The following is a 57671-nucleotide window of genomic DNA, read 5'->3' on the forward strand; positions in this document are numbered from 1 at the left end:
CACAGTAACGAGCAAGCTTATGCATTCCGTAAGATGGCTTCGCTTTGGGGCACCAACAACGTTGACCACCAAGCACGTATTTGTCACTCAACCACAGTAGCCGGTGTTGCGAACACTTGGGGTTACGGTGCAATGACAAACTCGTTCAATGACATGCACAACTGTAAATCGATGCTGTTCATTGGTTCAAACCCAGCGGAAGCTCACCCAGTAGCGATGCAACACATCTTGATCGCGAAAGAGAAGAACAACTGTAAGATCGTTGTTGCGGATCCTCGTCGTACGCGTACTGCTGCGAAATCAGATCACTACGTTTCTCTTCGTCCAGGTTCTGACGTTGCGTTTATCTGGGGTGTGTTATGGCACGTCTTTGCAAACCAATGGGAAGACAAAGAGTTCATTAAACAACGTGTATTCGGCATGGACGAGATCCGTGAAGAAGTCGCGAAGTGGAACCCAGCAGAAGTTGAACGCGTAACTGGTGTTAGTGAAAAAGACGTATACCACACCGCGAAACTACTTTCTGAAAACCGTCCGGGTTGTATCGTTTGGTGTATGGGTGGTACTCAGCACACGACTGGTAACAACAACACACGCGCTTACTGTGTACTTGAGCTTGCGCTAGGTAACATCGGTAAATCAGGCGGCGGTGCAAACATCTTCCGTGGTCACGATAACGTACAGGGCGCAACTGACCTTGGCGTACTGTCAGACACACTTCCAGGCTACTACGGCTTGTCTGAAGGTTCTTGGCGTCACTGGTCAAAAGTTTGGGATATCGACTTTGACTGGGTGAAAGGCCGTTTCGACGACAACGCATACGGCGGTCAAAAACCAATGAACAGTGCAGGTATTCCTGTATCTCGTTGGGTTGATGGCGTACTTGAAGACAAAGACAAGATTCGCCAACGCGAAAACATCCGTGCCATGTTCTACTGGGGTCACGCGGTGAACTCTCAGACTCGTGGTCCAGAGATGAAAAAAGCGATGCAGAAGCTGGATATGATGGTTATTGTTGACCCATACCCAACGGTTGCAGCGGTAATGAATGATCGTACCGACGGCGTTTACCTGCTACCAGCAACGACTCAGTTTGAAACCTACGGCAGTGTAACGGCGTCAAACCGTTCTCTACAGTGGCGTGACAAGGTTGTTGATCCTCTATTCGAATCTAAACCTGACCACGAAATCATGTACCTGCTTTCTAAGAAGCTTGGTTTCTCTGATCAGCTGTTCAAAAACATCCGTGTTGAGAACAACCAACCACTGATTGAAGATATTACACGTGAATTCAACAAAGGTATGTGGACAATCGGCTACACAGGCCAAAGCCCTGAGCGTTTGAAAGAACACCAACAGAATTGGCACACATTCCACAAAACGTCTCTAGAAGCAGAAGGCGGTCCAGCAAATGGCGAGACTTACGGTCTACCTTGGCCATGTTGGGGCACACCAGAGATGAAACATCCGGGTACACACATCCTTTACGATACGTCTAAGACGGTTGCTGAAGGTGGTGGTAACTTCCGTACTCGTTTTGGTGTTGAGTTTGAAGGTCAAAGCCTACTGGCAGAAGACAGCTACTCGAAAGGCTGTGAGATCAAAGACGGCTACCCAGAGTTCAGTGACAAACTACTGAAACAACTGGGTTGGTGGGATGATCTAACTGCAGAAGAGAAAGCGGCTGCTGAAGGCAAAAACTGGAAGACTGACGTTTCAGGTGGTATCCAACGTGTGGCAATTAAACACGGCTGTATCCCATTTGGTAATGCGAAAGCACGTGCGATTGTTTGGACATTCCCAGACCGTGTACCACTGCACCGTGAGCCACTTTACACGCCACGTCGCGACCTAGTTGCTGATTACCCAACGTGGGACGACAAAGAAGCTATCTTCCGTGTTCCTACGCTTTACAAGTCGATTCAAGAGCAAGACAAATCTGGCGAATACCCGATTATCCTGACCTCTGGTCGTTTGGTTGAGTACGAAGGTGGTGGTGAAGAAACCCGTTCTAACCCTTGGCTAGCAGAACTACAGCAAGAGATGTTTGTTGAAGTGAACCCGAAAGATGCAAACGACATCGGCTTTAAAGACGGTGACGATGTTTGGGTTGAGGGTGCAGAGAAGGGCCGTATTAAGGTGAAAGCGATGGTTACACGTCGTGTGAAACCGGGTCTGGCATTCATCCCATTCCACTTCGGTGGTAAGTTCCAAGGCGAAGATTTGCGTTCTAAATACCCAGAAGGCACTGATCCTTACGTTATTGGTGAAGCTGCTAACACAGCAACCACATACGGTTACGACCCTGTCACGTTGATGCAGGAAACGAAAGTAACCCTTTGTAATATTCGTAAAGCGTAAGGAGTCTTAAAATGGCTAGAATGAAATTTCTTTGTGACACCAAGCGTTGTATCGAATGTAACGGTTGTGTCACTGCATGTAAGAATGAAAATGATGATGCTCTGGAATGGGGTATTCAACGTCGTCGCGTTGTGACACTGAACGATGGCGAACCAGGTGAAAACTCTATCTCAGTAGCGTGTATGCACTGTACTGATGCGCCATGCATGGCAGTTTGTCCTGCAGACTGTTTTGAACATACAGAAGACGGCATCGTACTTCACAATAAAGACCTATGTATTGGTTGTGGTTACTGCTTGTTTGCTTGTCCGTTTGGCGCACCTCAATTCCCTAAACAGGAAGCGTTTGGTGAGCGCGGTAAGATGGACAAGTGTACCTTCTGTGCTGGCGGCCCAGAAACAGAGCCAGGTTCTGTTGAAGAGCGTCAAAAATACGGTGCGAACCGTATTGCTGAAGGCAAACTGCCAATGTGTGCTTCGCTTTGTTCAACTAAGGCACTGCTAGCGGGTGACGCAGAGAAAGTTTCTGATGTTTTCCGTCAGCGTGTTGTTGAACGTGGTGCGAAAGGTGCAGGTTGGACAGACGGCAACGACCTTTCTTACGATGCGACTAAGAGCTAAGTAGGAGAGACATATGCTTACAATGTTTAAGCGTCTCTTCCTTGTAGTGCTGCCAATGTTGGCAGCACTAACAATGCTTTCTCCTATGAGTCATGCATCTGAGACGAACTCATCACAAACTCAATCGAGCTCTGCTCAACGAGAAATCACACAACTTGCTGGCGCCGATTTTTGGCGACAAGTGAGAAACGGTGAGGAAGGTTACACCACATCTCAATCAGCTGAGCATGGTGTGTTGATCAGTACTCCAGGTCAAACGTGGTACATATTGAAAGAGAAGTGGATGTCACCAGCCGGTGCCGTCGCTATCTTTGGCAGTATTGCTTTCGTGACTTTGATGTACGTTGTGATTGGCCCGCTAATGCTAAGCGCGCCAAGAACAGGCCGTAAGATCAAACGTTGGTCTCGACTAGACCGTGCCTTGCACTGGAGTATGGCGTTTACCTTCTTAACACTGGCGTTCAGTGGTTTGATGTTGGTTTACGGTAAGCACTTCTTGAAGCCGTACATTCCAACAGACCTTTGGGGCTTCATCGTTCTACTGGCTAAGCAATACCATAACTACATCGGCCCAATTTTCTATGTGCTGTTGATGGCTGTTCTTATCAAGTGGTGGCGTAAGTCTATCTTCAAGATGGTCGATATCCAGTGGTTCATGAAACTGGGTGGTATGGTCGGGAAACATAAAGGTTCTCATCCATCTGCAGAGTTTTCGAACGCGGGTGAAAAAGCACTGTTCTGGCTATTGATTGTTATGGGTAGTGTGGCTGCGATCAGTGGCTTGGTTTTAGACTTCCCAATCTTCGGTCAAACCCGTCGAGATATGGAGCTCTCAAACCTAGTCCACATGTTGGCTGCTTTGATCCTTATCTGTGGTTTCGTGTTCCACATCTACATCGGCTTGTTCGGTATGGAAGGGGCACTAGAAGGCATGGTAACAGGCGAAGTTGATGAGACTTGGGCTAAAGAGCACCATGATCTTTGGTACAAAGAAGTGATGGAACAAGAGAAAAACGGCGTTGAACAAAGCGCTAACGCAGCAACAGAGAAAGCGGAAGGGGTGAATAAGAATGAACAAACCTCATAAAGGTATTTGGGTCGCTTACATACTAAGCTGCTTTACGCCATTTACTTGTCTTCTCTCTGGTGTGGTTGCCATCATCTACGCGGGCTATCGTTTAGATAAAGGTGAAGACGGCGAAGTAGTGGATACCCATTACTACGGCTTGATTCGCTCGTTCTTCTTGAACTTGACGTTCTTTGTTGTACTTATTGTGACAGTAGCGACCTCTAATGGCGTGTTGATCGGTGTGAACGATTACTGGTATCAAAATCATATTATCGATGACATCGCTTACTACATCCCGTATGTAGGCATGTTGTTTGGTGGTGTTGCGATTGTGGTTTGGTTTATTCGTATGTATCAAGGTATGCAGCGTTTAAGTCAAAACCTACCGCAAAACCCGACAACAGGTCCAAACTTGTAGTCGAGTATCGGCTCACTAGATAGCGAATTATCTAGCACAATAGTCCTTTTGAAAGCCCAATGATTTCGGTCATTGGGCTTTTTGTTTCTAATCAGCAACGAAACTTAATGAAGCATAGTATTGACCGCTTCAATATGGTGCAACTCCCTTAATTGGTGCAATTCTTGTTTCCATTTTCACGCTCATTAAGAACCAAGAAAGTGCACCGATAAATTTATTATCAATTAATCAATAAGTTAAAAACAAAACCTGTTGCACGAAAATTACCCCTCACACTTGGAACGCATCTTGCGTTCACTGTTGAGTCTTTAATTAATTACAACATTGAATCGCACGATATCAGTGCAAATCAGATAAAGCGAAGGAGAATGCTTTAATGAGTGAAACGGTGACTCAAGTTCATAGTGCAGTACAAACCCTTACCCAAAGTTCAGATACTTTATTCCTATTACTCGGCGCCATCATGGTTTTCTTGATGCACGCTGGCTTTGCATTTCTAGAAGTCGGTACCGTTCGAAAGAAGAACCAAGTGAACGCGCTGGTTAAAATCCTGTCGGATTTTGGTGTCTCCGCCATTGCTTACTTCTTTATCGGTTACTGGGTTGCTTACGGTGCACACTTTTTTGCAGACGCAGAAACACTTTCGCAAGGCAACGGATATGAACTGGTTAAGTTCTTCTTCCTAATGACATTCGCGGCGGCAATTCCTGCGATCGTTTCAGGCGGTATCGCAGAGCGTGCACGTTTCTACCCAATTTTGATTGCGACACTGTTTACGGTTGGTTTCATCTATCCATTTTTTGAGGGCATCATTTGGAACGGCAACTTTGGATTCCAAGATTGGCTAGAAGGTCAGTTTGGTTACGTGTTCCATGACTTCGCAGGCTCGGTAGTGGTTCACGGCGTAGGTGGTTGGATTGCTTTGGTTGCGGTTTACTTCTTAGGTATGCGTAAAGGTCGCATCCGTGCAGGCAAACACACCAACTTCGCACCATCGAATATCCCATTCTTAGCACTAGGCTCTTGGATCTTATGTGTCGGTTGGTTCGGCTTTAACGTAATGTCAGCTCAAGCAATCAATGGTATCAGCGGCTTAGTGGCGATGAACTCACTCATGGCAATGGTTGGCGGTATTCTTGCGGCTCTAATTGCGGGTAAAAATGACCCGGGCTTCATCCACAATGGTCCTTTGGCTGGTCTCGTCGCTATTTGTGCAGGTTCAGACTTAATGCACCCATTAGGCGCGTTAGTGACTGGCGGCGTGGCAGGCGCATTGTTTGTTTACCTGTTCACGTACATGCAAAACAAAACACAGATTGATGATGTATTAGGTGTATGGCCTCTACACGGCGTATGTGGCGCTTGGGGTGGCATTGCAGCGGGTATCTTCGGCTCGCAAACATTCTGGGGGCTAGGGGGCGTGAGCTTTGCTTCTCAAGTTGTCGGTACACTAGCGGGCATTGCTGTTGCTTTCGTCGGCGCGTTAATCGTATACGGTGTGTTGAGCAAACTAACAGGCCTACGCTTAAGTGAAGAAGATGAATTCAACGGTGCGGATCTTTCTATCCATAAGATCTCTTCTATCAACGAAGACTAACGTTGTTCACTTGGTGGGGTAAAGCACATCAAGTAGACAACTGTTGAACAGAACTAAGCGGCTTCGGTCGCTTTTTTGTTTCTATGGATAGCAAAACAGAGAATTTGAGTAACAACAACCACAACTATCAAGCGAGTTATGTCACAAATAGCCAATGAATTCAGTTGCCTAAGACTATGGTCTAATCCCCAAAACTATTGTTGGAATTTGAACAGTGCTAAGCTGTTACAAAGTGACATATCTAAAAGGACGTTATATGCATTTCCCATATCGAAATATCGTAATTCTTACTGGCGCTGGCATCTCTGCAGAGTCGGGGATACAAACATTCCGAGCACAAGACGGGCTATGGGAAAACCACAAAATCGAAGATGTCGCGACGCCAGAAGGTTTTGCTAAAGATCCCGACTTGGTTCAAGCCTTCTATAACAAGCGTCGTCACGGCCTGCAAAGTGAGAGCATTCAGCCAAATTCAGCCCACAAGGCGCTAGGAGAGCTCGAAGACAAGCTTGATGGCAAAGTTACCATCATTACTCAAAACATCGACAATTTGCACGAGAGAGGCGGTAGCAACAACATTATTCACATGCATGGTGAACTTTTAAAAGCGCGTTGCAGTGAATCCAATCAAGTTGTAGAGCACAAAGGCGATATTGAAACGGGTGAACTTTGTCATTGCTGCCAAATCCCTGCACAAATGCGTCCACATATTGTTTGGTTTGGCGAAATGCCACTAAGAATGGGCGACATTTATTCCGCACTGGAAGAAGCGGATCTGTTTATCTCTATCGGAACTTCAGGTGTTGTTTATCCAGCGGCAGGCTTTGTTCACGATGCGAAAATGCATGGTGCACATACTATCGAGATAAACCTCGAACCAAGTGCGGTTGAAAGTGAATTTGAAGAGAAGCGCTACGGCAAGGCGAGTATCGAGGTGCCTAAACTGGTTGGCGAGTTATTATGTACAGAGAAAGGTTCTTTAACGGCCTAAGCCTTGTCTTTAATAACACACATCAGTTTCTGAATCTGAAAAAATAAAGCGGCTTACGCCGCTTTATTTACTTAACTTCTTAACTAACAATAACTTAGTTGTTTACTTTAAGTTTTTGGAAGTACTCGTCATAAATAACGCTCGCTTCACCAGCTTCATCTTGCCACACACCGTTATCCATCACTGATTGTGGTGGGAAAACGTTCTTGTCTTCAGCAAATTCTTTAGGAAGAAGAGGGTAAGCGGTTTTAACTGGTGTCGGGTAACCGATCTCTAGAGCAATTTTCGCAGCGTTCTCTGGGCGAAGAAGGAAGTCGATCATCTTATGAGCCGCTTCAGTGTTCTTAGCGCCTGCTGGAATTGCTAGGCTGTCCATCCAGAAGATAGCGCCTTTTTCTGGCCAGATAATGTCAATCGTTGCGCCTTCTTGGCGTGCCATGTAAGCAGAACCATTCCAAAGCATACCAAGAGACACTTCACCTGCTAGGTAAGGGTTCGCTGGGAAATCTGAGTTAAATACCAATACGTTTGGCATTAGCTTACGAAGTTCTTCGTAGGCTTCTTTGATTTCTTCAGGGTTAGTCGTGTTTGGAGAGTAGCCCAGTTTAGATAGAGCGATATGGAAAACCTCACGAGAGTCATCCATCATCATCAGTTGACCTTCCCACTGCGTATCCCACAGATCGCCCCAGTTTTTAACTGAAGACTTGTCTAGCATGTCTGAGTTGATACCAATACCCGTCGCACCCCAGATGTATGGGATTGAGTAGTTGTTATTTGGGTCAAATGGCTTATCTAAGTAATTTGGATCCAAATCTGCAAAGTGGCTTAGCTTGGTTTTATCAAGCTCTTGAAGCATGCCTTCTTTACGCATCTTAGAAACGAAGTAAGTAGAAGGAACCACTAAGTCGTAACCCGTACCTTGAGTTTTTAACTTAGCGTACATGCTTTCGTTAGACTCATAAGTTGAGTAGTAGACTTTAATGCCCGTCTCTTCTGTGAAGTCTTCTAGTACTTCATTTGGAATATATTCAGACCAGTTGTAAAAATACAGTTCTTGGTCAGCTGCGAAAGAGGGTGTAGAAAGTAAAGTAGCAGCACACAATGCGCCGGTATACAGTGTTTTTTTCATTACTGTTCCGTTCATTTGTTTGATTTGGAGCTGGGTAGTGAACCCAAGGTAAAGGATTTCGAAAAGTCGCGCTATATTATAGCAGCGATATAATAAAATAGGCAGCCTAAGCTGCCTATTCATTGATATTCTTATTTTTAACTTATTGATTATCTACGTTGACCTGTTAAGTAAACTGGTTACTTAGCCACAGTTAGATAATAAGCTAAATTACTGACCTGCTTTAAGTTTCATGAAGTAATCTTCGTACTTCACTGTCTTATCGCCAACCGCAGCTTGCCATTCAACACGATCAAGGTCTTCTTGCGATGGGAATAGCGCAGGGCTATCTTTGAACTTCTCGTTAGACGCTTTAACGGCCGTTAGGTAGCCTGTGTCACGAGAAATTTGCTCAGCAATTTCAGGGCGAAGTAGGAAATCAATCATCTTATGAGCTGCTTCTACGTTTACCGCACCAGAGCTAATCGCAAAGTTATCAACCCAACCGATACCGCCTTCTTTAGGGAAAACCAGTTTGATTGGTAGACCTTCGTTTTGCGCTGCAGCAGCAGAACCGTTCCACAGCATACCAAGACCCACTTCACCAGACATGTAAGGCGCGCCTGGGTTGTCTGAGTTAAATACTAGAACGTTTGGCATAAGCTTTTGTAGCTCAGCGTACGCTTCGTCGATCTCTTTTTCGTTGGTTGTGTTACCAGAGTAACCTAACTTACGCAGTGCGATGTGGAACACTTCACGAGTGTCGTCCATCATCATCAGTTGACCTTCAAGCTCTGGCTTCCATAGATCAGCCCAGCTTTGGAAATCTTCTGGATCGTACATGTCAGTGTTAACAGCAAGACCTGTGATCGCAACTACGTGTGGAATAGAGTAGTCGTTGCTTGGGTCGTAGGGCTTATCTAGATAGTTAGTATCTAGATTCTTGAAGTTGTTCAGCTTAGTTTTGTCGATCTTTTGTAGCATACCTTCGTCACGCATCTTAGATACGAAGTAAGTCGACGGCACAACTAGGTCATAGCCTTTGTTGTGTGTTTTTAGCTTTGCGTACAGGGTTTCGTTCGACTCGTAAGTCGAGTAGATCACCTTGATACCAGTTTCATCAGTGAACTGTTCTAGAATCTCACTGTTGATGTAAGGTCCCCAATTCATGAATACCAATTCTTTGTTATCTTTTGCAAATGATGGTGCAGATAACATTGAAAGCGCACATGCACTACCAGCTAATAGAGTAGCCCATTTTTTCATTGACGTTAGCTCCAAACTAAACGTTGCCCGAAGGCAGTAGATAGAAAAACAGAATGGCAATTTACCATTCTGTTTATGATTAACACTTTTTTTGAACTTGAAGTCTCTTAACTTCTTAATCAAGCCAGTCTCTATATAGAGTAGGAGACTTACTTGATTTTTTCTCTCGCTAATGACTGAGAAATGATCACCAGTATTAACGACACCACTAACATCACTGTTGCTAGGGCGTTTACCTCAGGAGAGATACCCACTTTAACCATTGAGTAAATCTTCAGTGGTAAGATTTCATACGTTGGGCCGGTTACGAAAGAGCTAATGATTACATCGTCCAAAGACAGAGTGAAGCTCAATAACCAACCCGCAGCAACCGCTGGCTTAGCAAGAGGCAGAATGATCTGTTTTAGAATCGTCCATTCACTTGCACCTAAGTCTTTTGCTGCTTCTAGCATCTTCACATCAAAGCCATTCAAGCGACTGTATACCGTTACTACAACAAACGGTAGACAGAAGGTAATGTGAGCAGCAAGTAGGGTAAAGAACCCAAGTTGAACACCCATTACCAAGAATAGCGCAAGAAGCGAAATCGCCATTACGATATCTGGAGACATCATTACGATGAACAGCATGCCATTTACGATGCCTTTACCTTTAAATTGGTAACGGAATAGGGCTACTGCTGTAAGGCTCCCGACAATCGTTGCGGCTGTTGCTGAGAACACCGCTACGTTGATCGAGTGCCACGCAGCCTGCATTAGGCTGTCGTTGTTAATAAGCGCGTCATACCATTTAGTGGTGAAGCCACCCCATTTCATACCAAACTTATTGGCATTAAACGAGTTAGCGATCAATACGATAATAGGTAGGTATAGAAAGGCGTATACCAGCGCCATAAAGCTGAACTTAACTGTGCGCCCCATTAGTCTAGCTCCACTTTCTTGTTCAATAGCTTACCTGCTCGGTAGTAGGCATACAGCATCACAGCCATTGCCATGGTCAGTGCGATACTCGTCGCTGCGCCAAACGGCCAGTCTCGAGCGTTGAGCACTTGGCTCTTAATCACGTTACCAATCAATAGGTTCTTAGCTCCGCCTAATAGGTCAGAGATGTAGAACATACCTAACGCTGGCAGTAGCACTAACAAACAGCCGCCAATAATGCCCGGCATTGTTAGTGGTAGTACCACTTTCAATAGCGTTTGCAGTTTGTTCGCACCTAAATCTTTAGCCGCTTCTAAATACGTATCGTCCAGTTTTTCAATCGCTGAATACAGCGGCAGAATCATAAACGGAAGTAGGATGTACACTAAACCGATCATTACTGCGGTTTCTGAGTACATGATACGTAGCGGTTTATCAATGATATCTAACGCTAACAAGCTTTTGTTCAAGACACCTTGCGTACCCAGTACAATTTTTAATCCGTATGTACGAATCAAAGAGTTCGTCCAGAATGGTACTATCACTAGGAACAACATGATTGGACGCCACTTCGCCGGCATTTTTGCCACGATGTAAGCGAATGGGTAACCAATAATCAAACAAAGTAGGGTTGCGACAATTGCCATATAGAAAGAGTGCATCAACACTTTAAAATACAGCGGGTCAGCCAAACGCACGTAGTTATCGAGAGTGAAGGTCATCTCGATCAAGTTCGCTTCATCACGAGTTAAGAAGCTAGTACCAATGATCATGATGTTTGGAATCATCACGAACAACACTAACCAACCTGTGATTAAAGCAACAATTGCGTTTTGTAAATTAAACTTCTTGCTCATCTTCTAATACCACTTCCCAGCTCTCAACCCAAGTTACTGCAACTTTTTGGCCCAGTGAGTGATCAACATCAGGGTCATCTTCGTTGAAGAATTCGCTAACCATGACACGCATACCAGATTCAAGTTCTACGACTGAATCTAATGTCATGCCTTTATAGGTTCGCTCGACAATGTGGCCAACAATACCGCGTTGCTCTGACTCTTTAATTTCTTCGATTCGAAGATCTTCAGGGCGAAGCAATACTTGCAGTTTTTGACCCGGTGTTACGTCTTTATCGTGATAGATAATGGACTCTTCACCTTCGATTGTCGCAACAATGCGTTTTTCATCTTGACGAGATTTCGCTGTCGCTTCGAATACGTTAATTTCACCAATGAAACGCGCTACAAATAGGTTCTTAGGCTCTTCGTAGATCTCTCTTGGTGTTCCGTCTTGTTCAATCACGCCATCACGCATAACAATAATACGGTCAGACATAGACAGCGCCTCTTCTTGGTCATGCGTTACAAAAATGAACGTGATACCAAGTTGGCGTTGTAATTGTTTCAGCTCGATTTGCATCTGTTTACGTAGTTTGTAATCCAGAGCAGATAGAGATTCATCCAACAAAAGAACTTTAGGCTTATTAACGACAGCACGAGCGATTGCGATACGTTGCTGTTGGCCACCAGATAGCTGGTGTGGCTTTCGTTGTGCCATTTGTTCTAGGCGCACCATTTTCAAAGCATCCATTACACGAGGTTCAATCTCGCTGTTTGGAACTTTCTGCATGCGTAAGCCAAATGCCACATTGTCGAAAACGGTCATATGCGGGAATAGGGCATAGCTTTGGAATACAGTGTTTACATGCCTTTGTTCAGCAGGAACTTGGGTTACGTTTTGTTCAGCTAATAGTATTTGACCACTATCTGCCGTTTCAAAACCCGCAATCATTCTTAGCACGGTTGTTTTACCACAACCTGATGGGCCTAAAATCGTGAGAAACTCACCATGATTTACGTTTAAATCCAGATTGCCGATGACTTCCTTACCATCGAAACTTTTACTGATGCCAGTTAGCTGTACTACTGGCTTTCCTACTGATTTTTTAGCGTTCAACGTCTGTTTTTCTCCACCTTGGTTCTATTTGAGACCTGTTGCTATACACCTTTAAGGCGCGCATCATAATCACCAAAAACGTGAATTCAAAGCATTTTTTACCTTTCGAAGATAAAAAATTTCGCAGGTAAAAGTAAACATCCTTTACCATACTGTTATTTACTGGGTTTACACCCTAACAAGTGTCTAATTATTAACCATCAAGACGCAAAAGCAAGCCTTGTTACAGATTCATATTTTAGTTTGTATCCGACATATGAGTATAATGAAGGTAATTTTTTATCAATAAGTTAGGTGGCTTCGCTTAATCGGCACACCTAGGTATCAATATGAACAACGACATCGAAAAAGATTTTAATTTGGGCGGTAGTATCAACCGTGCACTTTCTGGCGATTATGAGCTCAAAGCAACGGCTGTATTCCAAGAAGCTTGGAAACATACGATAAGTCACTTTCTTTCGTTTTCCCCAGCGATTATTGCTTTGATGTTTGTGCAGCTCGCTATCTTTTATATCGCACTAAAACTACAGCTTGGTGATCCCGCGGTTATCTTAGATGCAGTTATCGACCCAGAGTCGTTTACGCCACAAATCGTTGAATCGATTTTTATCGCGAACTTTAGCTATGAAGTGATCAGTGCGCCTATCTATGCGGGTATCTGTTTAATGGCAATGAGTCACGCCGCTGGCCTACAAACCAAAGTACGCCACATCGGTAAAGGTTTGCAGTTTACGGTTCCGGTTATTCTAGTGACTTTGTTTAGCCTAATGCTTCAAGGCATCGCAGGTATGATTCTGCCGTTCTTGTCTATCTACTTCTCACTGGCGTTCAGCCATTCGATTCTGCTGATTTGTGATAAGAAAGTGCCGCCAATGCAATCGCTGCTGCTTTCTCTGCGTGCTGTCAACAAAAAAATCTTCACCGTTGCTTCTATCTACCTATTAGTAATGCTGATGTTCATCGTCGCGGCAATGATGTACGGCATTGGCCTTATCTTCGTTTTACCTTTCTTCTTCCACGTGAAAGGGATTCTTTACCGCGAGATGTTTGGCATTAAACTCAAACTGATCGCGTCAGACAGACCAAAGAGCGACGACGACCACAACGGTAGCAACAATAAAGACCCACAGGTATTCGATGCATAACAACTCTAAATTAAGCGCAAGTAAATCACTTGCGCTAAAAGTGACAGCATTAGCCTTAGTTGGCTCGATCTCGTTAGTTGGCCCAATGCTTTACCAACAAGAAGAAGAGCGCAGGCGAGCGGGGCAAAAGGCTTCAGACTCAGAGCAAAACTTTGGTGACTTGACCGTCTCTTCTGATAAGCCAGATTTCTCAGCGATTGAAGATGTAAATAAAAAGAAAGACACCTTCTTTTCTTATCTTCGCCCAAGTATCAACATCGAAAACAAGCGAATCACCAAAGAACGTGCGTTTCTAACCAAGCTTTCAGAGACGGGGTTGAACAATGTTGACTCTGAAGACGCGTCATACGCAAAGAGACTAGGGAAGCTGTATAGCCTGCCTGTACCTTCATCGGGCTTAGATGACGCTTGGCTGAAAGAAATGTTGAATCGTGTAAACGTGCTACCTGAAGCGCTTGTGTTAACTCAGGCGGCCAATGAATCAGCTTGGGGTACATCTCGTTTCGCCACTAAAGCAAATAACTATTTTGGACACTGGTGTTACACCAAAGGTTGTGGCCTTGTTCCGCTACAACGTAACGAAGGTAGCTCGCATGAAGTCGCAACATTCTCTTCAAGCCAAGAATCCGTACATCGGTATTTCATGAACCTTAATCGTAATCGTGCTTACGCCGATCTAAGAGTGATTCGTGCAAAACTTGATGCGCAAGGTGATGATCTTTTAACAACCGCAACGGCGACAGAGCTCACCAATGGCTTGTTAAAATATTCTGAGCGAGGTTCCGACTATGTGACTGATTTACAAGCTATGATCCGTCACAACGAGGTATACTGGAAAAAGTAACTCATTTTGATACCAACTTGGTTGCCTTCGATAGTCGGCTTATACCAGTAATATCACAAAAAGAGCAGCTCATTGGCTGCTCTTTCTATTTATAAACGCTCAACTTCGACAAGATTATAATAATGAAAAAGACAGCACTCGCTTTATTAGCCTCATTAAGCCTTGGGGTTTCTCTTCCTGCTTCAGCGCAAGAATACATGTTCACGTATTCTAAGCTTTATACTCAGCTGAAAAACAACACCAAAGAAGGGCATGATGATGTCAAAGTTGCGGTCTTCTTTGTTGATCAACAAGCTCAGCAAACCTGTCACATCAGCAAAGCTTGGATGGAAAAAGAAGAGCACTACGAAGAGCTAAAAGTCTCTCCGGCCAATGAACTGCTTCTACCGGTAGATCAAAACCTACGCTCAGCAAACCCTCTTATCTTTGTACAAACTCAAGAACAGGAATGTGCGTATTCTTTTGTGGTGATGACTCAAGAGCCTTTAGCTGGCACAGTAGAAGTTGCACAGATAGAAAACCTATTGCCACAGATGCAGGCGATGCTTGAAGACGTCAGCGGTATGTTCTCTGGTTGGTTCACGCCAGATATCCAAGGGTTAACGCTAGAGTTCGCTAATAAGCTGGAAGGCAACATCGAGCTTTCAAATGGCAAGCAACTACCAATCAAAGAAGGACGTGCGAAATTCACCTTAGAAGAACTGAATGGAAGTGACAGCATCACGTTGCCAGAACCAACAGTTCGCGTATTGCCGTACATTCCCGCGCAATAATTTTTAACAGAATCATTGTTAGTGAAGTAAAAGCTTAGCGAAATCATCCCCCTAAGTTTTTGCGACATATCTTAAAGCAGCCTCATCGAATAAGATCAGGCTGCGTTTCTTTATCTATGATACCAACCGAGAGCTTGTGAAGCCGCGTTTCTCTGCCGTTTAGGCGCTTATCGAACAATAAAAGCAGAATCTTTCTATTACTCAGCTTGTTTATCCGGCCGTTACTATTTCAACATCAAATAAAAATCCGTATAATCCACGCCCTAAAACAGTCCCACTAGCAATCTACAGTCGGTAATACGACGGTGTGAGAGTCGCAATGAACCAAAACGATAATAGAAAAGAAACACTTGAATTCAACAAACTTCAGAAACGTCTGAGAAGAAATGTTGGAAATGCCATCATCGACTACAACATGATCGAAGAGAATGACGTAGTAATGGCATGTATTAGTGGCGGTAAAGATTCATTTGCGATGTTAGATATTTTGCTACGTTTACGTGAAGCAGCACCGATCAAATTTGATGTTGTGGCAGTAAACCTAGATCAAAAACAACCTGGGTTTCCTGAACACATTCTTCCTGAGTACTTTGAAACGCTGAACATTCCTTACTACATCGTAGATAAAGACACGTATTCAGTGGTTAAAGAGAAAGTGCCAGAAGGTAAAACAACGTGTGGCCTATGTTCTCGTCTTCGTCGTGGTACTTTGTACTCATTCGCAGAGAAGATTGGTGCAACTAAGATCGCTCTGGGTCACCACCTAGACGACATCGTTGAGACCATGTTCCTAAACATGTTCCACGGTGCGCGCTTAAAGGCTATGCCACCAAAGCTTCGTTCAGATGATGGTCGTAACGTTGTTATTCGTCCACTGACTTACTGTCGTGAAACGGACCTAATCAAATACGCAGAACATAAAGAGTTCCCAATCATTCCTTGTAACCTATGTGGCTCTCAAGAGAATCTACAGCGTCAGAACATTAAAGCGATGCTAATTGATTGGGATAAGAAAACGCCAGGTCGTGTTGAGAAGATCTTCAAGTCAATCCAGAACGTAAGTCCAAGCCAACTGGCTGACCGCGAGCTGTTTGACTTCGTGAACCTTCCACTAGACCGTAGTGAAGACCGCAAAGCGTACGAATTCGAAGAAGCTGAAATTTCATCTTCTAACATCGATGAGTCAATGTTCATCGACGTAACGAACGTATAATAAGAATAATCGTTGTAGAGCAATAGATGCGCCTACAACAGACAAACAAAAACGCCTCAAGCAATGCTTGAGGCGTTTTTTTATAAGTTAAACTATCCCTGACCTAACCTTTCGAAAGGTTAGGGTCTAGTGGGCTGACGTAACCAGACGGTTTAAGAGCCAACACATCACAGTTAATCTTATCGATAACATGTTCCGCGGTATTACCAATAAACACGGCAGACAAGCCAGTACGACCCGTTGTACCCAGAATCACCATCGCAGCGTTATTTTCAGAAGCGACGCGAGGAATAACATCTTCTGGCAAGCCTTGTTCAACCACAGTTTGTTCTTCACACATACCGTGCTTCTGGCGCAATGCTTTCATTGCCGTTAAGTGATGGCCACGAACCGCATCGGTATAAGACGTTGGATCAAACTCTGGCAGTTCAATGGTAATATTCGCAGGTGTCACAGGGTAGGCATTCACCAAGAACGGTTCCGCATCCAAACGACCGGTGATCTCTAGCAATCTGTCGACCATCGTATCGTTAAGCTCTAAATGAGCTTCTGTTTCAGAACCTACATGAACTGAAGCAAAAATCTTCGCGTGATCTGGCCAGAAATCGTTTTTAACCAATAGCACTGGGCTAGGGCACTTTCTCAACAGATGCCAATCGGTTGGAGTGAAGATGACAGATTCCAAAGTATCGTGTTTACGCGTACCTTTGATTAAGATGTCGTGCTCACCACTGTAAACCTCGGCAATGATCGCTTCGTATGGGCGGTTATGCCAAACCACTTGTACATTAAATTCAATAGAATCATCTAGGTAAGGTTCTGCGACTTTATTCATCCAAATTTCGCGTTGATGAATTACGCCTTTGCGCATTGCGTCTCTTTCATCGATAGAGAGCATAGATGTCATTTCATACGAGAAGTCGTATATCGACAAAAAGAAAGTGATGTGGCTTGTTGAGGTGCTTTTCTTAGCAAGTTGGATAGCACGAAATAGAGCAGGCTGCTCATCGTGATTAATGTCTGCGACAACTAAAATTTTGTTATAGATACTCATAACTAAGCCTACTTTTCAGACCGAACATATAAATAATGTAGCGTAGTTATGGAGAGATTAAGAGAAATATAAGAGGTTTTAAGGGAGAAACATGATGTAGCTCATTATTGAACTACATCATTGATATCTAGACTATTCTTTTGAAACGCCAGCAAGTTCCATCAACGCATCGTGATCTTCGATAGTGATATATTTGCCTTTAACGCTCAAGATGTCTGCTTTTTGGAAGCGACCTAGAAGACGGCTGATTGTTTCAACAGTCAAACCAAGGTAGTTACCAATATCGCCACGAGTCATCGTTAGGCGGAACTCACGCGGGCTGAAGCCACGTTGAGAGAAGCGAGTCGAAAGGTTGTAAAGGAATGCAGCAAGACGCTCTTCCGCGTTCTTCTTAGAAAGAAGCAGAATCATTTCTTGGTCACCTTTAATCTCGTTACTCATCAGGCGCATAATTTGCTGACGCAATTTAGGCATTTTTCCTGATAGGTCATCAAGAATCTCATATGGGATTTCACATACCATAGAAGTTTCTAGCGCTTGTGCGAAACTAGGGTGTTGGTCACCAGTAATCGCATCGAAGCCAACAAGATCGCCCGCTAGGTGGAATGCAGTAATCTGCTCATCACCTTGCTCGGTAATCGTGTAGCTCTTGATCGTTCCAGAGCGAATAGCATATAGAGATTTAAGCTCGTCACCGGCTTTAAATAACTCTTGGCCTTTTTGAATAGGCTTTTTTCTCTCAATGATCTGATCAAGTTGATCGAGTTCAGATTCATTCAAAGTAAACGGAATACAGAGCTGGCTAATACTACAATCCTGGCAATGGATCGCACAGCCACCAGACTGAACACGTTTCGTCACAGGCTTTTCAGAAATCATAACAATCTTTCACTATTTGATATACGTCAATATTTTAGCATTCCTTTATCCAGTTGGGTAGTAAAAAAACCGGATTTAAAGATTACCTATACGGTATAAATAATGAGCTGCAATGCCATATATCCGGTATAGAAACCGTAAAGGAGGATTAAAATTGCGCCTAATTGGCGAAATAAGTCAGCTTGTTGCAGTTTTTTGAGGAAATTAGCGCCCATGCCTACTGTGAGCATTGCTGGAAGCGTACCTAAACCGAAAGCAAGCATGATACCGGCACCGTTGTACCAACTTCCTGATACAGCCGCCCACGTAAGCATTGAGTAAACTAAGCCACATGGTAGCCAACCCCAAATAAAGCCAAACGGCAAAGCATGGCTAGGGTGCTTCAAGGGTAGAAATGATTTACCTAAAGGAGAGATATAGCGCCATAGTTTCTGCCCGACTTTTTCAAAGAACAACAAGCCGAACCACCATTTACCGATATACAAACCTAAGACGATCATAAAGCCAGCTGCAAATAATCGCAGCCAACCTAGCAGAGCGTTAAAATCGCTTAGCTGACCTATCGAAGAGATTGCACCGCCAATCACACCACCAATCACGGCATAACTTAGCAAGCGCCCTAGGTTATAAAGTAGGGGAATAACAGGGGAAGGTTTACTGTTGCCAATCGAAAGAAGCGACGCAATACCACCACACATTCCCATGCAATGGCCTGCGCCGATCAATCCAACAACAAAGGCTCCGATCCAATCAGGCGTCATCGTTCTTTTTGTCTACGTTAGTTTGGCTTTCGCTGTTAGCTTTCTCATTCTTGACAGGTTTACTATCAGAATGGTTGTGAGCCTTTTCGTCTTCATCAAACAGTATATTGTGACCTTGACGTTCTAGGTCTTCAAACTGTTCGCTCTTCACCGCCCATAGAAAAATACCAACAGCGATGCACACCAGTACAATCGCAATGGGGATCAGGATGTATAAACTTTCCATTATTTACCTTGCTCTTTTAAAAGCCTTAACGAGTTAGACACAACAATAATAGAGCTGGCAGACATGCCCACAACGGCAATGTATGGAGCAACCAAACCCGCGACAGCCAATGGAAGGATAAGTAAGTTATATCCTAATGACCAAGCTAGGTTTTCACGAATTATCTTACGTGTTTTTAACGCCAAAGTACGCGACTTAAGTAATCTATCGAGCTTATCACCCAGTAACACCATATCCGCAGAAGCTTTCGCCACGTCTGTACCGCCGCCCATAGCGACAGAAAGGTGGGCACCTGCAAGAATAGGGGCATCGTTAATGCCATCGCCAACCATCATGGTAATGTCACTTGCATCTCGAGAGTTCAGGTAAGCAAGTTTATCTTCAGGTTTCGCGTTAGCAACAATATCAGTAATACCAATCTCTTCAGCAACAGGCTTCGCGTTAATCAAAGAATCGCCAGTAAGCAGAGTTGTTTTGATGCCCGCTTCTTTAAATTGCTTAATAAACTCGATGCTTTCTTTACGGATTGGATCTTCATAAGTAAATGTAGCGATATGACGACCCGCCATCGACAAGTAAATGCCGTTGCTTTCCGATGGTTGAGCTTCACCTAGAATGAATTCACTACTACCAATCGCAACTTCTTGGCCATTCCACTCACCAGTGATACCTGAACCAATCACGTTATTAACTGACTCTACTTCGATCTCATCAGAAAGATGAGTCTTGAACGCTTTAGCGATAGGGTGGTTAGCGTGTTGTTCCAGGCTCGCCGCTACTTTGAGACAAGTGTCTTTATCAAGTTCAGCGAAGGTTTCAACTTGGCTGATACGAATATCACCCTCAGTCAATGTACCTGTTTTATCGATGATCAAGTGATTCACTTTGCACAAGGTTTCGAATACGTGGCCTTTGCGCAGCAAAATACCGAAGTTACCCATGCGAGACGTTGAACAAGTAATCGCCGTCGGTGTTGCCAGTGACAGAGCACAAGGACACGTTGCTACCAATACCGAAAGCATGATCCAGAAAGCGTCTTCTGGTCGTGTTTGGTGCCAGTAAAACCAAGTACCGAATGAGATGATTAAGATCACCGCAACAAAGTATCGAGCCACAACATCAGCAATTTCTGCAATGCGGGGTTTAGACAATTGCGCTTCGTCTTGCAGGCGAACGATATTGGAAATAACCGAATCCGCTTTTGACGTCATTACTTCCAATTCAAATGATTCATCACCATTCAATGTACCAGCAAAGACGGTATCGCCTTCGTTTTTGACCACATGGATAGATTCGCCAGTCAGCATCGATTCATCGATATGAACTCTGCCAGACAATACTTTGCCATCGGCAGGAATGTGCTCACCCGGTAGAACGCGAATTTGGTCGCCAACTTTTAAGGTTTTGACTGGAACTTGTTCGCCATCTAACGTTGTTGCCATAGCAGGAACGAGCTTAAGCAGGTTACCACTAGCAGCGGCGGCTTTACGACGAGCGCGCATTTCAAGGAAACGACCAAGCAGTAGGAAGAAGGTAAACATCGAGATAGATTCGAAGAATACTTCACCTTTCTCTGTCACCGTTGCGACCAAACTTGCAACGTAGGCAAACAAAAGAGCGATCGACACAGGTACATCCATACCCAATGTTCGACCTTTGAGGCTACGCCACGCGTTGATATAGAAAGGCAATGCAGAGTAGAGCAGAACCGGTGTTGCAAAGATTAAGCTCACCCAACGGAAGTAGCTTTTGAATTCGGGCTCAAGGTTACCAAAGACTTCAAGATAAAGCGCAACAGCCAGCATCATGACCTGCATGGTTGCTAAACCAGCAATGCCAAGACGATAGAGATAATTCTTCATCGATCGATGATAGGCGGCTTCTTGTTGATCAGCCTCAAAAGGTGCGGCTTTGTAGCCTAAGGTATGGATTGCAGACAACAGCTCGCTCAGTTTCGTCTGAGTGTTGTCCCAACTGAGCAGGGCGCGGTTAGTCGTGGTATTAACACGAATACTAACAACCCCTAACTTTGAAGAGACTTGCTTTTCAATAAGCCAAGCACAAGCAGCACAAGAGACACCTTCTAGTGACAATGTCACTTCAGAGGTGTTTTCAGAGTTACGGACGAACTCCAATTGAACATCTTCGTTGTCGTAATGACTGAGTGCCAGAAGTTGCTCTGGCACGAGATCCGCTTTTTCAGCTGGAGCGGTACGATATTGGTAGTAAGAGACCAGACCGCTATCAACGATTGTCTGGGCTACGGTTTCGCAACCCGGACAACACATAGGTCGCACCGATCCTAAGATTTCTACTTTAAAATCCGTTTCCGCTGGTACATCTTCACCGCAGTGATAACAGGATTCACACATAAGATTTAGTTCGTTAGTTGAGTAGGAGTATCAATAGGGAAGTTCATGCGACCTTGCACTAACCATTCAGAATCATGCGGAGAAAGCTCGATAAACCATGGACCTTGCATTTCATGATCCAGAGTCAACGTGTAGTTGCCTCTCGCATCAGCGGTCAGTAGCTGAGTAAAATCACGGTCAGGCAGCGTTCGGTGCACGAACATTGCGCTAATAGCAGGGAAGTGGTCTAGTTTGCCTTTGTCGAGAGTAATGATAACTGAGTTACCTTTCTCGCTAACTGAAGCTGATAAGCCAAGCTCTTTAGCAACATTTACTTTCGAAATGTCGACATTAATACCTTTACCTTTTTTATAGTAATCTTCAGTGACAACGTTAACTGAATGGTTGGTAAGTATCGCGACTCGAACCAATGTTAGCATAGAAACGCCAACGGTTAGGAAGATCAAAAACCACGGCCAAAACTGCTTATACCAAGGTTGTTCCATATTATTATTCTCAATATATACAATGAAATAAAACTAATTTTTACAAACACTTAAGGTTATAACTGTAAAAGAAAGACAGCCCCTTAAGAAGGGGCTGTTATTATTATGTTACTCTTTATCTGAGTTGCTGAGGCTCCAGACGTAGGCAGAGACGAGCTGAACCTTATCCTCACCGAGGATGTCCTTCCAAGCCGGCATTACACCAGAACGTCCGTACATGACTGTTTCCGTCACATCAGCGCGAGAATCGCCAAATAGCCAGTCGCGGTCAGTCAAGTCAGGTGCGCCAACAGCAGGGTTACCCTTACCATCAGTACCGTGACAGGCTGCACACACTACAAAGCGCGCTTTACCAGCCTCTGCTTCACGTGCGTTTACGCTACGACCAGAAAGGCTAAGCGTGTAGCTAACTACTTCTTTTACGCCTTCTTCGCCAAGAGCGTCTTTCCAACCTGGCATTTGACCGACACGACCATGCATGATGGTAGTAACGATAGCTTGTGGTTCACCACCATATAGCCATGCGTCATCAGTTAGGTTCGGGAAACCTTTCTGACCACGTGCATCAGAGCCGTGACACTGAGAACAGTTTTGTAGGAACAAACGTTGGCCCACTTTGATTGCATCAGCATCTGATGCAATGTCAGGGACGGAACGTAGACCATTTTCGTCGTGAGCTAGCTTTCTGAATGCTTCACCAAAGTAGGTGTCTGCATCATCAAGCTCTTTCGCGTATGCGTCTAACTGTTTGTTTGCTTGCGCAGCAGCGATTGCAGAGCGAGACTCTTCTACGCTACGAACTGTTTGGTTTGAACTCGTCCAACCTAGTAGACCTTTAAAGTTGCCAAGGCCTGGGTATAGAGCTAGATAAACAGCTGCAAACACAATTGTGCTAACGAAAAGGTATGTCCACCATTTAGGTAGTGGGTTATTAAGCTCACGAATACCATCGTATTCATGGCCCATATCCTGACCTTCTTCTACACCTGTTTTATCGTTGGAACACCAACGAAGTAAGGCTGCACAGCCAATCAATGTACCGATTGTGATTACTGTTACCCAAATACTCCAGAATGTACTCATTACTTCGTCACTCCTTGATTTTTATCTTTCGCAGGTGCTTCATCAGCGAACACTAGGTTTGCATCTTCGTCGAAGCGCGACTTACGATTTTTACCGAAAGCCCACCAAACGATGCCGATGAAACAAGCAAAAACAGTAACAGTCCAAACACTTTGAAATGTAATAATGTCCATAATTATTCCTTATTTCATTGCGTGGCCAAGCGATTGAAGGTAAGCGATGATTGCATCCATCTCTGTTTTTCCTTCAACATCTTGTTTAGCGTTAGCAATTTGTTCGTCTGTGTAAGGAACACCAAATTGATTACGGAAGATTTCAAGCTTCTGTTTAGTCAATTTGCCATCAAGTACATTCTCAGCAAGCCATGGGAAACCAGGCATGTTTGATTCAGGAACAAGTTCACGAGGGTCGATAAGGTGAACACGGTGCCACTCATCAGAGTAACGATCACCAACACGCGCTAGATCAGGACCAGTACGCTTAGAACCCCATAGGAATGGGTGTTCCCAAACGCTTTCGCCAGCTACAGAGTAGTGACCGTAACGTTCAGTTTCAGAGCGGAAAGGACGAATCATTTGGCTGTGACATACGTTACAACCTTCGCGAATGTAGATATCACGACCTTCCATTTCCAGAGCAGAGTAAACACGTAGATTTTCTACAGGTTCAGTAGTCTGCTTTTGGAAAATAAGTGGGGTAATTTCTACTAAAGCACCAAAACTGATAGCAATAACGATAAGAATCGCTAGTAGGCCAACATTCTTCTCTACCAACTCATGGCGATTATTTGAATTTGAGCTCATTCTAAATCTCCTTAAGCCGGTTGAGGGATAGCTTTAAGGCTATCTTTAGGTGCAGAAACAGTTTTGTACGTGTTGTATGCCATTAAGAACATACCAGATAGGAAGATGAAACCACCTAAGAAACGTACAAAGTAGAACGGGTAAGACGCTTCTACAGATTCAACGAAGCTGTAAGTTAATGTACCGTCAGAGTTAACTGCACGCCACATCAGACCTTGCATCACGCCAGAGATCCACATTGCTACAATGTAGAAAACCGTACCAATCGTTGCTAACCAGAAGTGAACATTGATTAGGGATACAGAGTACATACGCTCTTGACCAAATAGTTTAGGAACTAAGTGGTAAACCGAACCGATAGAAACCATTGCAACCCAACCTAACGCACCAGAGTGAACGTGACCGATAGTCCAGTCCGTGTAGTGAGATAGTGCGTTAACCGTTTTGATTGCCATCATTGGGCCTTCGAAAGTCGACATGCCGTAGAATGATAGAGAAACGATTAGGAAACGTAGGATTGGGTCGTAGCGAAGCTTATGCCACGCACCAGATAGAGTCATAATACCGTTGATCATGCCACCCCAAGATGGAGCAAACAGAACCAAAGACATAACCATACCTAGAGATTGAGTCCAGTCAGGAAGTGCAGTGTAGTGTAGGTGGTGAGGACCAGCCCAGATATACAGAGACACGAGAGCCCAGAAGTGAACAATCGACAAACGGTAAGAGTAAACAGGGCGACCAGCTTGTTTAGGAACGAAGTAGTACATCATGCCTAGGAAACCAGCTGTCAATAGGAAGCCTACCGCATTGTGTCCGTACCACCATTGCACCATTGCATCGATCGCTCCGGAATAAATCGAGTACGATTTAAACGCAGAGACAGGAACAGCTAGGCTGTTAACGATGTGCAACACGGCAACCGTGATAATGAAGGCTCCGAAGAACCAGTTTGCTACGTAAATGTGCGATGTCTTACGTTTAATCATGGTTCCGAAGAACACGACCGCATAAGCTACCCACACAAGAGTAATAGCAATATCGATTGGCCATTCAAGTTCTGCGTATTCTTTACCAGAGGTTAAACCTAACGGTAAAGTAATTGCAGCGGACAGGATAATCGCTTGCCAACCCCAAAAGGTAAAGGCTACGAGAGGGCCACCAAAGAGACGCGTCTGACAGGTACGTTGTACAACATAATATGATGTTGCAAACAGCGCACTTGTACCGAACGCAAAAATAACCGCATTAGTATGCAGGGGACGTAAACGACTGTACGTCAACCACGGCGTATCAAAGTTTAGCTGTGGCCAAACTAATTGAGCGGCAATCAAAACACCAACGCCCATACCGACAATACCCCACAAAATTGTAACTAGGGTAAATTGACGGACGACCGTATAGTTGTAGTTTTGTTCAAGCTGCTTTTCTTGGCTCATTTGCATGCTTCCAATTTCTTATTTACTACACTTTACTTCCAACACGACTCACGTCGTAATGCCACCCAAATTAGAAAAGGAAATTCAGCCTATTCAGGGCTTTATTTCCACTTGCTGATTTTAAAAAAAAGTGGCATTTTCAACGCGACACTATACTTGAATTAACAAATCAATGACAGAGTAGTAACCTTACGCTTGGTCTGGAATTGGATTTTTATTTAAAAACTTTGAACTTTGTAACAAGGAGTAAAGATTATAATGGCGGCACAAAAGCTAACAAAAGGCAGGCTTGTTCAAATTATCGTCATGTTGGTTATTTTAATAGCTGCATTTACTTGGAGAACAGTAACATACGATAATAACGAAACAGTAAACTGTATAGTTTCAAAACCTTGTAAATTTGGCATTGATAATCATAATGTTTCAGTTTCAAGCAATAACCTAGGGTATTCGATCGAAACATCTAAAACTGGCAAATTTATCATTAGCTATAATGAAAGCGGAATTCTAGAAGAAAAAGGGCCTTCGAATTGGCTGTTACAAACTAATGATAAGACCTCCTCAATAACAGTTACATTTCCACAACAGATAAGCACGTTTTCCGTAAACCTTTCTAAAGAGTAATAGAGGGAAAACTGAGTCACGCCTCGGTTCTTTTGATAGAAATATGTACCAAATCAGTGAAACACCATGCATTAAAGTGTTATAAAGAGGACATTAATAAAGTTTCCCGGAATCTATGAAATTTCTATCAAAAGTCTCTTATTCCCTAGACGATAAAATCGCAGTAGATGAGTTGCTCAATGGGGTAGAAAACCCTGACGATATTGCCTGTCTTATTTGCTACTGCACAGAAGAGTACTCAACACTCGCTGTGCAGAGATATTTCGTAGATGCTCTCCCTAACACCCCAATACATGGCTGCACCACTTGTCACGGCATTATGACCGAAACTGGTTTTCATTCTGGTCCAGTCATTGGCGTCCTCATTATTCATGACTCGGGGATCAACGCCTATGGTACGGGAATCGAACATTTCAGCGACTCCATAGACCGCAGTACCTTCAGCGCGATAGACAAAGCACTCAAGAACGCCAACCGAGAAGGTGAAATTCCTGATCTTATCTTGCTGCATTCCACACCGGGTAACGAAGAAAAGGTGATGGCGGCTATCGATAAGAAATTTGGTACTGAAGTGCCAATTATTGGTGGCAGTGCTGCAGACAACCAGGTTTCCGGAAATTGGAGTATCTTCACCGAAGAGTCGCTGTCTATAAATGGTGTGTCTTTAACGGTAGTGTTTGCGTCTCAGTCCATCTATTCCTCTTTCAGCGCGGGTCATACGCCTACGCGGTATTCAGGCACCGTGACCAAAGTAAGAAACCGAATTTTGTTGGAGATAGACCACAGGCCAGCCGTCACCGTTTACAACGAATGGACTAATTTCCACTTAGATGGCAGTGATGATGGCTACATATTCGAAAAGTCGTCAGTCTACCCATTAGGCAGGAAAGTCGGCTCTTCTTACGATTACCCATATTTCAAATTGTCTCATTCGATCAGAGAGACGGAGTGTAATGGGATTGAGCTGTTCACAGACATCAGTGAAGGCGACACCATCTACCTGATGCAAGGGTCTAAGCAGCAGTTGATTAGCCGCGCCGCGAATATCATTCACTCCTCATACTACAACGACATGGATCTTGAAGAGAAACTAGGGGCGATCAATATCTTTTGTGCAGGCTCAATGTTGAACCTTAAACAAGATATGGATGAGGTTTGTGACCAAATAAATCAAGCACTTAATGGGCTCCCATACATATGTCCATTTACGTTTGGTGAACAAGGCAGGCTCTCTGGTGGCGAGAATGCACACGGGAATTTAATGGTATCGTCTGCAACGTTTTATAGGTTGAAAAAGTAATGGGTTCTGAAGGTCAAGAAGCGCTGCAAGAAGCACGTATTGAACTGCAAAAACTAAAAGCCCGTGAGCGAAAGCTGGCTGAAGAGAACAGGGTGATCTTATCAACCATCTCTGCGATCAGTAAGGCAAGTAACATATCTGAGATATTCTCCAGTCTCGAGTTCGTGCTCAAAAAATACATTAAGTTTGATGACTTTATCGTGGTATCAAGGGTAGGGAACGAAGGCAGTTTCAAAACCCTGCTAAGCAATAACAAAGTCTTCGAACAGATGAATTGGAGTGATTGTGGCAAGTTATCTCGAGTGATCAATGGAGAATGCGCCATCCTTTTTGAACCCAAGTCTCTGGGTGAATTCAATTCCTTACATCCCATTATCCTCGATCAAATCAACTCTGTTCTAATTACTGGTATCGATAGCGGACTAACACAATCCGTCATCATCTTTATCCACTCGAATACCAAGCACTTTAGTATTGAAACTAAGGCCACACTAAACCGTTTTCGACCGTTGATAGAGCGTGCTGTTTTCGATATTGAGAACAAAGAAAAGCTTGAAGCAACCGTTCGAGAACGTACCGCAGAGCTTGTCACAGCAAGAAAAGACGCAGAAAGAGCCAACAAGGCCAAGTCTGAATTCCTCGCGATGATGAGTCATGAATTAAGAACACCGCTAAATGCCATAATTGGCCTAATAGACGCCCTAAAATCCACATCATTGAACGAAGAACAACAGTCTATACTGCTTAATATGAGCACATCATCTGAGCTATTGCTGGCAATTATCAGTGACGTATTGGATTTTTCTAAGATTGAATCTGGGTGTTTCTCGTTGGCTCCTCGATGGAGCAACGTAAGAGACACTGTAACTTTTGTATTATCTGAACAAAAGAAGACAGCAGACGATAAAGGTTTGCCGCTAACAGTAACTAGCGATATCCCTGAAGGTGAACTTCATTACATCGACCCAAGTCGCTTGGCACAGATCCTATTTAATTTGATCGGTAACGCGATTAAGTTCACTGAGCGTGGGCATGTCCATGTTTCTATAAAGTACCAGCAGAGCTCTTTCTATATAACGGTGGAAGACACAGGGATTGGCATTAGCTCGCAACAACTTTCGTCGCTGTTCAGTCCATTTGTGCAAGCTGATAGCACAATCACACGTAGATTTGGTGGCACAGGTTTAGGCTTGGCCATCACTAAAAGACTGGTTGAACTGATGCGCGGGCGCATATCGGTAAAGAGTGAGCCTGGAAAAGGCTCCAAATTCGAAGTACAGTTGCCAGTGCTTACTAGAGTTACGAATAATCTGGCTAACAAAGAAGACGAATCTTCACGAGAGTTAAGAAGCCGTTATTCAGTGTTAGTTGTCGAAGACAATCCAACGAATCAAATGGTGATAAAGTTAATCCTTACAAGACAAGGCCACGAGGTTTTCATCGCAAGTAATGGTGAAGAAGCGATTGGCTTTATTGAAAGAGGCAACGAATCAATAGACATTATCTTAATGGATGTGTCGATGCCGGTCATGGATGGATTAACCACAACCAAATACATGAGAGACGCAAACATCAAAACACCAATCGTTGCACTAACAGCACACACATCAGTAGAAGACAAATGTTCGTGCTTAGATGTCGGCATGAATGATTTCGTGACCAAGCCAGTAAGAACTAAAGAGATCACAGAAGCAATTGATCGATTAATGCTTGAAGTCTAATAAACGTATTCTTAATCGAAGATTAGGAAATATGTTTATTAGGTATTTTATGGTAAATAGCCTTACTGTTAAATAGAACATCGATTTGGTAGATAAACAAGAGGCAGGGCATAGCACAAAGATACCTGCCTTATAAATACCAAACACCATTTAACATAATATACATAATACGCAGTCACTGTATGTGAAATCTGAGGGGTTTCGTGCCTGTTACTCGCGTAATTTTACGTACAGCGCCGCATGAATCTATCTATTTAATTACTGGCTGGCTTTGACTCCGCGTTAATTGGATTAAATCGTGATGGCTTTATCACATGTCTGCTCAAACTTAATTAAGACTTCTAATTACGGATGCCTCTCCAAAGTTAGTCCAGAGTCTCTGCTGGTTGAGTGTTAAAAGCTATTACCCTGATTTTGCTTACCAAAAGAACCTAGATGATTAACGCTTCCACTAACTCTCGGTCTATTGTCCGTACTACCAATAAACTGAAAAGACTTGGTTACTCTTGTTCGCTAGATTTAACGGTCCCAAAAGACCAAGCGAACTCCCGAATCATCTAGTCTTGTTTACCTATGTTGGCTTGTTCTTCACCAAATTGAATCAACTATCAACGTCATCAGTAACATCCGTACTCGTTTTTCAAACCACTAACTTTGAATTTTCTGATGCCCAACGGTCATTGTTACCAAACTGCGTTGCCATCCAAAACGAACTTCTATAAACGACTTGGCTAATCGTAAGTTACAGTGCAACATAAATTCTATTAACCTCTGTCTGGACTATATTAACTTGTCTCATAACTGCGATAATGACACTTCTATTACCAACAAGTCTTTAAAATCAGATCTTTAGGCTAGTTCTCAATTAGTTAGAGTATCTTTTGTTTGTTAACATATACTGGAACAGAATAACTTATTATCTTAGAAGGCTTTACATGAAAATCAGTACAATCGCCCTATCGCTATTCACCGCTTTTTTTGGCATCAGCTCGCAGGCGCTTGCTAGTGAAAACGAAAACTCACCTAGAGAGCATGGTCATTTTTATGCTGGTGTTGATATCGGCTTTTATAATGAAACTGAATTAGAATATCGTGGCAGCGCCATTGAAGATTCATCTGATCTATCAGACTTTAGCTATAACTTGGTTGGAGGCTACGAATTCAATACACATGATGTCGTCAAACTGGGGCTAGAAGCCGAGTACCGAAAAATCGGAAAAGTTAGCTATAACGACTTAATGGATATTGAAGGCCATGCTTTCTTCGTAAACATTAAACCAAAGTTTATTGTTGAAGGTGACGTATTAGATCTGTATGTATCTTTATTAGCCGGTGTTGGCTCTATGGATATGGAAGCGAAAGCTTTTGGAGTATCAGACTCTAAGTCTGAAGCAGCCTACCAAGTTGGTGCTGAGCTTGGTGCGATGGTAACAGACAACATCGATATCCATATTGGTTACCGCTATGCAAACGTTGAAATTGAATCCATCGATGTGTCACCTCAAACCGCTTACCTAGGTGCAAGGTACCACTTCTAAACTTGATTCACTCGTAGGCTCAATACTACTAAAGCCGTCCTTTTAAAGCTCGGCTTTAATTTTGATCACCTATTTCCCTACTCGACCTCTACTTTGACAAGACAATTCAACCATAAATAAAGTTACGTTGTATCTTCTGTAAAAAGTTACAACTTGAAAGCTTTGCCCTAACGCAAAATAAACCACTTTAACAGGCTACTATTTCGTGTTTAAATTTTTATCTATCAAACAGTTATACGAATAAATTTGGTGATTAAGCAATCAAATGCTATGCATTCAATCCTTAAAAGTAAATTAAAGTGTTAACATCAGGCAATTTTGTAAACTAAGTGTTTGATATGTTGCCTAAACTTTACAAGTTCAGATCACTCCACGACAGAAACATACAATCTATTTCCGAGTGTTCGTTGTGGTTTGATTACGCTAAAACTTTTAATAACCCTTTTGAATCTAACCACGCATTCAACAAAGAGCTTCAACAAAACTTTAAGATCATGTGTTTCTCTCAGTCGAACGACCACCCAATACTATGGTCGCAGTATGGTGACAACTTTAAAGGCATGTGTATCGAGTATGATCTCAACTGCTATAACGGTGAGGCCAATCTCAACTGTTTTGAAGTCCAGTATGAAGACGAACCGAATATGTTCCGCCCGGCATCGCTAAGAGGTTTACAAACATCAAGACTGGGAGCTGAGATATTCAAAATTAAGCATTCTAATTGGCGTTATGAAAAGGAATACCGCTGGGTATTACCTGATGACGAGATGATCGGAAATAAACTCTACCTTAATAGAGAGTGCCTAAGCTCGGTGATTCTGTCAGAGCACGCTCCTGCCGACAGGAAATTGAAAGTTCTGATGACTTGCCAGCGCCTTGGTATCCCTGTTAAACACGCAATAGCAAAGCAAGAGTCGTTTACCTTCGAAGTGGTCAGTTAAGTAGAGTGTAATCCTACTGTTTAGCGCCAAAACAAGACATTCACATAAAGTTACAACGCAACAAAAAAGAGAGCGACATTAATGAGACTCTCTCTTTTTATTACATGTTCACCGTAAGCTTTCCCAATCCTTTATCTTGCATCTGCTCAATCGTCGCGATAGACATTTGAACAGTTGAAAACCAATAAGGTCGGTGCTTAACGTTAAATAGTTCACTATTATCTAACGCCTCGAAAACAGAATATTTTCTACCTTGAGCCAAAGCTGCACCATAAACCGTTCGCTCAAGTACTGGAGTGTCATTCACTTCCTCTAGAAGTGCCCTCTTGATGAACTGATTTCCAGGGCTCCAATCTATAAATTCAACGAGGTTTTTTAGTAGCTTAAGCTCTAGCTGCTCGACCATTGATTCAAGAAACTGTGTGTTTGGCATCACCTCAGTACAAGCATAATATTCGTCATGCTTGTCACTTGCTTCACGATAACCAAGCATCGTTTTTACCAATGCGTCTTCAAACGTTGAAGAAAAGTGGTTACAAATTAAAAACAAAGGCAGAACTCTCAACACACCAAGTAAAATGCCTACGTTAGGATCTTTAACCGACGTTTCTTGAAGTCGAATTCGAGTCGCATTTGACGTCACGACCAAGTGTTGCCAAACCTTAGGTGTGATGTGTTTAATGTTGCCATCATTCCACTTAATCAGCTGTTGACACATTAACAATGGGAACAATAAACGACAATTTTCTATTCCTATTTGTCGTGCTGCAACTTTTGGATCGAGAATTACCTTAGATTTCTTTCCATATTTATCTGCAAACTCTTGATTGGAAACAAACTCGATTAAACTTGAGCTCAATGGCCTACTTTTCGCGGATATTTCATGGAGTTTGGAAAAGTTTAAAGATGGCGAATACGCAACACTAGCGAACTGATTGTAATCGGGTAAGTCTGAAAACAACGAACTTATTAAGGTACCTTGAAGCTTCTCAAGCATTAGCGCAGAAGCGGCATTGCTGACATCATCGATAACGTATCGTAAGGTTTGTTGCTTCGCGTCGACTTTTTCACGATGAGCATTGACTCTATCCTGCTCGCAGCGCAATAAAATACGTTGATTGTGAGATATGCGGTCAGATTCATCAAATATGACACTATCACAATACCTATTTTCCAAACTTAGTAACGTGTCTACTGTAGATTGTGCGAGCTTATATTCAGGTGAGATTAACCATCGATTAAAGCGAGCTTCAACATTGATTGAGACCTTCCTTGAGATCTCAACTACTTCAGGGGTATAACTTTTATTTGCTAACAACAACCGTGACTTTCCTTTGCCGTAAATGCTCTTGTATCGGCATATCCTGCCTTTATAACAAAACTAATATTAATAGAAATTAGAGATTGGTTCACGAAATTGTTTCAATAAAATTAAGGATATTTAGTTATAGTGCGTTGAGAGTGGCTAGTGTGTGATATGTAGCCGGATATACTTTTCTGGAAAGCTGTATTTGAACCTTTTCTTCGTCGGTAGGTGTTTTTTCGCCTGCTTGCAAACTTTACTATCTCCAGACGTTCTCACCTTTTTGATTCTTGCATAACCTTTAGAGTGCTTCATCTCAATCATCAGATCGCAATAACCCTCGAAATCAACATTACTCTTGTTGAGCCCTTTCATGACGGTGACTTTTATCTTTTTAGCTACAGGATTAACCAATGCATCGTCGGGAAAAGCGACTGGGGATAAAAAACATAATAGTAATACTAGATATCTCATACTGCTCTCTCTTTGTTGAGGGTGAGAACAGTATGCGGAGATTTAAGAGAAATGAAGGATTAACTTAGTATGAGGATTGACCAGCTAACGCGTAACTCTCAACGATTACGCTTTCTTTGAGCCTTTAGACTTAAAACCATTATGCGGGAACACGTTACGAATACGTTGCTGTACGTTTTTAGGAACATCTTTAGTGAACTTGAGATTGTAACCAGAACGTTTTGCATACACTTTTAGCTCGCCTTTAAAGGTATTGTTATGACCAATCTCTTGAAGGTTGTGCTTAAAGCTCGGTGGAAGATACCCTTTAACTTGTTCGATCGCCCCGTCGCTAAATTTAATTTTCAATACCGGTCGATCGACTGCTACTAACCAAAAAACTAATACCGCACCGATTAAGATTACGTACATCATAATGTCACCACTACTGTTGATGGTTATTTATCGTCAGAAAGGAGCTTGCTTAAGTCTTCTTTGAGGCTAGTCACCGTCTTGCTGGCCTGCTCACTACGAGACGCTTCGCTAACCAAATACTCGATGGCATCTGAGAGCGTACAACCTAGCTCGTTCGCACGTTGAGATAGCTTTTCCCATACACGGTAATCAAGGTCGATTGATTTCTTCTTTGTATGAACTTGTTCAGCATTGAAGTGGCGTTTTCGCTTAGCTCTGATCGCTTGTTTAAGCTTGTTATCGAGCTCAGGAGACATGTTGTTAGATATCCACTCAAGGACACCTGTAGGTTGGTGTTCAAGCTTCAATAAGGCTTTAACAGCAACGTCAGATTCACTTGAATCTATGTGGCAGGTGATCGACTCGCCTTCTTTCCATTTTTTGACCAGATAGTTCCATTTCCAACCACATTCCAAGTTTTCAAGTTGCTGATATTTCATGTCTAATCTCGAAAGTTAATCCTAGTGACAGCGTAACCCAAAATAGGCTATTTAACAATTATTGTCTTGAAAGAATAGACCAAGATCATACTTATATTAGCTTAGTGATTAGTAACTACCACATAGAGCTACAAGCGAGATCGGTTTTTCTATATACTCCCTACCTCATTATCATAATCAGAAACTTAAATGACTCAAGTAGATTGGCGACATGTTACGCCTCAGTACGACGAATATAGCGCTCAATTAGAGCAATTCCCTGACATCTCGCCTTTCCCGTTTTCAGATATTCAACATAGATTCAAAGATGCGTTAACCCGCTTTGTCCGTTTGTCTAACCTTTCGCGTGTTTTACTGGTAAACGCTCCAGACAATTCGATCTATCGTCAAATGATTGTTGAATCTCTAGTCACTGCTTTAGATGATCACACTCTACCGGTTATAAAAACTGAGTCTTTAAATGCTGTCTCTCTGTTTGACCAAGTTCAGTCAAAAGACGGTAAGGTTGTAGCGACAAAGCCCGGCCTACTGGCTAGAGCAAACAACGGCTATCTGATCGTTTCAGCAAACTTGATCTTGGCCAACCCAGGAAGCTGGTTACTGCTTAAATCAGCACTGCTTGGTGAAGCCGTAGAACCAATCAGCAGTAATCCAGAGCACTTGAACCAATCCCCGACTTTGCCTTTGACTTACAACATTAAGTTGATTGTGGTTGGAGACAGAGCTCAACTAGGTGACCTTGATTACCTGGACAGCGATATTCAAACCGGTTTTTGCCTATTTAGCGAAATTGAACAAGATATCAAGCTCTCTGAAGAGACTTTGACTCAATATCTTGGTTACCTTAAGTGGCTTCAACAACGCTATGAATTACCAAACATCACGCAACAAGCGTTGACTGGCATTCTTACTGCCGGAGCAAGAGAAACCGAAGATCAAAGCTATATCCCACTGTGCCCTATTTGGCACAACGCGTTATTGAACGAAGCTTTGATTGAAGCCGACAATGGTGAGATTGATATTCACCATATCCAGCAAGCTCAACAGCACAAATACAACCGTGAATCTTATCTACCAGAACGCGCCCTTGATGATATTCGTGATGGCCAAGTCATTATCGAAACTGAAGGTGAACAAGTTGGTCAAGTTAATGGATTGACGGTCATCGATGTACCGGGACACCCGATATCGTATGGTGAACCTGCACGAATTTCCTGTGTTATTCACTTTGGTGATGGTGATATTGCCGATGTTGAGCGCAAAGCCGAACTTGGTGGTAATCTTCATGCAAAAGGTATGATGATCATGCAAGCATTTGTGAGCAGCGCACTCAACCTTGAAGATCCGCTACCTTATGCCGCTTCTGTGGTATTTGAGCAATCGTATTGCGAAGTAGATGGCGATAGTGCTTCTCTTGCAGAGTTGTGTTCTCTGGTTAGTGCTTTGTCTGAATACCCTATCAATCAACAAATTGCGGTTACAGGTGCAGTTGACCAATTTGGACGTGTGCAAGCTGTTGGCGGGCTAAACGAGAAAATCGAAGGCTTCTACCATGTGTGTAAGCACAACGGCTTAACAGGCGAACAAGGTGTGATCCTTCCAAGATCGAACTTAAGGCATCTTGCACTAAAGCCTGACCTTATTGAAAGCATTAAGAATGAAGAATTCCATATTTGGTCTGTGTCTAATGTAGACGAAGCAATTCCTCTCATTATGAACAAACCATTTAGAGACGATGAACAAGAAAGCGTTCTGAGTAAAATCGCGGAACGTATTGAAAACTTTGAAAGACATGAGCACCCTATTGGAATCGTTGGACGCATTAAAAACTGGTTTGTCTAGTACTGATCGGACTTGTTTAGCGTACACCTGTTCACTAATATGCACCTATCAAAAATCGGAGTAATTGATAATGCAAAACAAACGTGATTCTTACACTCGCGAAGAGCTTCTAGCATCAAGCCAAGGCGAACTATGGCCACAAGGCCCTCAACTACCAGCACCGAACATGCTAATGATGGATCGCATCACTAAGATGTCTGAAACTGAAGGTGATTACGGTAAAGGTTTAGTTCTTGCTGAGCTGGATATTACTCCTGACCTATGGTTCTTCGATTGTCACTTCCCAGGTGACCCTGTAATGCCTGGTTGTCTAGGCCTTGACGCAATGTGGCAGCTGGTTGGTTTCTACCTTGGTTGGGTTGGCGGCGAAGGTAAAGGTCGTGCTCTAGGGGTTGGCGAAGTGAAATTCACTGGTCAAATTCTGCCTACAGCGAAAAAAGTAACTTACGAGATCCACATGAAGCGTGTTGTTAACCGTCGTCTAGTTATGGGCCTTGCGGATGGTCGCGTACTTGTTGATGGTAAAGAGATCTACGTTGCTAAAGATTTGAAAGTTGGCCTTTTCCAAGATACGTCAGCATTCTAATCTAATAGTTAGATTTTTAGTAAAGCAGCCCATGGCTGCTTTATTTTCGTTCCAATAAATTTAGTTATAGTGCATTAAAGTATCCCGTATTAAGCTTGAAACAGGATAAATCCACCAGCGATACGCTTATGATAGCGAAACTATAATACTTTATAGCTCTGGGGAGCTTATCACTCGTCTGAAACTAACAAGGCTCCGGCCGTTGTAATCAACAGACAATGGAGCCCTGACCTTGAATTCTTTACGCCCTATCTACTTATAGAGACCTGATTGCTTGTCATCTTTGGCGTCACGCCATCCACCTAACCAATAAGACCTAGAATCCATTTGGCTATATGGGCAAGCTTCTTGCGACCGTCCATTTAAACCAGCCTTGTAGCCTTGAGATTGTGCTCGTTCTAGTCGATCACGCTTTTGTCTCTTCATAGTGCAGTCCTCATACGGGTGTTCCATTTACTAACATACAATGATTACAACTTTACGGAGTTTTTGTGACTCCAACTTTAAGAATCGGTCAAATTTTCACTTTTCTCAAGGCGAAAAAAAGCCCGAGTTCAGAATTGTGAACTCGGGCTCAGGAGATAAAATTATTTAAATTTTCTGCGGAACCCTAATAGACCAAGCACAGTCAAAGTTAACCAACCTAGGCTACCACCTTGGCGCTCAACTTTCTCGGTGTCGGTGCTACGAGTTACTACGCTATCAATGTCAGAGCCAGTGTCATACCTTGCTCCCTTGATTGGGATAAGCTTAACAGCTACAACCTTTTCGACTGCGTTAGATGAAGCACCACCACAGTATGAGTTGTGTGATGTTGTGTCATAAGGCTTATCATTACCGTCGACTGTACATTTGATAGCCGTTGCTGAAATCACGCCAGCATCATTGATATCCGTCGCATCAATGATTCTAAATTGGTTATTGTGACTAGACGCATCACCATCATTTGTTAAGTCATCTAACCACCATGCTTTACCACCAAAAATATCAACACGGCGTTCATCAGTTGAAGACGGGAGATCGTAAGGGTAAATAAAGCCTCTGTGTCTTCTTTCGCTGCCATCGACTTCACGCGTCGTTTCCGCATCGATCTGGCCAACAAGTTCATTGTAATTATTTACCGCTTTAGCTTCACCGCTTGAGCCACTGAAGAAGATACCGCCAGACAAATACGTTGCTGTTGGGTTTTTAGCATCCGTTACAATAAAAGGCTTATTACCGGCACTACCATTTTCAGGAACATAACCGTTACGTTTTGAATATCCAACTGCAAACAAGTTGTCGTTAATATCGGTTGCTACTGAGTTACTGTATCTAGCATCATCGTTAGATGAACCAGACTTAACCTCTGCACCGCTAATTTGTGTAGTTGTCCACGTTGCCGTAGCGAGATCGAGTGAAGTACTCACAAAGACACTTGCATTCATATCTTGTAGATCGCCGTTTCCATCAGCAGTATTATAGCCTACACCATAAAAAAGAGAGTCCGATTCAACAATTGAACGCATGCTGCCTTGGGCAAAATAATCGCCCTGTTGAGCGTTACCAGATCTAATCCAGTCGATCTCTTTCGTTATTGTGCCATCCCAAATAGCCGCCTTTGAACTAAACGTTGTATCTGACGTATCCGTTTTAGCTCCTTCCGTAGATACACTACCTACATTGTAAACTTTGTCGTTACTTGCTTTGATAGCGTGCCATGCACGAGTTTCCGAAGTGCCTGTTGGCCCATTTGGTGTAGTTGTGAACATCGCGTTATTACGAATACCACCTTCAGATTTAACCCCCAAAGGCTCAACTTCATCGGCATCGTTTATATAAAGCGAGTTAATTACCGTATTGCGGCTATCAAAGGTTTCGCCACCTTCAACAAAGGCTTTCGCATTGACATGAGTAAGGTCGTTTCTTTCCTTATTCCAAGTATCATTCCAACGATTTTGAGCCCAGCTTTCACATGTAGAATATCTTAGCTCTCGATAGCAGTAGTTTTCAAAATCATCAAACTCTTGAATATATTGAAACGGAGCGTCCATCGCGAATGGTACTTCTTCACGATAGCTAACAGCTTCAACAGTATCGCGTGTTTCGCCGGCGAGTTTAAATGAGCTGTCACCACAATTTTCCGCATTTGACGCAAAACACCCTTTCGCAAGTACTACACCACCAGCATCCTTTGCAACACCAGGCTGAATCGCGACACCAAATATCTCTGACGCACCAGTAATTGAAGGCGTTACTTCAACTACCTTGTAAAGCGCAGCGTTGGCATTAGTTGCAGCCAAAACTAGGGCTGCAACAGTTGTTAATTTGAATTTAGTACAAGTCATTATTACTTCTTAACTTTCCTGTTGTAGTGCCTCGAGCTCTTCCCAGCGCTCAAAAGCAACTTCAAGCTCCTGCTCTGCTGCAGATAGCTTATCTAATACTGGTTGTGTCTGCTCTACAGATTTTGAAAAGAAGCTTGGATCGTTGACTTCTTCCTGAAGAGTTTCAATTTGAGTTTCCAATTCTTCCAAACGCATTGGTAGCGCTTCTAGTTCTCGTTGTAGCTTATACGATAACTTCTTAGGTTTAGCCTTAACTGGCGCAGTTTTGGGAGTTTCCTCAACTACTTTCTCAGGCTTTGATGGCTTTTCAACCTGTCGGTACTCTAATGCTTGTTTTCTTTGCTGCTGAGCATCGTGGTAACCACCAACAAATTCTTCAATAACACCATTACCTTCAAAGATCCAACTTGTCATAACCGTGTTATCAACAAACTGACGATCGTGGCTCACTAAAAGAAGAGTACCCTGATAGTTGGCAAGCAAATCTTCTAAAAGTTCCAAAGTTTCGATATCTAGATCGTTGGTTGGCTCATCGAGAATCAATAAGTTGTTCGACTTAAGGAAGATACGAGCTAGTAACAGACGGTTTTTCTCACCACCAGATAGTGCTTTAACAGGAGTACGAGCACGTTTTGGAGAGAATAAGAAATCTTGTAAGTAGCTTAGTGCATGACGCTCACGGCCACCTACAGTGACTTCTTGCTTACCATCCGCTAAGTTATCGATTACAGACTTCTCAGGATCTAGAATTTCACGATATTGGTCAAAGTAAGCGACTTCAAGCTTAGTACCGCAATGTAGACGACCTGAATCTGGCTTAAGTTGATCAAGCAGCAGTTTAAGTACCGTACTCTTACCACAGCCATTCGGGCCAATTAGAGCGATACGATCACCACGCATGATATTGAAGCTGAAGTCTTTAACAATCTCTTTGCCTTCGAAGCCAAAGTTAATGTTTTCAGCTTCAAATACAATCTTGCCTGAACGCTGGCCATCGTCGATTTGGATAACGGCTTTGCCCTGCACTTCTCGACGGTTTAAACGCTCTTCACGTAGCTTCTTAAGCGCACGCACACGGCCTTCGTTACGAGTACGACGAGCTTTAATGCCTTGACGAATCCAAACTTCCTCTTGAGCAAGCTTCTTATCAAATTCAGCGTTTTGCATTTCTTCTACACGAAGCGCTTCTTCTTTCTCAACAAGATAGTTTTCGTAATCACCCGGGAAAGAGCTCAATTTACCGCGATCAAGATCGACAATACGTGTTGCCATCGATTTAATGAACGCACGGTCATGCGAGATAAAGATGATTGAACCGCGGAAGTCTTTCAGGAAACCCTCTAACCATTCAATGGTCGCAACATCTAAGTGGTTAGTCGGTTCGTCAAGTAGAAGCACGTCAGGGTCACATACAAGCGCACGAGCAAGTGCTGCTTTACGTTGCCAACCACCAGACAAATCCGTCAGTTTGGTTTCTGCAGTTAGCTTAAGCGCCGCCAATACGTTGCTTACGCGATCTTCAAAGCGCCATGCATTCGCATGATCCAATTGCTCTTGAACACGAGTAAGACGATTTAGGTTCTTTTCACTAGGGTCAGTACCGATGAGATCCAGAAGATCATGATAGATCTTCAGCTGTTCACCGATTTCAGCTAGGCCACCAGCAACGTAATCATAAACGGTACCTTGCTCATTGCGCGGTGGATCTTGCTCAAGGCGCGACACAACCACATCTTGTGTGATTTGCATCTTGCCGTCGTCCATGATGATGTTCCCAGACAGGATTTTCATCAACGTAGACTTACCAGCGCCATTGCGCCCTACTAAACACACACGTTCGTTTTCTTGCAGTGCGAAGTCCGCACGATCTAATAACGGGTGATCGCCAAACGCTAATTGCCCATTATGAATTGTAAGTAATGCCATTCTTCTTTAACCAATCATTAAGTTCTAACAAGCCAAATGGCCAGTTAAGCTCTGAGCTTTGAGAAAGGTCAGAGCTTTCAAATTTGAGCACCGGAATAGTGACCCCGTAACGGGAAAAGAGCTCATCATCAAATGCAATGTCAACAACGTTGACGTGATGGCTAATGTTTAACTGTTCCGTGAGTTGGAATGCCATCTCACATAGATGGCACCCTTCTGTACTGTAGAGAGTCAGCACTATATATCCTTATACGATCTCTTAACTACTTATGTGTAATCAACCAGCAGTTATGAATGTGCTTATTGCGAGAGAAGTCCAATGGAAGTGTCTTCGCTGAGATATTCTGAGCCTTAAGACCTAACTCATCTAGAGCTTCCAAGTCCATTTTGAAGTGACGCTTGTTGTTAGAGAACACAATCGTGCCTTCTTCACGAAGAAGACGTTTAAGGTTTTCCATCAGCTGAATGTGATCACGTTGAACATCGAAAGATTGATCCATACGCTTTGAGTTAGAGAACGTAGGTGGATCGATAAAGATCAGATCATAAGAACCCTGCTCTTTAGCTAGCCATTGTAGACAGTCAGCTTGAACAAACTGATGTTGACGACCAACACGACCGTTAAGCTCCATGTTCTCTTTCGCCCACTCTAGGTAGGTATTAGACATATCAACAGTAGTTGTAGAACGAGCACCACCCACAGCAGCATGAACAGATGCACTTCCTGTATAAGCAAACAAGTTTAGGAAATCCTTACCTGCGGCCATCTCACCGATACGACGACGAGTGATCTTATGATCTAGGAACAACCCGGTATCTAGGTAATCATGAAGATTAACAATCAGCTTAACGCCATACTCGTTCACTTCTAAGTTCGATGAGTCTTGAGCCAATTTCTGGTATTGAGAACGGCCTTTCTGTTTCTGACGAACTTTAAGCACAACGTTGTTTGCTTCTACGCCTGTTACTTGAATAGAAGCACGGATGATATCGGTTAAGCGACGTTTTGCCTTCTCTTCCGGTACATCTTTAGGCGCTGCGTATTCTTGAATCACAAGGTGACCTGGGTATACATCAATCGCTACATTGTATTCTGGTAAGTCCGCATCGTAGATACGGTAACAATCTAATTGCTCTTTCTTAGCCCACTTGCCAATTTTACCGATGTTCTTTTTAAGACGGTTTGCGAAGTCAGGAGCAATTAACTGTTCTTGCTCGCCCGTTGGACGTTCTGACATCGGACGATCTGAAATTGAGTAGTTCTTTTGGTGACACGGTAACGCACCGTTATTCAATTTGAACTGTTTGTCTGCACGCATGCGTAAGCAGCTCAGTAGTTCGTCTGAACTAGAGAAGATAGACGCGTTACAACCGCCAAATTCAGCTTTAAGCTGCGCGCCAAATGCTGTGTAAAGAGCAATAAGACCCGGCTCTGTACCTAAACGCTCACCATAAGGTGGGTTAGAAACAATCACACCATCAGTAAACTCGGTAGGACGCTTAAGTTTTGCAGCATCACCTACTTCGAATTCAATCAACTCTTCAACACCAGCACGACGAGCATTGTCACGCGCTGTTTTGATCATGCGTTCGTCATTGTCATAGCCATAGAACTTACATTCTACTTTCTTAACGCCACGACGGCCTTGGACGTTCGCTTCTGCTTTAACTTCAGCCCAAAGCTCAGGCTCGAAATCTTCTAGTGATTCAAAACACCACTTCTGACGTTTAACACCTGGAGCCATGTTTGCAGCCATCATTGCAGCTTCAATCACTAACGTACCTGAACCACACATTGGATCTAGGAAAGGTTTCGTTGCATCCCAACCACTACGAAGAAGAATCGCGGCAGCAAGAGTTTCACGTAGTGGTGCTCGACCTGATTCAGGACGGTAACCACGTTGGTGAAGACCGCTACCTACCATATCAACACCAAGAATCGCTTTATCACGGTGTAAACGAACGTGGATACGAATGTCTGGGTTCTCTTTGCTAATAGAAGGACGAGGTAAAGACTTCTTCTCAAAGCAATCAACAACGGCATCTTTTACTTTCATCGCACCGTATTGGCTATTACGGATTTCGTTGTTCGTACCATTGAAGTCAACAACAAAACGCTTAGAGCTATGGAATTGATTTACCCAGTTAACCGCAGTGGTTGATAGGTACAAATCCATGTCGTCCATACAAGTGAATTCAGAAAGGACACGTACAAATCGAGAAGCCAAACGGCTCCACAAACAACAACGATAAATTTGCTCATTGGTCGCTTTGAATTTAACACCTGCTTGAACAGGTTTTGCGTTTGTAATCCCTAGTTGGGTTAGTTCTTCAACTAATAAATTCTCAAGGCCGTTTGAGGTAACCGCTAGATATTGATTCATAGTGTTCTTTTATTGATAAAAATGAGTTCGATTATACCTGAATTTGTAACTAGAGCATCACACTAAACACGTCTTTTCATTGAATCTTTCGACTAACTGGCTAGCAAATGCACAGTCTTGAAGCGATCGCTTACCCACATCCCCTTAGAACATAAGACCTATCAAACCAACTTCATTTCTGACCACTTATTAACCAAAGTAGCAATGTGAATTTATATTCACCTCAAAACTGGTATATACCAAATGAGATTTATTGATGAAATTTAACTACAAAAGACCAAAAACAGGGAATAAAGATGGGTAAATTACACTTCTGGCGATAAAAACAGGCAGAAATTAAGGCGAAAAAATAGTCGTAAGTTCACTATTTAAATGGTTAAGCAGTGATGTATTTATCAGGATGAGGTTTTTTAGGCACAAAAAAATCGGCTAATGAGCCGATTTTGGGGAAGATTTGACAGGTTGATGCGTTGCGATGTGTTTGAGAAATGATGGACTAGATTGAAGGCTAACCGACCATCGCAATGTGCGTTTGATGAAGAATAGCGTTCGCGTCTATCATTCTATCGTGCATGACCTTAATCGAGTCGCCAAAGCGTAACCCTTTTGAAGGTGTAAGCAGAAACTCTTCTAGGTCGACAAATGCACATAGGCTCGCACACTCTCCCACTTCTAATACAATGAAATACCCTAAGCTATGCTCGTTATTCATTTGTACGATATCCCCTTCTTGAGGGTATTCGTGGCCAGCGCCCTGTGAGTCGAAGAACCAACTCTTAGGCTGTACAGGCTTGTGGAAGCGCTTTGCTGCCACGCAATAAAGCGCGAGTTCAGCTTGGCGAGGCTCAGACAGTTCTAAGCCAGAAATTTGTTCTTTGAAGGTTTGGTATGAAGATGCGTCATCAACGGTGAATTCATTATCTCTAAACGCGCAGTCCACCAGCTTATTTCGGACCAGATTCGTTTTGAAAATCATATCCTCTCCGAGGTTTAGCATTAATGAACATTGCTGCTCATCGTAATACCAACTCCATGTATCGCTAGGTTTAAGCATCATTTCGTCTCACACTGTTGAACCATTCCATTAGGTAAAACGCAAAATTACCTTCAATTACAGTAATTTTACTGAGCAATAGGCAAAAAAAAAGAGGAAATGAATTCCTCTTTCTTATCGCTTTTCTCTACAACTCAGTGAGTTACAGTGTCTCTTTTATTAAGACGATGCCAGATTGTCGCTTTTCAGAAATAAAAGCGTCTTGCCGTTTAAAGATTTTTAACGATGTCACCTACAAGGCCTGGACCTTTGTAAATGAAACCAGAGTAAACTTGTACAAGCTTAGCGCCTGCCATCATTTTCTCTTTTGCAGCAACATACGAGTCAACACCACCTACTCCAATGATCGGCAGTTTGTCACCCAGCTCTTCGTGAAGTTTACGAACTACTTCAGTACTACGAGATTGAACAGGACGTCCACTTAGGCCACCCGCTTCATCACAATGTTTCATACCTTCAACGATTGAACGATCCAATGTTGTGTTTGTTGCGATCACACCATCGATCTTATTTTTGATCAATGATTCACAAATTTGGCGAATTTCGTCGTCGCTTAGATCCGGAGCAATCTTAAGAGCAAGAGGAACATATTTACCATGCTTCTCTTCCAGTTCAGATTGTTTCGTTTTCAGTTCAGACAATAGATCGTCTAGTGCTTCGCCATATTGCAGAGAACGAAGTCCTGGAGTGTTTGGTGAAGAGATGTTCACAGCAATGTAACCAGCGTATTGATATACCTTCTCCATACAGATCAAGTAATCTTCAGCGCCCTTTTCAATTGGTGTGTCTTTATTCTTACCAATGTTAATGCCTAAGATGCCATCGTAGTTCGACTTCTTAACATTCTCAACAAGGTTGTCGACGCCTAGGTTGTTAAAACCCATGCGGTTGATGATACCTTCAGCTTCAACAAGACGGAATAAACGAGGTTTGTCGTTACCCGCTTGCGGACGTGGAGTCACTGTTCCTACTTCTACGAAACCAAAACCCATTGCGCCAAATGCATCAATACATTCGCCGTTTTTATCTAGGCCAGCAGCAAGGCCAACTGGGTTTTTAAAAGTAAGACCCATGCACTCTACAGGTCGGTGAGGTAATTGTTGGCGATACAAAAGATCAATAGGTGTGCCTGTGAAGCGCTTGAAATTTTGAATTGCAAGATCATGTGCCTTTTCGGCATCAAGTTGGAAAAAGCCAGTTCTGGCTAGACGGTAAAGCATTGTGCCTCCGATAGAAAAAAGCCCCGTGTAAACGGGGCGCTATTATTTACTTATTTACCCAACTATTCAATCTATTACTGTCTGTAAGGGTAAGATAATCAAGTTTGCTAACGAATGAGGTTCATTATTAAGCAAACGTTATCGTTTCTTCAAGTTATTAAGCCATTTCTAATCTCAACCTTAGTACAGCCACCAGGTCACTTAACAACAAACAACGTTTGCGTCGAAGTTTGTTCTTCAAAAGTCGTTAGGCCTATTGTTTCCACTTTACCGAAACGAAAAAGGCAGACCTTTTGGCCTGCCCTTATACTTTTTCGTCTTATCTAGTAACTAGTCTTTTGACATGCAGTTTAGATTCAACAGCATCAATTCACGCAGTGCTACTGAGAACTTAGCAAACTCATGAACAGAACCTACTTTGAATTCGTTTAGGATGCTTTCCCAACGATGTAGAGAAACAGAGTTACTTTCCATCCAGTCATCAAGCGCTTTAATCACATCGATATCTGAAGCACAACCACAGTTAAGTACTTGACCAGTTAACTGGCGTTGCTGCCAATCCAGATCTTCTCTGAATGCTGCACGCGCCAGTGCTTGCCAGTTGTTGTCTATAGCTTGGCCATTGATTTGCTTCAAGAACCAGTGCAGTGACAAACGGTCGCCTAGGTTGAAGTAAAGCTTAGACGCTTGCTGTACTGTTTTACCCGTTTCACGAGCCACTGTAGATATATCCAGTGCTGAGTACAGGCTAGACAAACGAGCCACTGAATTAGCCAGCTCAGCGTTTACACCTTGGTCAATCCATACTTGAGCCATTGCTTGATGCTCTTCTACTTCTGAAGCCACTAGGTTTGCATCCAGCTTCTCAGTAATTGCGACGACATCACCTTGGTAAAGCTCAATCAATGCATTCACTGACTGTTTACCGGTACGGTTTCTTAGCAACCAGCGTGCTAGACGACGAAGCGTGCGACGTACATGGTAAAGCAATTCGTATTGAGCTTCAGAACTTGAGATGTTGTCCAGTTCACGGATGCTCTTCAATACCTTACCCAGGCCGTAGATTTCACGTGATGCCGCGTAAGCATTCGCAATATCAACAATGTTCGCGCCCGTCTCTTCTTGCAAGCGAGTCACGAAGTTACAGCCCATCTCGTTAACCATTTGGTTAGCAAGCGCAGTCGCAATGATCTCTGCACGAAGTGGATGGTTATCCATGTGCTGAGAGTAGTTACGGCGTAACTCTGTTGGGAAGTATTGCATCAGTTGTTGAGCATGGAACTCATCATTCGCAATGTCATCACTCACAAGATCTTCTTTTAGAACCATTTTACCGTAAGCGATCAATACTGATAGCTCTGGTCTTGTTAGTGCTTGGCCCTGCTTCTCACGTTCTAGCAGCGTTTCGTCATCTGGGATGTATTCCAAACCACGGTCTAAGTACCCGGCTTTTTCCATTGTGTGGATAAAGCGGATTTGCTCTTTCACTAAGCCTACACCTTGATGCTCAGTAACAGAGATAGACTCAGCTTGGCAGTAAGCGTCGTCTAGTACGATTTCACCTACTTCATCTTCCATAGATTCAAGAACTTGGTTACGTTGCTTAACGGTAAGATCACCATTAGACACCAAGCCATTCAAGAAGATCTTAATGTTAACTTCGTTATCCGAGCAATCTACACCACCAACGTTATCGACAAAGTCAGTATTAACTCGACCGCCCGTTAGAGCGTATTCAATACGACCCAATTGAGTCATACCCAAGTTACCGCCTTCACCAACAACCTTAGCTTTCAGGTCACGGCCATCGATACGTAGCACGTCATTTGCACGGTCACCCACATCGGTATGAGTCTCACTAGAAGACTTAACGTAAGTACCAATACCGCCGTTCCAAAGTAGATCAACTTTCATAGACAAGATCGCTTTGATCAAGTCGTTTGGTGCCATTGATGCTTTCTTGGTACCCAGCATTTTCTGAATTTCAGGTGTCAAAGAGATAGACTTCGCTCGGCGAGAGAAGATGCCACCACCTTGAGAAATCAGGTCTTTATTGTAATCTTCCCAACTTGAACGAGGCAGATTAAACAGACGGTCACGCTCTACCCAGCTTGATGCTGATTCTGGATTCGGGTCAATGAAGATGTGCATGTGGTTAAACGCAGCTTGCAAGCGAATGTGCTTAGATAGCAGCATACCGTTACCAAATACGTCACCCGCCATATCACCCACACCAATGGCAGTGAAGTCTGTGCTTTGACAGTTAATACCCATTTCGCGGAAGTGACGTTTAACCGATTCCCAGCCACCTTTCGCCGTGATACCCATGGCTTTGTGGTCGTAACCGTTAGAGCCACCCGATGCAAACGCATCACCTAGCCAGAAGTTGTACTCTTCAGCTACTGAGTTCGCTAGATCTGAGAATGTCGCGGTGCCTTTATCGGCTGCAACAACCAAGTATGGGTCATCTTCATCGTGACGAACAACGCTCTTAGGTGGGATAACCTCACCTTCAATGATGTTGTCTGAAACGTCTAGCAATGCACGGATGAAGCGCTTGTAACAACGTTGACCTTCAGCAAAGATCTCGTCTCGGCCAGACATCATGTGTTGACGCTTACAAACGAAACCACCTTTAGCACCAACCGGTACGATAACCGTGTTCTTAACTTGTTGCGCTTTAACTAGGCCTAGAATCTCAGTACGGAAGTCCTCTTGACGGTCTGACCAACGTAAACCACCGCGTGCTACTTTACCGCCACGTAAATGCACACCTTCAATGTCTGGTGCGTAAACGAAGATCTCAAACGCAGGAACCGGCGCAGGGATATCTGGAATCTCGCTTGGTCTCATTTTCAGAGCCAACCAAGGTTTAGACTGCTTATTCTCGTCTACTTGGTAGTAGTTAGTACGAAGCGTTGCAGTGATCATTTCCATGTAGCGACGAATGATACGATCATCATCCAAGCTTTCTACATGATCCAACTGTTCAGTGATCTTCTTAATAAGATCTTGTTGGCCTTTTACGCTGCCCTTCAGTTTCGGGTCAAAACGCTTGCCGAATAGGCTCACTAGCCCTTTCGCTAATTCTGGGTAATTAGACAATGTGTCTTCAATGTATTGTTGGCTGAATGGGAAACCAACTTGACGCATGTAACGAGCATAAGCACGTAAGATTGAGATTTCACGGCCAGAAAGACCAGCGCCAAGTACTAAGCGGTTGAAACCATCGCTGTCTAACTCACCCGCCCAGATTGCCGCAAAGGCTTGTTGGAAAAGATCGCGAGCTTCACGAAGATCAATGGTCTTATCGCTCTTGTGCAGCATAGAGAAATCAAGGATCCAATAGGTCACACCGTTGGTTTTACGCACTTCATATGGAGATTCACCGATAACGCGTAGGCCAAAGTTTTCAAGCATTGGCATAACATCAGAAAGGTGAATTGGCTCATCGCTGTGGTAGAACAACTTCAAACGAACGGCTTTTGAATCTGCCGCTTCTTCTTGAGGACGGTAGAAAAGCATACCCAGTTTGTTGTCTTCACTTAGCGCTTCTAAACGTTCAATGTCGGCAACAGCAGAACCTGGCATCATGTCTTCTTTGTACGAACGTGGGAATGCACGCATGTACTCTTTCGACAATGGAAGACCTTTGCTTTCACCGAAGTTTGCAATGATAGATTCAGACAGACGGTCATCCCACGTAGACGATACTTCCATTAAATTTTGCTCAATTGTTTTCACGTCCACATCCATGTTGTTGTTATCAACACGAACAATATAGTGCGTTCTTGCTAGCGGGCTTTCAGAGAAGTACGTTGTAAATTCAACCTCTTCTTCACAACCAAAGTACTGTTTCAAGATGCGCTGTGTTTGGCGACGAAGCTCAGTGTTGTAACGATCTTTTGTTACGTAAACCATGCAGCTAAAGAAACGACCAAACGGGTCTTTGCGAACAAACAAACGCAGGAGATCGCGATCTTGCATTTGTACTACGCCCGTACCGACTTCTAGTAGCTCTTCTTCTCGAGCTTGCAGCAGTTCATCACGTGGGTAGTTTTCAAGAATGTTGTGCAGCGCTTTGTAAGAGTATGAACCTTCACGGTAACCACTCGCATCCAAAATACGTTCTACTTTCTCGCGAACAAGAGGAATCGTTTCAACGGTTTGGTTATAAACGGCAGATGTGTAAAGACCAGTAAAGCGGTGCTCACCAATGACCTTACCGTTCTTATCGAACTTCTTAATACCAATGTAATCGTTGTAAGCTGGGCGGTGAATGCGTGAAGCCGTGTTGCCCTTGGTTACGATAAGCACATAAGGCTTTTTCGCTTCAAGACGTGCCGAATCAGAAAACTCAGATAGCTTAACGTTACGTACACGATCTGAGTTCGCAAACAAACCAAGACCTTGCTCCTTGGTCGGTTGCAGTTCAGTGTCGCCGTTAACTGAAACTAGGTCATATTCCTTATAACCCATGAATGTAAAGTTGTGTTGGCCTAACCAACGAAGAAACGCCAACGTTTCATCAAAGCGCTGGCCGTCTACTGGAATGCTCTCTTTTTGCTGTTCAACTTGATTGGTCACTTCTTCAAGTCTTTCAACCATCTTCAACCAATCGTTCACAACTAAGCTAGTATCGGTAAAGATATCCAGTAGCTCCGTTTTAAGAGCTGTCATTTCAGCTTTACTGCTAAGACGGTCAACCTCAATATGGAAAAGCGATTGGAATGCACCTTCGTTATTGCTTACACCGACAACACTGCCCTTATCTGAGCGAGAGATTTGTGTTGGGTTATGAAGCATAAGGTGAGAAGAAAGGTCTAGGCGAGTAAGTGCCATTTTTACGGAATCAACAAGGAATGGGCTGTCTGGAACGACTATCTCAACGATAGTATGAGTAGACTGCCAACCTTGACGACTTACCGTCGGGTTGAAAACGCGTACAGAGATTTCGTCGGCTTTCTTTTCATTGATGTGATGCCATAAGCTAACTACAGCACCGTATAAATCGGATTCGTTTCTCTGAGTCAGATCGTCGTGAGAAACGTTACTAAACAAGTGTTGAGCAAGTTGAGTTACGAGAGGTCGATGAGCAAGGTCAAGTTTGTCTTGAATCAGCTTGTAAACTTTTTCAAGTAAAACTGGAACCACAGTTTCACGTGCGGTCATAGTCACACTCCACAATTAGAATTATATTTTATTATTAGGGGGATCACTTAATCTGGTGTTTGAAACGTGCCGTTGAGCTCTTTTCTACTAACGAGTTAAGCAAAGGTAATGCATTCATTTATTGTAAAAGCATTATTGAAAAATAGTTAATTGTTTTGGAGGTGGTAAGAGGTGAAATGTTTGATTATGTGATTAAGATTCCTTTTAACTCACTAGGCACGCCAAGGTTTACAGAGCTTCTAACTTAATAAACTTATTTTTTTGGTCAGTTGTCAGCCTAAACTGCCCTCTAACCCCTATTTGTGTAAGAAATGGTCTAAACCGAGTTGCAGGTAACTGTAAGCGTAAACCTGTTGTTGTTATCACTTGAACTTTACTTGCGGCGCCAGAATAGCTGGCCAAAAACTGCTGATATGAGATGTTAAGTTGGAAAATATAGCGATTCATACGATACCTGTATAAATATACAGTGCCAGTGTTTTTTGGCACTTTTAGATGTCTGACGGTTAAACTGAACTTGAAGCTGCTCTAGCTTATCGAAAATTCGATGAACCAGAAACAAAAAATCAGTGGCAGATATTCTCTACCACTGATGACCTTTCGTTGTAGCAAACAGTTTATTAGTAAACCGCTTATTAGCAAACAGTTACCTGAATGCGCGCTGACTTAAGCCTCTAGTGCTTTCGTCACTTTCTCAAACAAGTCTTTTGCTAGGTTGTCCATGTTCTTTAACGTCTCTAGTTCTTTTTTGATAAGAGCTTGACGTTCATCATCGTACTTACGGAACTTAAGTAGCGGGTCAATCAGACGTGAAGCCACTTGTGGGTTGCTGCTGTTTAGCTCACGTAAGATCTCGCCAGCAAATGCATAGCCTTGACCAGACTTGTCGTGGAATTGAACCGGGTTCATGTTTAAGAATGAACCGACCAAGTTACGGGTACGGTTCGGGTTCTTCAAACTGAACGCCTGGTGCGACATCGACGCTTTGATCACTTCAAGTGCGTTTGAACTTGGGTTTGTACCTTGCAATGCAAACCACTTATCCATAACAAGACCATCGTGTTTCCACTTGTCACTGTAATCCACCATCAAGGTTTCACGACATGGTAGTTGTGCACTGTTTGCCGCGCCCATTGCTGCCATCGTATCTGTCATGTTATTCGCTTGTTGATACATCGCAACAACCAAGTCATTACCCTGCCCAGTATGAGCTAAGTAACTTAAGCAAACTTTACGTAGAGTACGCTTACCAATCGAATCGTGATCGATCGTGTATTCTGTTAGTGCGTGGCTGTGATAAACCGCCGCTAACTCGTCTTCAAGTTCTGCAGCTAATGTAACTTTCATCGAGTTAAGAACCGATGCGACCGCATCAATATCAACACGCTCATACCAACCTGATACTTCATTGTGGCTTGGTAGAGAGAGCATTTCTGCAATAAATGCAGGCTCTAGTGAATCACTCAGCAGTACGCCACGGAATGCATCAACAACAGAATCAGAAAGCTCAAACGCTTGACCCTGTTGAACCTTCTCAACGTTACTGCGGATGTACTTCGCTAATAGCATTTGACCCGCATCCCAACGAGAGAACTCATTGCGTGCATTTACCATTAGGAAGATCAGTTCTTCATCTGAATAGTTGTACTCCAGTTTCACTGGCGCAGAAAATTCACGAAGTAATGATGGGATCGGTTGCTCAGAAACGTTTTCAAACACGAACGTTTGCTCTGCTTCTTTCACATCTAATACATTATGAACTGGCTTACCGTTACATTGTAACTCAACAACTTCACCCGCAGCTGTGTACAGCTCGATATCAAGAGGAATATGCAGAGCCTGCTTTTCCGTTTGCTCATGAGTTGGCGCTGTTACTTGGCGAGTTGTTAACGTGTACTGTTTCTTCTCTGCGTCGTACTTACTTTCAACAGACAGCGTCGGCGTACCAGATTGGCTGTACCATAAACGGAACTGAGATAGGTCGATGCCCGACGCATCTTCCATTGCCGCGACGAAGTCTTCACATGTTGCAGCCGTACCATCGTGACGTTCGAAGTAAAGCGTCATGCCTTTTTGGAAACCGTCTTCACCCAACAATGTGTGGATCATTCGGATCACTTCACTGCCCTTTTCGTACACAGTCAATGTGTAGAAGTTATTCATTTCTATCACTTTTTCTGGACGAATTGGGTGAGACATCGGACTTGCGTCTTCAGCGAATTGTGGCCCGCGAATAATACGAACATTGTTGATTCGGTTTACTGCGCGAGAGCCAAGATCAGATGAGAACTCTTGATCGCGGAATACGGTTAAGCCTTCTTTCAGACTTAACTGGAACCAATCGCGACACGTCACTCGGTTACCTGTCCAGTTGTGGAAATATTCATGGCCGATTACTGCTTCAATACCTAGGTAATCTGTATCCGTTGCAGTTTGGTCGTTTGCTAGAACGAACTTCGAATTGAATACGTTCAAGCCTTTGTTTTCCATCGCACCCATGTTGAAGAAATCAACGGCTACGATCATGTAGATGTCTAAGTCGTATTCAAGATTGAAACGTTCTTCGTCCCACTTCATTGAGTTAATCAAAGAAACCATCGCGTGGCTCGCACGGTCTAGATTGCCTTTATCAACAAAGATTTCTAGGTCAACTTTACGACCCGATTGTGTAGTGTATGCGTCACGAAGTACATCAAAGTCACCCGCTACTAAAGCAAACAAGTACGCTGGTTTTGGATGTGGGTCTTGCCACTTCACCCAATGACGACCGTTTTCAGCTTCACCTTCATCTACACGGTTACCATTACTTAATAAGAATGGGTTCTCTGCTTTGTTTGCAATTACCGTTGTAGTGAATTTCGCCAACACATCTGGGCGATCCATGTAGTAAGTGATACGGCGGAAACCTTCAGCTTCACATTGAGTACAGAACGCGCCACCCGACTTGTACAAGCCTTCAAGTGCACTGTTCCCTTCAGGGTTAACTTCGGTAACGATGGTTAGAGTAAATTCTTTTGGAAGGTCATTCAGCGTAAGTTGAGTTTCAGACTGTTCATATTGAGTCCACTCTTTACCTTCTACCAAAACAGAAACCAACTTCAAGCCTTCACCATCAAGTACTAATGTCGTGCTGTCTTTCTCCTGCTTAACACTAGAAACAGCCGTAACAATGGATGCTGAGTCGTACAAATCGAAAGTAAGATCGATTTCAGAAATCGTGTGAGATGGTGATTGATAATCTTTACGATACTTAGCTTGAGGTGTATGTGCCATGACGGGTTCCTTTTGATCGTTATACGTAATTATTTTTTAACTGTATATATCTAAAGGTTGAGCGCCAATAAAACAAGGGGAATATTAAAAAAAGGAGGCATTGTAAGAAAATGCCTCCATGTTTTGCTATTTTATCAATCAAATCAGACAGGAACGCCTAAGAAATGAACTGTGCACAATATTATCAACGAGTACGCCGTTACTGCTAAAACTCACGATTATCGAATGCGATTGAGTACCGCAAACATATCTCCCTCTTCACCTTGCAGCGTTAACACATCGCTGTTCAGTGTATATCGAGTGCCGTGTTCACCGTTCTCATAAAGTAACACTAGTTGATCGCCTTCTGTATAATACACCCCGCGACGAATGACTTCACCACCTTCTTCATCTGATACTCGGAACATGAATATAAAGTCCGGCTGAAGGACTAAATCCATTTTTTGAATGTTACTCGCACGTAGATCGCTTCCAGACAGTTGGGCACTTGACCAGATTCCCGCCAATGCATTTGGCAAGGCCTTAGTGAACATAACACCGTTAAGATTCAGCATGTTGTGATTACTGCTGTACGCGTAAACCTGAGGTTCTGAGGTATTCAAACCCAAAATAATCGTGTCTTCATTGGCGTTATACAAACCTTCCCAATGATCGACACTGTAGTCTTTCTTTTGGATATCGATAGTGAATGAGTAGTTTGAATCAAGAGTGAGCTTGATCGCTCTAAAGTTTTCAGTGCCTTGCTCAGGATCAGGATTCATCAAATACCAATCACCAAGCAGCAAAGGAAGGTCAAAATGAGATAGATTACTATCACTTTTTGATTGTTGGTTACTCGAAGCGACCTCGCTCCCAAAAGCCACAAAACTTAAACAAGATAAAAATAGTAGAATCCATTTCATAAGCGTCCCCTCGTTTTCTTTAAGCTTAGGCACGTAATGAATAGAAAGCGAAAAAATATGATCTAAGTCACTAAATTTTAAGTGCGAAGTAACTTAAATGTCATTATCACTCGAAAAATAATACTTAAGTTTAGTTATTTTTACAGTGTACTTCACAGCCGAAAATCAAATAACAGTGGTTCTGCAGCAAGTTAAAAAGCGAGGAAGCATGCCGTTAACATGACATTATTCGAGGCAAGAACACAGGTACAAAAAAAGCGAGCCTAAGCTCGCTTTTCAAATAGTACGTCTTTAAACAATCACCTTATAACAGGTATTTTGTTTATTTCTTGATCATATCCAGCATGATAGCAACTGATTCATCAAGATAAGCATCCGGGGCTTCGTAGTCTTTTGGAATATCATCCAACGTTTTAAATGCCTCTAACTTAGCGGCTTTTTGACGTTGATTGATACGATCTAGACGAAGCGCATCCGCATCATCGCTCTCTTGCTGACGTACCTTTTCATTCAAAGAAAGGTCGTTATCGTCTTTATCTGCCTTATATTTTTCAATATCTTGCGCGATAAAGCCAAATTCCATGTCTGTCGCAATACGAGCTTGGTGTTGAGCTGTTAAAGCAGCAATTTGCTCATCGTTACGCTGTAACACTGAGTAGTTTGCTTTATCAATGCTGTCCCAAGGTAGAGCATTGTCTTCAACACTTTCACCAGTATCTGCCGGGTCTATTGGCGTTGGGTAAGCAATATCAGGTACTACACCTTTGTTTTGCGTACTGCCACCATTGATTCGGTAGAATTTCTGGATTGTGTATTGAACGTAGCCCAACTCTTTATCGAACAAATCATAGATATGATTCAAAGAACGATGTTGTTGTACCGTACCTTTACCGAAAGAGTTTTCACCTAGGATGATTGCACGACCGTAATCCTGCATCGCTGCTGCAAAGATCTCAGATGCCGAAGCACTGTAGCGATTCACCAATACCGTTAACGGACCTTGGTAACTGATTTCACCATCAGTATCGCTGTTCACTTTGACACGACCGTAGCTATCACGAACCTGAACAACAGGCCCCTCTTTGATAAATAAACCAGAGAGTTCGGTTGCTTCCGTTAGTGCACCACCGCCATTGTTTCGCAGATCAACAATAATACCTTCAACACCTTGCTCTTTAAGCTCGGTGATCAGTTTATCGGTATCTTTAGAAAGACCAACATAGAAACTAGGTACTTCGAGTACACCAATCTTCTTGCCATCTTTCTCGATAACTTCTGATTTAACAGCGCGGTCTTCTAAACGAATCTTATCGCGTACAATTGTGACAACGTGACTTTTTGCATCTTTACCATCTGGCAAGATCTGTAGCTTAACTTTAGTCCCTTTCGGTCCTTTAATTAATTGCACTACATCGTCTAAACGCCAGCCGATAACATCAACAATTTCTTCGCCATCTTGACCAACACCAACAATGCGGTCTCCATCACTCAATTGTTTGCTGTTTGACGCAGGGCCACCAGCAACTAAAGAGCGAATAACGGTGTAGTCGTCTGTCATCTGAAGCACAGCACCAATACCTTCTAGAGATAGGTTCATCTCAGATTGGAATTGTTCTGCATTTCTTGGAGAAAGGTAACTTGTGTGAGGATCAACTTCACGCGCAAACGCGTTCATGTAGATCTGGAAAGCATCTTCATTATGCGATTGCGTAATACGCTTCATCGCATTGTTGTAACGCTTTTCCAAAACTTCTTGAATCTCTGGCCACTCTTTACCAGTAAGTTTTAGATTCAACGCATCATATTTAACGCGTTTTCTCCAAAGCTCATTCACTTCAGCGATATCTTTTGGCCACTCAGCTTCACTACGATTGAGCTCAATACTTTCATCGGTATCAAACTTAATCTCTGTATCTAGCAAAGACAATGCATATTGAAAACGTTCAAAACGCTTCTGCATAGACAGATTATAAACATCGAATGCAATCTGGTTATTGCCCGATTTCAGCTGATCATCAATTTGTTTAGATGACGCAGAGAAAGAGTCAATATCAGCTTGAGTGAAGATATTACGATTATAATCCAGCATCTCTAAGTAACGATTAAAGATAGCTTGAGAGAAATCATCGTTGAGATTGAAGTGTTTATAGTGAGAACGAGTAAATCGAGAAGTAACACGTTTACTAGCAGTTTCGTGTTGGACCTCAGGAGCGAGTAGAGGTAAATCGTCCTGATCTAATTTGGCTTCAAGAGCCTGAGCTGAAGCTGCTAGCCAAAAGCTAGCAGCAATCAGTGTCAATTTTGAACGGCATTTCATGCGTAGGAGTATCTCCTTTAAGCGCGCAAGTGCTCCGCTTTAACAACCATTTGTAGGCCGTTTGCTAACTGAACACGCACATCTTCCTTATTGATTTCAACAATGGTCGCAGCCATGTTTCCTTTACCCATGTTCACATTTACTTCTTTGCCAGCGATGAATTCGTCAGCGTTCAAAGCGCGTGTTTCTACAGGCTTTTCTACTTTTGGTGCTTTAGGCGCTTGACGACGAGGCTGTTGAGCTTTCTTCGCCTTAGGTTTCGCTTTGCCTTCTTCACGAGCTTTTTGTGCTTGTTCTTTACGACGAGCCTGAACTTTCGCTTTGCTTTCAGCAAGTGTAGCTTTAGCGTGTTCAACGTGCTCTTCTTCTAGTGTGCCACACGCGTTGCCGTCTAGGTCAACACGTTCTGCGCCAGCTTTTACGCCGTGCAGGTAACGCCATGATGATGTGTACTGTCTTAACGCTGCACGAAGCTGAGTCTTACTTAC

Annotated in this window: 49 protein-coding genes (2 of these 49 cut by a window edge); 17 read left to right on the forward strand and 32 right to left on the reverse strand. The window is 43.2% G+C overall.

The window, feature by feature from the left end; genetic code table 11:
- The 6 genes from AB4384_RS15680 to cobB all read left to right on the forward strand — a co-directional run.
- Positions 1-2361, forward strand: partial view of a formate dehydrogenase subunit alpha gene (locus AB4384_RS15680; protein ID WP_017063869.1) — the 3' portion only. Its footprint begins 495 nt before the window's first position; 2361 of the gene's 2856 nt are visible here — the last part of the coding sequence; the start codon falls outside the window, past its left edge; its stop codon occupies positions 2359-2361.
- Positions 2362-2372: 11 nt separating this feature from the next.
- A complete protein-coding gene (gene fdh3B / locus AB4384_RS15685) occupies positions 2373-2981 on the forward strand; it encodes a formate dehydrogenase FDH3 subunit beta (protein WP_004742271.1) in 609 nt (202 codons plus the stop codon).
- A gap of 13 nt (positions 2982-2994) precedes the next feature.
- Positions 2995-4068 (forward strand): formate dehydrogenase subunit gamma, encoded by a 1074-nt coding sequence (locus AB4384_RS15690; RefSeq protein ID WP_372129792.1) that lies wholly within the window; start codon positions 2995-2997, stop codon positions 4066-4068.
- A complete protein-coding gene (locus AB4384_RS15695; protein WP_017059624.1) occupies positions 4052-4468 on the forward strand; it encodes a hypothetical protein in 417 nt (138 codons plus the stop codon). Before AB4384_RS15690 ends, AB4384_RS15695 begins: the two co-directional genes overlap by 17 nt.
- A gap of 376 nt (positions 4469-4844) precedes the next feature.
- Positions 4845-6065: an ammonium transporter gene (locus tag AB4384_RS15700; RefSeq protein WP_372129793.1), complete on the forward strand. Its 1221-nt coding sequence runs from the start codon at positions 4845-4847 to the stop codon at positions 6063-6065.
- A gap of 256 nt (positions 6066-6321) precedes the next feature.
- Entirely contained in the window at positions 6322-7056 is a 735-nt protein-coding gene (gene cobB, locus AB4384_RS15705; protein ID WP_017063867.1) for a Sir2 family NAD+-dependent deacetylase, read from the forward strand.
- A gap of 94 nt (positions 7057-7150) precedes the next feature.
- On the opposite strand, the gene AB4384_RS15710 is transcribed toward cobB, so the two are convergent.
- The 5 genes from AB4384_RS15710 to potA all read right to left on the reverse strand — a co-directional run bounded on the left by AB4384_RS15710 (position 7151) and on the right by potA (position 12309).
- Positions 7151-8188 (reverse strand): extracellular solute-binding protein, encoded by a 1038-nt coding sequence (locus AB4384_RS15710; RefSeq protein ID WP_372129794.1) that lies wholly within the window; start codon positions 8186-8188, stop codon positions 7151-7153.
- 210 nt (positions 8189-8398) lie between these two features.
- Positions 8399-9433 (reverse strand): extracellular solute-binding protein, encoded by a 1035-nt coding sequence (locus AB4384_RS15715; protein WP_017059628.1) that lies wholly within the window; start codon positions 9431-9433, stop codon positions 8399-8401.
- Between the two features lie 149 nt (positions 9434-9582).
- Positions 9583-10353: a spermidine/putrescine ABC transporter permease PotC gene (potC, locus tag AB4384_RS15720; protein WP_017059629.1), complete on the reverse strand. Its 771-nt coding sequence runs from the start codon at positions 10351-10353 to the stop codon at positions 9583-9585.
- Positions 10353-11210, reverse strand: coding sequence for a spermidine/putrescine ABC transporter permease PotB (potB, locus tag AB4384_RS15725; RefSeq protein ID WP_017059630.1), 858 nt, complete (start codon positions 11208-11210; stop codon positions 10353-10355). Before potB ends, potC begins: the two co-directional genes overlap by 1 nt.
- A complete protein-coding gene (potA, locus tag AB4384_RS15730; protein ID WP_017059631.1) occupies positions 11194-12309 on the reverse strand; it encodes a spermidine/putrescine ABC transporter ATP-binding protein PotA in 1116 nt (371 codons plus the stop codon). Before potA ends, potB begins: the two co-directional genes overlap by 17 nt.
- 329 nt (positions 12310-12638) lie before the next feature.
- On the opposite strand from potA, the gene AB4384_RS15735 reads away from it, so the two are divergent.
- From AB4384_RS15735 to ttcA, 4 genes are all read left to right on the forward strand, one after another.
- Complete coding sequence (locus AB4384_RS15735; RefSeq protein WP_017063864.1) at positions 12639-13454, forward strand: membrane protein; 816 nt, start codon at positions 12639-12641, stop codon at positions 13452-13454.
- Positions 13447-14298 carry a glucosaminidase domain-containing protein gene (locus tag AB4384_RS15740; protein ID WP_372129795.1) on the forward strand — a complete coding sequence of 284 codons (852 nt, stop codon included), beginning with the start codon at positions 13447-13449 and terminating at the stop codon, positions 14296-14298. The genes AB4384_RS15735 and AB4384_RS15740 overlap by 8 nt, the downstream gene beginning before the upstream one ends.
- Before the next feature lie 122 nt (positions 14299-14420).
- Positions 14421-15071, forward strand: coding sequence for a DUF2987 domain-containing protein (locus tag AB4384_RS15745; RefSeq protein WP_017063862.1), 651 nt, complete (start codon positions 14421-14423; stop codon positions 15069-15071).
- Positions 15072-15390: 319 nt separating this feature from the next.
- Positions 15391-16284 carry a tRNA 2-thiocytidine(32) synthetase TtcA gene (gene ttcA, locus AB4384_RS15750; protein WP_017059635.1) on the forward strand — a complete coding sequence of 298 codons (894 nt, stop codon included), beginning with the start codon at positions 15391-15393 and terminating at the stop codon, positions 16282-16284.
- A gap of 103 nt (positions 16285-16387) precedes the next feature.
- Here ttcA and uspE read toward each other — a convergent pair whose 3' ends face one another.
- The 10 genes from uspE to ccoN all read right to left on the reverse strand — a co-directional run bounded on the left by uspE (position 16388) and on the right by ccoN (position 25392).
- Positions 16388-17338, reverse strand: a complete 951-nt coding sequence (gene uspE, locus AB4384_RS15755; RefSeq protein ID WP_017066876.1) for a universal stress protein UspE — start codon at positions 17336-17338, stop codon at positions 16388-16390.
- Between the two features lie 132 nt (positions 17339-17470).
- A complete protein-coding gene (locus AB4384_RS15760) occupies positions 17471-18217 on the reverse strand; it encodes an FNR family transcription factor (RefSeq protein WP_017059637.1) in 747 nt (248 codons plus the stop codon).
- An 86-nt stretch (positions 18218-18303) separates the two neighbouring features.
- Positions 18304-18978 (reverse strand): sulfite exporter TauE/SafE family protein, encoded by a 675-nt coding sequence (locus AB4384_RS15765; RefSeq protein ID WP_017059638.1) that lies wholly within the window; start codon positions 18976-18978, stop codon positions 18304-18306.
- Positions 18968-19204 carry a cbb3-type cytochrome oxidase assembly protein CcoS gene (gene ccoS, locus AB4384_RS15770; protein ID WP_017059639.1) on the reverse strand — a complete coding sequence of 79 codons (237 nt, stop codon included), beginning with the start codon at positions 19202-19204 and terminating at the stop codon, positions 18968-18970. The genes AB4384_RS15765 and ccoS overlap by 11 nt, the downstream gene beginning before the upstream one ends.
- Positions 19204-21576: a heavy metal translocating P-type ATPase metal-binding domain-containing protein gene (locus tag AB4384_RS15775; RefSeq protein ID WP_029235846.1), complete on the reverse strand. Its 2373-nt coding sequence runs from the start codon at positions 21574-21576 to the stop codon at positions 19204-19206. The genes ccoS and AB4384_RS15775 overlap by 1 nt, the downstream gene beginning before the upstream one ends.
- A 5-nt stretch (positions 21577-21581) precedes the next feature.
- A complete protein-coding gene (locus AB4384_RS15780) occupies positions 21582-22061 on the reverse strand; it encodes a FixH family protein (RefSeq protein WP_017059641.1) in 480 nt (159 codons plus the stop codon).
- A gap of 108 nt (positions 22062-22169) precedes the next feature.
- The gene (ccoP, locus tag AB4384_RS15785) at positions 22170-23144 is read right to left on the reverse strand and encodes a cytochrome-c oxidase, cbb3-type subunit III (RefSeq protein WP_017063857.1); all 975 of its coding nucleotides are present in this window, start codon (positions 23142-23144) and stop codon (positions 22170-22172) included.
- Positions 23144-23317, reverse strand: coding sequence for a CcoQ/FixQ family Cbb3-type cytochrome c oxidase assembly chaperone (locus AB4384_RS15790; RefSeq protein ID WP_004733679.1), 174 nt, complete (start codon positions 23315-23317; stop codon positions 23144-23146). Before AB4384_RS15790 ends, ccoP begins: the two co-directional genes overlap by 1 nt.
- A 9-nt stretch (positions 23318-23326) precedes the next feature.
- The gene (ccoO, locus tag AB4384_RS15795) at positions 23327-23947 is read right to left on the reverse strand and encodes a cytochrome-c oxidase, cbb3-type subunit II (protein ID WP_017059643.1); all 621 of its coding nucleotides are present in this window, start codon (positions 23945-23947) and stop codon (positions 23327-23329) included.
- An 11-nt stretch (positions 23948-23958) separates the two neighbouring features.
- A complete protein-coding gene (gene ccoN, locus AB4384_RS15800) occupies positions 23959-25392 on the reverse strand; it encodes a cytochrome-c oxidase, cbb3-type subunit I (protein WP_009846707.1) in 1434 nt (477 codons plus the stop codon).
- 252 nt (positions 25393-25644) lie between these two features.
- Here ccoN and AB4384_RS15805 point away from each other — a divergent pair, with 252 nt between their 5' ends.
- The 5 genes from AB4384_RS15805 (at position 25645) to AB4384_RS15825 (ending at position 31510) form a co-directional block, all read left to right on the forward strand.
- Entirely contained in the window at positions 25645-26010 is a 366-nt protein-coding gene (locus tag AB4384_RS15805) for a hypothetical protein (RefSeq protein ID WP_102321161.1), read from the forward strand.
- A 115-nt stretch (positions 26011-26125) separates the two neighbouring features.
- Positions 26126-27310 (forward strand): FIST signal transduction protein, encoded by a 1185-nt coding sequence (locus tag AB4384_RS15810; protein WP_102321160.1) that lies wholly within the window; start codon positions 26126-26128, stop codon positions 27308-27310.
- Positions 27310-29031, forward strand: coding sequence for an ATP-binding protein (locus tag AB4384_RS15815; protein WP_017070552.1), 1722 nt, complete (start codon positions 27310-27312; stop codon positions 29029-29031). The genes AB4384_RS15810 and AB4384_RS15815 overlap by 1 nt, the downstream gene beginning before the upstream one ends.
- A 935-nt stretch (positions 29032-29966) precedes the next feature.
- The gene (locus AB4384_RS15820; protein ID WP_017059668.1) at positions 29967-30569 is read left to right on the forward strand and encodes a porin family protein; all 603 of its coding nucleotides are present in this window, start codon (positions 29967-29969) and stop codon (positions 30567-30569) included.
- Between the two features lie 338 nt (positions 30570-30907).
- Complete coding sequence (locus tag AB4384_RS15825; RefSeq protein WP_017059669.1) at positions 30908-31510, forward strand: DUF2971 domain-containing protein; 603 nt, start codon at positions 30908-30910, stop codon at positions 31508-31510.
- Between the two features lie 100 nt (positions 31511-31610).
- Here the strand turns inward: AB4384_RS15825 and AB4384_RS15830 are convergent, their stop codons facing one another.
- From AB4384_RS15830 to matP, 4 genes are all read right to left on the reverse strand, one after another.
- Positions 31611-32831, reverse strand: coding sequence for a hypothetical protein (locus AB4384_RS15830; RefSeq protein ID WP_372129796.1), 1221 nt, complete (start codon positions 32829-32831; stop codon positions 31611-31613).
- A 144-nt stretch (positions 32832-32975) separates the two neighbouring features.
- Positions 32976-33287 carry a hypothetical protein gene (locus AB4384_RS15835; RefSeq protein ID WP_017059671.1) on the reverse strand — a complete coding sequence of 104 codons (312 nt, stop codon included), beginning with the start codon at positions 33285-33287 and terminating at the stop codon, positions 32976-32978.
- 105 nt (positions 33288-33392) lie between these two features.
- Entirely contained in the window at positions 33393-33701 is a 309-nt protein-coding gene (locus AB4384_RS15840; RefSeq protein WP_372129797.1) for a DUF3634 family protein, read from the reverse strand.
- A 23-nt stretch (positions 33702-33724) separates the two neighbouring features.
- Positions 33725-34180, reverse strand: a complete 456-nt coding sequence (gene matP, locus AB4384_RS15845) for a macrodomain Ter protein MatP (RefSeq protein WP_017068911.1) — start codon at positions 34178-34180, stop codon at positions 33725-33727.
- A gap of 189 nt (positions 34181-34369) precedes the next feature.
- On the opposite strand from matP, the gene AB4384_RS15850 reads away from it, so the two are divergent.
- Both AB4384_RS15850 and fabA read left to right on the forward strand, forming a co-directional pair.
- The gene (locus tag AB4384_RS15850) at positions 34370-36022 is read left to right on the forward strand and encodes an AAA family ATPase (RefSeq protein ID WP_372103487.1); all 1653 of its coding nucleotides are present in this window, start codon (positions 34370-34372) and stop codon (positions 36020-36022) included.
- Positions 36023-36092: 70 nt separating this feature from the next.
- On the forward strand, positions 36093-36608 hold the full coding sequence (gene fabA / locus AB4384_RS15855) for a bifunctional 3-hydroxydecanoyl-ACP dehydratase/trans-2-decenoyl-ACP isomerase (RefSeq protein ID WP_017059675.1): 516 nt from the start codon (positions 36093-36095) through the stop codon (positions 36606-36608).
- Positions 36609-36860: 252 nt separating this feature from the next.
- Here fabA and rmf read toward each other — a convergent pair whose 3' ends face one another.
- From rmf to proQ, 13 genes are all read right to left on the reverse strand, one after another.
- A complete protein-coding gene (rmf, locus tag AB4384_RS15860; RefSeq protein WP_017059676.1) occupies positions 36861-37034 on the reverse strand; it encodes a ribosome modulation factor in 174 nt (57 codons plus the stop codon).
- Positions 37035-37195: 161 nt separating this feature from the next.
- Complete coding sequence (locus AB4384_RS15865) at positions 37196-38935, reverse strand: DUF3466 family protein (RefSeq protein WP_171733510.1); 1740 nt, start codon at positions 38933-38935, stop codon at positions 37196-37198.
- Between the two features lie 9 nt (positions 38936-38944).
- On the reverse strand, positions 38945-40861 hold the full coding sequence (locus tag AB4384_RS15870) for an ABC transporter ATP-binding protein (RefSeq protein ID WP_108020679.1): 1917 nt from the start codon (positions 40859-40861) through the stop codon (positions 38945-38947).
- The gene (locus AB4384_RS15875) at positions 40839-41099 is read right to left on the reverse strand and encodes a glutaredoxin family protein (protein ID WP_019823251.1); all 261 of its coding nucleotides are present in this window, start codon (positions 41097-41099) and stop codon (positions 40839-40841) included. Before AB4384_RS15875 ends, AB4384_RS15870 begins: the two co-directional genes overlap by 23 nt.
- A gap of 25 nt (positions 41100-41124) precedes the next feature.
- Positions 41125-43245 carry a bifunctional 23S rRNA (guanine(2069)-N(7))-methyltransferase RlmK/23S rRNA (guanine(2445)-N(2))-methyltransferase RlmL gene (gene rlmKL, locus AB4384_RS15880; RefSeq protein ID WP_372122137.1) on the reverse strand — a complete coding sequence of 707 codons (2121 nt, stop codon included), beginning with the start codon at positions 43243-43245 and terminating at the stop codon, positions 41125-41127.
- Positions 43246-43753: 508 nt separating this feature from the next.
- Positions 43754-44302, reverse strand: coding sequence for a cell division protein ZapC (locus tag AB4384_RS15885; RefSeq protein WP_017059680.1), 549 nt, complete (start codon positions 44300-44302; stop codon positions 43754-43756).
- 206 nt (positions 44303-44508) lie between these two features.
- Entirely contained in the window at positions 44509-45519 is a 1011-nt protein-coding gene (pyrD, locus tag AB4384_RS15890) for a quinone-dependent dihydroorotate dehydrogenase (RefSeq protein ID WP_017063847.1), read from the reverse strand.
- Between the two features lie 330 nt (positions 45520-45849).
- Positions 45850-50691 (reverse strand): NAD-glutamate dehydrogenase, encoded by a 4842-nt coding sequence (locus tag AB4384_RS15895; RefSeq protein WP_372129798.1) that lies wholly within the window; start codon positions 50689-50691, stop codon positions 45850-45852.
- A 228-nt stretch (positions 50692-50919) separates the two neighbouring features.
- A complete protein-coding gene (locus AB4384_RS15900) occupies positions 50920-51138 on the reverse strand; it encodes a DUF2835 domain-containing protein (RefSeq protein ID WP_004733645.1) in 219 nt (72 codons plus the stop codon).
- A gap of 219 nt (positions 51139-51357) precedes the next feature.
- Positions 51358-53964: an aminopeptidase N gene (gene pepN, locus AB4384_RS15905; protein ID WP_372129799.1), complete on the reverse strand. Its 2607-nt coding sequence runs from the start codon at positions 53962-53964 to the stop codon at positions 51358-51360.
- A gap of 218 nt (positions 53965-54182) precedes the next feature.
- The gene (locus AB4384_RS15910) at positions 54183-54866 is read right to left on the reverse strand and encodes a hypothetical protein (protein WP_017068918.1); all 684 of its coding nucleotides are present in this window, start codon (positions 54864-54866) and stop codon (positions 54183-54185) included.
- 322 nt (positions 54867-55188) lie between these two features.
- Positions 55189-57183 (reverse strand): carboxy terminal-processing peptidase, encoded by a 1995-nt coding sequence (gene prc / locus AB4384_RS15915; RefSeq protein WP_102394019.1) that lies wholly within the window; start codon positions 57181-57183, stop codon positions 55189-55191.
- A gap of 17 nt (positions 57184-57200) precedes the next feature.
- On the reverse strand, positions 57201-57671 hold the 3' portion of the coding sequence (proQ, locus tag AB4384_RS15920) for an RNA chaperone ProQ (RefSeq protein WP_017057223.1). It continues 153 nt past the right edge of the window; only the last 471 of its 624 coding nucleotides appear in the window; its start codon lies beyond the right edge, outside the window; the stop codon is at positions 57201-57203.

It is taken from the genome of Vibrio sp. 10N.261.51.A4 (assembly GCF_041471945.1).
GTDB lineage: Bacteria > Pseudomonadota > Gammaproteobacteria > Enterobacterales > Vibrionaceae > Vibrio > Vibrio crassostreae_C.

What these genes read in the sequence shown, in the direction of transcription:
- ccoS (WP_017059639.1), bottom strand. Translation starts at nt 19,204, where the DNA reads ATGGAAAGTTTATACATCCTGATCCCCATTGCGATTGTACTGGTGTGC.
- AB4384_RS15735 (WP_017063864.1), top strand. Translation starts at nt 12,639, where the DNA reads ATGAACAACGACATCGAAAAAGATTTTAATTTGGGCGGTAGTATCAAC.
- AB4384_RS15775 (WP_029235846.1), bottom strand. Translation starts at nt 21,576, where the DNA reads ATGTGTGAATCCTGTTATCACTGCGGTGAAGATGTACCAGCGGAAACG.
- ccoN (WP_009846707.1), bottom strand. Translation starts at nt 25,392, where the DNA reads ATGCAAATGAGCCAAGAAAAGCAGCTTGAACAAAACTACAACTATACG.
- AB4384_RS15840 (WP_372129797.1), bottom strand. Translation starts at nt 33,701, where the DNA reads ATGATGTACGTAATCTTAATCGGTGCGGTATTAGTTTTTTGGTTAGTA.
- fdh3B (WP_004742271.1), top strand. Translation starts at nt 2,373, where the DNA reads ATGGCTAGAATGAAATTTCTTTGTGACACCAAGCGTTGTATCGAATGT.
- AB4384_RS15870 (WP_108020679.1), bottom strand. Translation starts at nt 40,861, where the DNA reads ATGGCATTACTTACAATTCATAATGGGCAATTAGCGTTTGGCGATCAC.
- prc (WP_102394019.1), bottom strand. Translation starts at nt 57,183, where the DNA reads ATGAAATGCCGTTCAAAATTGACACTGATTGCTGCTAGCTTTTGGCTA.
- ccoO (WP_017059643.1), bottom strand. Translation starts at nt 23,947, where the DNA reads ATGAGCTCAAATTCAAATAATCGCCATGAGTTGGTAGAGAAGAATGTT.
- AB4384_RS15810 (WP_102321160.1), top strand. Translation starts at nt 26,126, where the DNA reads ATGAAATTTCTATCAAAAGTCTCTTATTCCCTAGACGATAAAATCGCA.
- AB4384_RS15715 (WP_017059628.1), bottom strand. Translation starts at nt 9,433, where the DNA reads ATGAAAAAATGGGCTACTCTATTAGCTGGTAGTGCATGTGCGCTTTCA.
- fabA (WP_017059675.1), top strand. Translation starts at nt 36,093, where the DNA reads ATGCAAAACAAACGTGATTCTTACACTCGCGAAGAGCTTCTAGCATCA.
- AB4384_RS15910 (WP_017068918.1), bottom strand. Translation starts at nt 54,866, where the DNA reads ATGAAATGGATTCTACTATTTTTATCTTGTTTAAGTTTTGTGGCTTTT.
- AB4384_RS15790 (WP_004733679.1), bottom strand. Translation starts at nt 23,317, where the DNA reads ATGGACATTATTACATTTCAAAGTGTTTGGACTGTTACTGTTTTTGCT.
- potC (WP_017059629.1), bottom strand. Translation starts at nt 10,353, where the DNA reads ATGGGGCGCACAGTTAAGTTCAGCTTTATGGCGCTGGTATACGCCTTT.
- AB4384_RS15780 (WP_017059641.1), bottom strand. Translation starts at nt 22,061, where the DNA reads ATGGAACAACCTTGGTATAAGCAGTTTTGGCCGTGGTTTTTGATCTTC.
- AB4384_RS15710 (WP_372129794.1), bottom strand. Translation starts at nt 8,188, where the DNA reads ATGAAAAAAACACTGTATACCGGCGCATTGTGTGCTGCTACTTTACTT.
- AB4384_RS15740 (WP_372129795.1), top strand. Translation starts at nt 13,447, where the DNA reads ATGCATAACAACTCTAAATTAAGCGCAAGTAAATCACTTGCGCTAAAA.
- potB (WP_017059630.1), bottom strand. Translation starts at nt 11,210, where the DNA reads ATGAGCAAGAAGTTTAATTTACAAAACGCAATTGTTGCTTTAATCACA.
- AB4384_RS15850 (WP_372103487.1), top strand. Translation starts at nt 34,370, where the DNA reads ATGACTCAAGTAGATTGGCGACATGTTACGCCTCAGTACGACGAATAT.
- AB4384_RS15695 (WP_017059624.1), top strand. Translation starts at nt 4,052, where the DNA reads ATGAACAAACCTCATAAAGGTATTTGGGTCGCTTACATACTAAGCTGC.
- AB4384_RS15690 (WP_372129792.1), top strand. Translation starts at nt 2,995, where the DNA reads ATGCTTACAATGTTTAAGCGTCTCTTCCTTGTAGTGCTGCCAATGTTG.
- ttcA (WP_017059635.1), top strand. Translation starts at nt 15,391, where the DNA reads ATGAACCAAAACGATAATAGAAAAGAAACACTTGAATTCAACAAACTT.
- rlmKL (WP_372122137.1), bottom strand. Translation starts at nt 43,245, where the DNA reads ATGAATCAATATCTAGCGGTTACCTCAAACGGCCTTGAGAATTTATTA.
- AB4384_RS15700 (WP_372129793.1), top strand. Translation starts at nt 4,845, where the DNA reads ATGAGTGAAACGGTGACTCAAGTTCATAGTGCAGTACAAACCCTTACC.
- AB4384_RS15805 (WP_102321161.1), top strand. Translation starts at nt 25,645, where the DNA reads ATGGCGGCACAAAAGCTAACAAAAGGCAGGCTTGTTCAAATTATCGTC.
- AB4384_RS15835 (WP_017059671.1), bottom strand. Translation starts at nt 33,287, where the DNA reads ATGAGATATCTAGTATTACTATTATGTTTTTTATCCCCAGTCGCTTTT.
- AB4384_RS15765 (WP_017059638.1), bottom strand. Translation starts at nt 18,978, where the DNA reads ATGACGCCTGATTGGATCGGAGCCTTTGTTGTTGGATTGATCGGCGCA.
- ccoP (WP_017063857.1), bottom strand. Translation starts at nt 23,144, where the DNA reads ATGAGTACATTCTGGAGTATTTGGGTAACAGTAATCACAATCGGTACA.
- AB4384_RS15825 (WP_017059669.1), top strand. Translation starts at nt 30,908, where the DNA reads ATGTTGCCTAAACTTTACAAGTTCAGATCACTCCACGACAGAAACATA.
- AB4384_RS15895 (WP_372129798.1), bottom strand. Translation starts at nt 50,691, where the DNA reads ATGACCGCACGTGAAACTGTGGTTCCAGTTTTACTTGAAAAAGTTTAC.
- cobB (WP_017063867.1), top strand. Translation starts at nt 6,322, where the DNA reads ATGCATTTCCCATATCGAAATATCGTAATTCTTACTGGCGCTGGCATC.
- AB4384_RS15820 (WP_017059668.1), top strand. Translation starts at nt 29,967, where the DNA reads ATGAAAATCAGTACAATCGCCCTATCGCTATTCACCGCTTTTTTTGGC.
- pyrD (WP_017063847.1), bottom strand. Translation starts at nt 45,519, where the DNA reads ATGCTTTACCGTCTAGCCAGAACTGGCTTTTTCCAACTTGATGCCGAA.
- AB4384_RS15885 (WP_017059680.1), bottom strand. Translation starts at nt 44,302, where the DNA reads ATGATGCTTAAACCTAGCGATACATGGAGTTGGTATTACGATGAGCAG.
- AB4384_RS15815 (WP_017070552.1), top strand. Translation starts at nt 27,310, where the DNA reads ATGGGTTCTGAAGGTCAAGAAGCGCTGCAAGAAGCACGTATTGAACTG.
- AB4384_RS15760 (WP_017059637.1), bottom strand. Translation starts at nt 18,217, where the DNA reads ATGATTTCTGAAAAGCCTGTGACGAAACGTGTTCAGTCTGGTGGCTGT.
- AB4384_RS15745 (WP_017063862.1), top strand. Translation starts at nt 14,421, where the DNA reads ATGAAAAAGACAGCACTCGCTTTATTAGCCTCATTAAGCCTTGGGGTT.
- rmf (WP_017059676.1), bottom strand. Translation starts at nt 37,034, where the DNA reads ATGAAGAGACAAAAGCGTGATCGACTAGAACGAGCACAATCTCAAGGC.
- matP (WP_017068911.1), bottom strand. Translation starts at nt 34,180, where the DNA reads ATGAAATATCAGCAACTTGAAAACTTGGAATGTGGTTGGAAATGGAAC.
- uspE (WP_017066876.1), bottom strand. Translation starts at nt 17,338, where the DNA reads ATGAGTATCTATAACAAAATTTTAGTTGTCGCAGACATTAATCACGAT.
- AB4384_RS15900 (WP_004733645.1), bottom strand. Translation starts at nt 51,138, where the DNA reads ATGAATCGCTATATTTTCCAACTTAACATCTCATATCAGCAGTTTTTG.
- pepN (WP_372129799.1), bottom strand. Translation starts at nt 53,964, where the DNA reads ATGGCACATACACCTCAAGCTAAGTATCGTAAAGATTATCAATCACCA.
- AB4384_RS15865 (WP_171733510.1), bottom strand. Translation starts at nt 38,935, where the DNA reads ATGACTTGTACTAAATTCAAATTAACAACTGTTGCAGCCCTAGTTTTG.